A 57,671-nucleotide genomic window follows, 5' to 3' on the forward strand; every position below is an offset into this window, starting at 1 on the left:
GAATCCGGAGGCCGAGCGAAGTCGAGGCCATTTTGATTTACTGGCAAAGAAGCGGATATACAGATTAATTATTCTGCTTGTGAAGATTATCAAATCCAGATACTTAATATTTATTCAAGCTCAGATTTTCTTCCGTCTCCGGTCTTCCAAAGGATTCCCAAGATTTAATTCCTGTAGTGGCAGAATTGCCTAAAGTCAGTATTTTTATAACCACATCCTTACCTTATGAACATTCAATCCTTTTTTGAACCCGTTGAAGATTTTCTTCAAGAAAAAAAATATCCAGAAAACTCCTTTTTCCATCAGATTCATATTCATTCAGAAAATTTCCCTGACCTAAAAGGGATTCAAATAGCACTGATAGGAATCAAAGAAAAACGTGGAGCAAAGTATTCGGAAAGTATCGAAAGAGGAAGTTCAGAAATTCGTGAAAAGCTATATTTCCTTAAAAAGAGTCTGGTACCCTATCGCATTGCAGATTTGGGAGATCTGATTTCCGGCAATTCGCTTAATGACACCTATCAAAACATGCGACAAGTCGGAGAGGCACTGATGAAGCAACAAATCCTGCCAGTTTACTTTGGAGGATCCCATGATTTGGATTATGGACAATATTTGTCCTATCAAAAAATGAAAAAACTGGTTAGTTTGGTGACGATAGATGCCAAGGTGGACATGGAGGAACTTGGCCCGGAAGATGACCGTCACACCCAAGAGATCGTTTTACACCAGCCAAATTTTCTTTTTTCATATACTCATCTTGCCTATCAGAGTTTTTTGGTCGATCCCACCTTGATTAATGTGATGGAGAAGCTCTATTTTGATCATGTGAGATTAGGGCAGATCAGAGATAATTTCAAGGAAACTGAACCACTGATCCGGGATGCCGATTTGTTGAGTTTTGATCTTTGCTCCATTCAATCTGCTGATGCACCCGGGGCAGTTGATGCGCAACCTTTTGGATTGACTGCGGAAGAAGCATGTCAGATTTTTTGGTTTGCCGGGATGAATGAGAAGCTGAGTTCTATCGGACTCTATGGATATGATCCTTATTTTGACGATGCTAATAATAAGTCGGCAAAAGTTGCCGCCGTGATGATTTGGTATTTTATCGAGGGCTTTTATTCCAGAAAGGACAGTTTATCATTTAAAAGTGCTGATTATATCAAATACACGGTTTCATTAGATACCAAGCCAAATGTTCTCGTTTTCTATAAAAGCAAAAGAAGTGGAAAATGGTGGATGGAGATACCTCACAATGAAACATCTCGCTTTGATCGTGTGAGTACAGTTCCATGCAGCTATTCAGATTATCAGCTGGCGCAAAAAGGTGAAATACCCGATCGCTGGATCAATGCCCAGATTAAGCTGTATTGATGAAGACTTATACCAAGCAACAACTTGCACTGAGAAATGGTCAGGACAGACCGGAGATTTGGGTGGCATTCAAAGGGGTGATTTACGATGTTAGTATCTCTAAATTGTGGAAAAAAGGGATGCATTACGAACACTGGGCGGGTCAGGATTTGACCGATGAATTAGTAGATGCTCCTCACACTGAAAAAGTATTTGAAAAGTTTCAGGCCATTGGCCAACTTGCTTCATCATGATATTAATTGCAGACAGCGGTTCCAGCAAGACAGACTGGAGAGTAATCCATAAGGATGGCAAAATCAGTCAATACCGGGGAGTAGGATTCAATCCTTATTACATGACTGCCGAGGAGATGGCGATTCAGATGCGTCATGACTTTCTGGTTAATCTCGAAACTGAAATAGAGGAAATTTACTTTTATGGAGCAGGTTGTTCCTCTCCGGATCGAAATAATGAAGTTTCGAGCGCACTCCGCACGATTTTCAATCATGCTCAAATACATGTAAATCACGATCTTGCTGCCGCGGCACATGCTACCTGCGGTCATCAAGCAGGGATAGCTTGTATCCTTGGTACAGGGTCCAACAGTTGTGATTACGATGGCAAAGAAATCATAGCGACCCGACCGGCAGCCGGTTATATTTTAGGTGATGAGGGTGGGGGATGTTATGTTGGCAGGCAGTTTTTGATAGATTTTATCCATGAAGAAATGCCCGTAAAGATTCGTGAAGCGGCGATTGAGCGGTTTCATATCACTCAAAATATTATTCAGGACCATGTGTATCGGCAGCCGTTTCCGAGCAGGTACATGGGAAGTTTTTGTCGATTTATCACAGAAAACAAAGCTGATCCATACTGTTTCGGTTTGTATTACAATTCCTTTATGGATTTTTTCAAAAAGCATATTTTCAAGTATCATGATTTTAAAAACAAGCCTGTAAATTTTGTTGGTTCGATTGCATATTACAACAGTGATATTTTGAGAAAAGCCGCCTCGGATGCTGGAATTCAAGTCAATATTATCATCGAAAGTCCGATTGCAGGACTGACACTTTACCATCAGGAACTACTATGAATATGAAAGTCACTGAAAGCAGTTCTGAATATGAAGATTTGGAGAAAATGGATAGCACCGAACTTCTTCAAAGTATCAATGCGGAAGATCATAAAGTAGCTCCGGCAGTTAAATTGATCATTCCTGCTATATCGGCGCTTGTAGATCAAATTGTGCCCCGGATGAGAGAAGGAGGCAGGTTGTTTTACATCGGTGCAGGGACAAGCGGAAGACTTGGGATTTTGGATGCCTCCGAATGTCCACCGACTTATGGAGTTCCTCATGACTGGGTGATTGGACTGATAGCAGGAGGAGATGCAGCCATTCGCAAGGCAGTAGAAAATGCAGAAGACGATCCGGATATGGCTTGGAAAGACATCCAAGAACATGGATTTTCTGAATTGGATACTGTAATCGGAATAGCGGCCTCAGGTTCTACACCCTATGTCGTAGGAGGTGTAAAAACAGCACGAGAGAATGGCTTACTCACAGGTTGCATTACATGTAATCCAGATTCTATTTTGGCAAGAGCTGTTGAATTTCCCGTCGAAGTAGTCGTAGGGCCGGAGTTTGTCACAGGAAGTACACGAATGAAATCAGGTACCGCACAGAAGCTGGTATTGAATATGATCTCAACTACTGTTATGATCAAGCTAGGCAGGGTGAAAGGGAACAAAATGGTGGATATGCAGCTTTCCAATGCGAAACTAGTCGATCGAGGGACAAAAATGATCATGGAAGCCACAGGTCTGGATTACCAATCTGCCAATGATTTATTACGTTCAGAAGGATCTGTCCGCAATGCCACAGAATATTATTACAAAAACAAGGGTTGATCTTTAAGAATATTTTGTATCGGGTGTAGAAATTCAGTCTTCTTAGACGTATCTTTATGCCCCGATTAAGCGTTTGTAGTTCATGTGCTTATGATTTTATTTTCATAGGCCATACCTGCCTGACGGCAGGCAGGTGGAATCTCGCAAGATGAATCTTCATTTCAGTGATTGACCTGTTTGTCTTGCTCAATTTCAGACTCTTAATTTTATACAATTAACTACAGCAGTGATGCTGCATACTATGAAAAAAAACAATTCAAGAAAGCCGTTTTTTAACGACGATCGCAAAGATTCCGGCGCTTCAAAATCAACCGGAAAATCAGATTTTTCATCAAGCGGACCCCGCTTCGATAAGGGAGAGGGTAAATCCTCTCCAAAAGGAAAATCCTTCGGAAAGAAGGATGATTCCTTCAGTAAGCCTTCCTTCGGCAAGCGTGACGACTCCAAACCTTCCTTCGGGAAAAAAGATGATTCCTATAGCAAGCCATCTTATGGTAAGCGAGATGATTCCAAGCCTTCCTATGGTAAAAAGGACGATTCTTATGGAAAGAAGTCTTTTGGAAAAAAGCCGGATTTCAAATCTGATTCCAAGCCATCTTACGGAGATAAGCCAAAAGGTCGATTCTTTAATTCGGATGATAAGGGTGCTGATAAGTCAGGTTATGGAAAGCGTTTTGGATCAGGAGATTCTGAGCGAAAGCCGTTCGGAGATAAGCGCTTCGACAAAGGTGAAGGATTCAAAAAGAAGTTTGAAAAAAGAGACGGAGCTGACTATCCTAAGAAGTCATTTGGCGATAAGCCTGAAGGATTCAAGAAAGAAGGTTTTGCCGGAAAGAAGTTCGAAAGACGTGAAAGCTCTGATTCTCCCAAGAAAACTTACGGTGATAAGCTAGATCGTTTCCCTAAAAGAGATTCTGATGAGCGCAAGTTTGGAAATGAATCCAAACCAAGAACTGAAAAGCCCTCATTCAAAAAAGATTTTTCAGCCGATCAGACTCCAAAGGAACATAGTGAAAGACTAGTCTACAAAGGAAGAGGGCGTGATCAAAAGCCCGTTTTCGCTCCCGAGCAACCAAAATATAACGAGGAAAAATTCTCGGAAAAGCGTGGATTTGGTAAAAACAGACCTAATCGCCAGGAATTGGATATTGAAAGACCGGATTATAATTTCGATGCCTTACCGGCCCGAAAAGTTAAAGGTAAAGAAGAATCAGACTCTTTCAGATTAAACAAATACATATCAAACTCTGGAATCTGCGGACGAAGAGAAGCAGATGACCTGATTGCAAAAGGCTTAATTACAGTCAATGGACAGGTAATTACCGAGATGGGTTATAAGGTCAAAAAATCAGATCGAGTGGTCTATCAAGGTAAAAAAGTCAATCCCGAAAAGCCTGTTTATGTATTATTAAACAAACCAAAAGATTTCATTACTACGACCGACGATCCTATGGAAAGGAAGACCGTGATGAATTTGGTGGGAAATGCCTGTGAAGAGCGAATCTTCCCGGTTGGAAGATTGGATAGAAATACGACTGGCTTGTTACTATTTACCAATGACGGCGAACTGACTGCCAAGCTCTCTCATCCATCCAATGAGGTTAAAAAAATCTATCAGGTAACCTTGGATAAGCCATTGACGCTAAACCATGAACTGGAAATCAGAGCAGGATTGACTCTCGAAGATGGTGATGTCACCGTAGATGATATGCAAGTGTTATCGCTCGATAGAACAATTTTAGGACTGGAAATACACATCGGACGAAATAGAATAGTAAGAAGGCTTTTTGCCCATCTGGGATATGAAGTCACTGCACTTGACCGAGTGATTTATGCCGGATTGGATAAGAAGGACCTGAAGCGAGGTCACTACCGCTTCCTTACCGAACAGGAAGTGATTCGATTAAAATTCTTCACTTAATAATAGCAAGGGCTCCTAAATAGGGGCCTTTGATGATTTGGACCGTTCTGGAAGAATATCATTTTCCTCAAGGAATTTGTAACACCATTTCTAAAAAGTTCAACACCTCCCGAAACCGCTACGCTCATCGGGACTAAAGCTTCGGGCCCGCAAAGGCAGGGTTGACATTCGCTATCTTGACCTTCTTTTCTCTAGGTAGGGCTACGCCACGCCTGTGCGCATGTGGCGTAGCGCACAAGTATTCAGAGGTCCGACCCTGCCTACCGGACAGGCAGGCACTTCGAGGTCATTTGTTTGATCATTTCTATTGTCATTCCCGACCCCTGATAAGGGGTCAAACTTTTCAATACCTGTGCGCCGTGGCGTAGCCGCGGGTGAAACCCGTGGATTTAGAAACAACGATACGATCCCCGCGACCCCGGAGGGTGTCGAACCTTATTCATCACTTTCCTAAAAGTTCAACACCCTTCGGGGTTGTTATTTTTTGTCGTTTACATTTTTCCCCCGGTCTTACCGGGGGCTATTGAAAGGTTAGACGGCTTCACCGTCTTTTTCTTATAAATCCGATTTGCCAAAATCCCATATTCTTTAAGCTTTGACTTAAATTTCTGACCCCGACAGGGCTCCAACATCGCAATACCTGTGCACCGTGGCTTAGCCGCGGGTGAAACCCGTGGATAACGGTACATATGATAGATTCCCCACGACCCTGCCTTTGCCGGCAGGCAGGCCTGAAAGGGCCGAACTAATCCTTAAACCAATTGTCATAATCATCCAAAATTTCGAAATTCATATAATTCATTTTTCACCAAAACCTGATTTTTATGGGAACGCACACGCAATTGATTTACCACATTGTCTATTCCACAAAACACCGCGAACCAACAATCATCCAGGAAGATAAAAAGCGGATGTTTTCTTTTATCCACCAACTTCTCACCAATAAAAATTGCCATCTCTATCGGGTCAATGGTGTGGAAGATCATCTGCATATTCTTACTCATGTTCATCCCACAATCGCTATTTCTTCCTTGGTGAAGGATATCAAATTAGCTTGTGATGACTTCATAAAACGAGAAGGGATTTTTCCAAAATTTAAAGGTTGGCAGGATGGCTATGGAGCCTTTTCAGAGTCCATAAAGTCAAAGGAGCGATTGATCAATTATGTCAAAAATCAGGAGGAACATCATAAAAATGTGTCGTTTTTAGACGAATACAGGGCATTGTTAATCGAACAAGAAATTGAATTTGAAGAGAAATTTCTTTTGTAGTTCAACACCCTTCAGGGTTGACATTCGCCATCTTGACATTCAATTCCCTAGGTTTCACCTAGGGTTATTGAAAGGTTCGACCACTTCGTGGTCAATGGTTTGTTCCTCCCTCTTGTTTAGATTCCCGACCCCTGATAAGGGGTCAAACTTTTCAATACCTGTGCGCTACGCCACAGGCGCACAGGCGTGGCGTAGCCACGGGTGGAACCCGTGGATTTAGAAACCACAATACGATCCCTGCGACCCCGGAGGGTGTCGGACCTTATTTCCATCTGGGATTCAGAGGCCATCAATAGGAATGCGGCTTTAGCCCATTCCTCTAAGAATTATAATCACAATCAGGCTTTAGCCAAAATTCCAACTGACAAAGAAGCGGAAAATCATAAAAAATAATTTGAAGTTCAGTGATTTAGGTTAAAACCTAAAACAATTCCTAATCCGCCAATTTGGAAATCTGCAACCAGAATTCCTCAATCTTAAGTATTGCCTCTAGAAATTCCTCCATTTCCAATGGTTTCTTCACATAGCTATTTGCATGGTGTTCGTAAGCGAGATTTACGTCCTTTTGACTGGAAGAAGTCGTCAACATGATCACCGGAATTTTTTTGGTGGAATCGTTTTGTTTGATCAATCTTAGGACCTCATGTCCATTATAAATTGGGATATTAATGTCAAGAAGAATCAAGTCGGGTTTTTGAACATCAGTATATTGTGCTCTTTGGAACAGGAAATCCAATGCTTCTTGGCCATTTCTTACAACACTGATTTCGGTTTTGATTTTACTCTCCTCGAAAGCATCCAGTGTGAGGATTATGTCTCCTTCATTGTCTTCTACCAAAAGTATGTGGGCGGGTTTCATCAATTTATTTAAAGTTATAGGGTGATTTGAAAGATAAATGTGGAGCCAAGACCTGGTTGAGATTCGACCCAAATCTTTCCTCCATGGTGTTCTACTATTTTTTTGCAGACTGATAGACCAATTCCGTTACTATCTGTGCTGTTCCCAAGAGTTTTGAAAATCTTAAAAATCTCATCCAAATGCTGCGCGGGTATTCCGATTCCATTATCAATAATCCTAAATTCTATCCAATCATCGTAGGATTTGGCTGAAATTTTTATCTCTACTGGTTTGTCACTTCTGTATTTTATTGAATTGCTGATCAGATTAGTGAGTAGTCTCTTGAATAGAATTGGGTAGACTTGAATTTCTTCAACATCCAAATCAAGTGTGATTTTCCCTTTCAATTTGTTGATTTCCAGGTCAAATTGTTGGACAACAGATTTGAAAATGGGCTCCAATTTGACTGTTTCAAGTTCTTCCTGCAGTTTTCCTGACCGTGAATATTCCAGCAGATTATCGATAAGCCGACCTAATTCTTGGGAGGAAGAACGAATAACCTCAAAATAATTTGCCCGTTTTTCGGGATCAAGCTTTTCTCCCTTCTTTTGGATTAATTCCAGCAGTCCGCTGATATTTCGAATAGGGGCTTTCAGATCATGGGAAGCCACGTAGGCAAATTCTTCAAGGGACTTATTGACTTCCTCCAGTTTTTGGTTTTGAGATTTGATCTTTTGATTGAGGCGGTGAATTTGTCCCTCCTGATCTTTTTGGTTGGTGATATCGTTTTGGATTGAGAAGAAGCCGATCAGCTCTTGGTTTTTGTCAAACATGGGCTCCATTTGGATTCTGACCATGTATTTGTTTCCTGATTTAGTGTAGTTGATCAACTCAACCTCGATTGAGGTTTGGTTTCTGATCGCAATTGACATTTTGTTTATCATTTCATTGGAGCTTTCCTTTCCCTGTAGGATATGTCCCGGTTTTTTCCCCAGGACTTCTTCCTCGGTATACCCGGTCATTTTTTCAAAAGCCTCATTTACAAAGGTTATTTTTCCATTGCTGTCTGTGATGATGACCGCATTGCTGGTCTGTTCGGCAATCAAAGCTAACTTCTGCAATTCTACATCTCGAAGCATTCGCTGATGTATATCTCGTGTGGTCACAAGGATATTCACGGACTTCCCAGATAGATTGAGCGGCTTCAGATTAGATTCCATCCAGCGATGAGTTCCATTCCAAGTTTTGAATTTGAATTGAATCAGATTTGGTGTTTGCCCATTTTTTATTTCCTCGATTGCTTTAAGCCATCGTTTTTTGTGAATGGGATCTGGGAGGCGATCTGTTAAATTCATTCCCACCAGACGCTCCTCAGGGAAACCAGTTATTTCAACTCCGGAGGGTGAACAGTATTGCATCTTCCCCTCCATATCGATGATGGAGATCATGTCTCTGGAATTATTTGCGATCAATTCAAATAAAGCGCTCTGTTTGTCGTGCTTCGTATGAAGTGCCTCCAAAGCATTGTCCGAAATTTCCAAAGCTCGTTCCATTCGGCTTGCCTTAATCATATCGATGAAGACCAATACCACTCCTTGAATTTCATTTTTCTGTGTTTTGAAAGGGGAAATCTTTAAAATGTATTCTCCATCCCTGCTATCCGTAATCTGAGTTTCAAAGGGAACAAGGTTTTCAAAAACTGTTTCAATGTGTTCCATGAAATTATCCAGCTGAATCTTGCCCCGAAAGTGGCTGATATTCCTACCGATATCGTGAGGAAGCAAATCCAGAATTTTCTTTATCGCAGGTGTGAATCTTCTAATATTAAGGTTAGTGTCCAGGAAAAGTAGGGCAATTTCTGTACTTTGAATCAGGTTGTTCAGGTCATTGTTTGATTCGGATAGTTCAACTATTTTTTGCTGGAATTCTGCATTGACAGTATAGAGTTCTTCATTGACAGATTCCAGTTCTTCATTAGAGCTCTGGAGTTCTTCATTGGCAGCTTGAAGTTCCTCATTACTCGATTCGAGTTCTTCTATAGTGCTTTGAAGGTTTTCCCGATTGATTCTAAGTTCACGCTCAAGTATGTTGATTTTCTCCTTGGAGGCAAAACTAATATCAATTTCCTCAGATGGTGATAAGCCGCCAGCGCTTTCCTCTTGCTCAAATGTGGCAATCAACTGTTTCAGACCTTCAACAAGCTCTGTCTTTCGGACTAGAATTCGGAGTTGTTTGTCGGCATTATAGAAGTTTTTCAGCGAGCCGGTAATCTCCACATGATTTATCCGAATGGGATCTCCCGTAGCTAAGACTTTGCTAGCCACCACTTCAAAGGGCAAGGCCAGAGATTCAGGCAGCATTTTCAGCACATTCATACTGATCTCACCTGCTGGGAGTGTCAGCCATCTGTGTGCATTGCCTGTGGTATGAAGCAGATTGAAATTTTCATCCGTGACCATAGAATCCGGTACATACTCTTGAATAAGCGTATTTTGGATTTCTGCAAGGAGCTTGTTCTTGTTTGAGGGAGTGGAAGATTGTACTGCAGTGACAATCGAATTATCGACCAATTCAGTGGGTGATAAAGCTCTGCGACTGGAGTTGCGTAGTTGTTGTACTACTTTCTTATTTTCTCGATTTACAAATACCTTGTGCTTTTTATCCACCTCGATGAAGTTATCGATGGCATCGCCCAATGACTCACTGGATCCCAAAAACAAAAAACCGCCGGTCTTCAATGAATATTGGAACAGCATAAAGAGCCGCTGTTGTAGTTCGTTATTGAGATAGATCAGAAAATTCCTGCAACTGATCAGGTCAATTTTATTGAAAGGTGGGTCTTGTACCACATTATGCGCAGAGAATATGATCATCTCCCGAATCTCTTTCGAAATAGTGAATCCTTTGCGCTGAGGAATAAAATACATGTTCAGGTACTCCGGAGGGATTTCGGAAGAAATACTCTCTGGAAAAATCCGGTTGGCTGCCTGTTTGATTGCATCCTTATCCAAATCTGTCGCGAAAATACTGACCTCATACTGGAGTTTGTTGATCCGCAGATGATCCTTTATTAGGATTGCAAGCGTGTAAGCTTCCTCTCCCGTGGAGCAGGCTGGCACCCAGACACGGATGGATTTGGTTTCTTGATTGTTTTCAATGAGTTGTGGGATAACCTGACTTTTAAGGTAGTAAAATGACTCTTCATCTCTGAAAAACCGAGTCACGCCGATCAATAATTCCTTGGAAAGAAGTGTAGCTTCCGAATTAGTTTCCCTAAGGTACTGGAGGTATTCCTCCATTTCTGGAAATCCCAGTAGGCTCATTCTTCGGGCAATACGCCGGGAAACGGTGGTGTATTTGTATTCGGTGAAATCCACACCGAGCTTTTTATAGACAGTTTGAAGAATCGCTGCGATGAGAGATTTGGAATCTTTGGATTCCAGTTTTACCCCAATCAATCCCAAATTGTAGGTAAAGTAAGAATCTAATTCCTGATGCATCTCTTGAACAGAACAAACCTTATCTACTGCACCTGTGAGGATGGCACTTTTGGGCATGCCGTCAAATTTGGCGGTGTCAGGACTTTGTGCGAGGACAAGACCACCTTTTTCTTTGATGAATTTGATTCCTTCTGAGCCATCGCTGCCGGTACCGGATAAGATGATAGCGCAAGCTTTTTCGTGAGCCTGCTCTGCCAAGGAGTTTAAAAATGTACTGATAGGGAAGCTTAGTTTTCTGTCCTCCTTTTCACTGAGTATAAATCTACCCTCTTGAAGTTCCACAAACTTTTTAGGTGGATTGAGGTAGATTTTGCCTTTTTCCAAAATCATGTCGTGCTCAATGATGAGAATGGGCAGCCGAGTATGCCTAGCCAGCAATTCATCCATCAGGCTCTTGTGATTGGGAGCTAAATGCTGGATCAGGACATAGGAAAAATCTGAGGGAAGCTTTGCATATTCAAAAAATAATTCCAACGGCTCTAGACCACCGGCAGAAGCACCAATGCCAATAATCGGGAAATTATAATTCATAGGTTAAGCGGTTATTGGGTGGGTGAAGTAGAATGTGGACCCTTCGCCGGGTGTAGACTCAAGCCAAATTTTTCCTCCCCAAGATTCTACATTTTTCTTCACAATGGACAAACCTACGCCAGTACCACTGTACTCGCCCCGATTATGAAGACGTTGAAATATCACAAAGATTTTCTCGAAAAATCGTTGATCGATTCCAATTCCATTGTCTTGAATAGAAAACAGCCATTCTTCAGGGTGATCCTCCACTTTGATCTGAATTTTTGGGGGTATGTCTTTTTTAGAATAGGTGATTGCATTGTCCAAAAGACAATGAAAGGTTTGGGTGAGTGAACACTTATTGGCAAGAATTGTGGGTAATTGGTCTGCTATAAATTGAACACTTTTTTCTAAAATTATCTTGTTCCGGGAAATTAAGTAATCATTTAGTAAATCTTGAAGACTGACTACTTCCACCTCTTCGGAGTATCTTCCTGCATTAGAATGATTCAGAAGTTCTTGAATTATTTGTCTCATCCGATGGGCCCCTTCAGTGGCAAAGGAAATGTACTGATGGGCTTTTTGATCCAGTTGATCTTGGTATTTGGAGGATAACTTATCCAGAAAGCTGCTTATCATTCGTAGTTGCTCCTGTAAGTCATGAGAGGCTACAAAGGCATATTCTTCCAATTCTGAATTTTTGACTTTTACTTCTGCTATTGACTTATTCAGCTCGTTATTTGTCTTTCGAATAGACTCAAGCAGCTTAACTTTTTCTTTTAGGGTGGAATCCAACTTAGAAAAAAAGAAAGGAATCATTAAAGTCATCATTGCGGACAGAAACAGGACATTGGAAGAAATGGCTATCCAAGCGCCCACAACACTTCCCTCCTCAGGAAAGGTTGAGATTAGGTTGAAATGAAGAATGAATCCATAGATGATACAGAAAACAAGTGTTAGTGAAAACGGTAAATAGGGATTTTTGTCAGGGAAAAAGAGTAACATAAAAATGGTAACACCGAGCAGGTACACCAAACCTGGACCAAAACTTCCTAACTCGATCAAAAGAATAAATGAAGCAAGAAAAAGTAAAAATATCAACAGGTATTTTCTGGCGGATACCGCAATCCCCGGGATGTATGCGATGAATATCAGCATCACAAAAACAAACAAATCAAACCCTAAAATTAAATAGGACTCAGTCTGAAGACAGATAATCACTGCTGGGATAATTGTAAGCAAACTGAGAGGTGTCAGAGCAAAGATACTTTCTGCGAATATTACATCACTCCAATAATTGAGAGAAGCGGTGTCCCCATCTTTTGAGATGCAGTTTTGCACTACTTTACCTCTCAATTTTGTCACTAATTGCATTATAGATTTTCTTTTATTTCAAGTTGATTTTTCCGGCTTTTTGGAATTGTAAAGAAGAAATGCGAGCCTTCTCCTGGTGTGGATTCCAGCCAGATTTTTCCTCCCCAGGATTCAACTTGTTTTTTCACAATGGACAATCCAATTCCACTTCCTGCATATTGATCCCGATTGTGCAATCGCTGGAAAATGATGAAGATCTTATCAAAAAACATAGGATCTATACCGATTCCGTTATCTCGGATGGAGAAGATCCATTCGCTTAGGGTTTCTTTTACGCTTAGCTCAATCTTGGGAGGAACTCCATTCCGCGAATATTTGATGGCATTATCCAATAGGCAGTGGAGGGTCTGAGTTAATGGAGCCCTATAACTTTCGATTACTGGGAGAGTAGAATAGTCGATAATGGCTGACTTTTCATCGATTACCTTTTTTCTCAGCGATTTGTAATCGCTTATTAGCAAATCAAGATTGACTTTGGATATTGTTTCATTAAATTTTCCCGCCCTTGAATATTCGAGAAGATCAAGAATAATCTGCTTCATCCGCTTGGCACCATTGGTCGCAAAGTGAATGTATTGATGAGCTTTATCATCAAGCTGTTCCCCATATTTTCGCTGAAGTTGATCCATAAAACTTGTTATCATCCGCAAAGGCTCCTGTAAGTCATGAGATGCTATAAAAGCAAACTGTTCCAACTGCTCGTTGGTCAGTTCTAGATCATTCGCATATTTTTTTAGAGATTCATTTAAGCTAAGCAACTCTTCCTCATGCTTCTTCCTGTCCGAGATATCTGTCATAGCTCCGACCATTCGAATGGCTTTGCCTTTTTTATTTCGGACGATGACTCCTTTATCTACCACATAGCCGATTTCTCCATCCTCTTTGAAGATTCTATATTCCAATTCCCATCTTAATGTTTCAGGATTTTGCAAGGCGATGTCAATACTTTGCTTGATTTTAGGGAGATCTTCGGGATGGAATTTGTCTTTCCAGAAGTCTTCTTCATCTAATGTTTGGGAGGAGGCAACGCCAAAGAATTTTTCTATCCCCTTACTTCTGAAATAGGTTTTATTTTCGATGTCCCAATCCCAAATGGCGTCATTGGTCGCTTCAGTGACTTTCTCAAACCGTTCGTTGGCTTGGAGAATTTGTTCTTCAGCCAGTTTTTTGTCTGTAATATCTCTGAAGAAAACACTAATTCCTTCAGGAGAAGGATAGCCATTCGCTTCATACCATTGGTTATAGGGAGGGAAATACTCCTCGAAATGAACAGGAGTTTGGGTATCAAAAGCCCGTTTGTATTGCCTAAAAAACTCAAGTTCCCCCGCTAGGGGAAATTTTTCCCAAAGGTTATGTCCTACCAAATCCTCTCGATTGATACCAATGATTTCCTCAGCCTTTTTGTTCCAATAGGTGACGTTCCAATCTTTATCCAAGGCAAAAAAGGCGTCACCGATTCGTTCCAGGATACTTTTTCGCTCTTGGAAGGCATTTAACAAGTCTTTTTCTGTTTTTTTACGTTGCGTAATATCCCTTATGAAAGCACAGAAAAATTCTTCACCTTCCTGTTTAATTGGGATTACTGTTAGTTCAATCGGAAATTCCTCACCATTTCGACGAAGAGCTGATAAATCCAGCAGTACATTAATTGCTTTCCCTTCTCCTGTTTTTAGATAGTTTTTTAATCCTTCGACATGGTACCTACGGAAGGGTTCTGGAATTATTATTTCGGATAATGGTTTTCCTATCACCTCTTTTTCTTCCCACCCAAAAATTACTTCTGCTTGAGTATTCCAGAAGGTAATAGTTTCGTTTGTATCAATAGATATAATGGCATCCAATGCACCATTCATGATAAGCCTTCTTTTTTCCTCACTTTTTGCAATTTCTGCATTCGCGTTTTTGCGCTGCGTAACATCTACAAAGTATACAGAAATACCGGTAGGTGTAGGATAAATGCTTTCCTCAAACCACGCATCCAAAGGAGCGTAATAAAATTCGAATTTTCTGGCCTCAGCTGTATGCTGAACCTTTCTTAATTCATCTTCGAATAGCGTATTTCTTAAATCTGGAAATTCCGTGAACAGGTTTTTACCTATAGTTTTTTCTTTTTTAACAGCTAATAAATTGGCACAGCTAGAATTCATGTAAGTAAAATTTAATTCACCATCTAGTGCATAAAAAGCATCGCCGATACTTTCAAGTATATTGTTTTTTTCTTCGAAGGCTTTAAGAAGTCGCTGGTCGGCTTCTTTCCGCAAGGAAATATCCCTAAAAAAAACTGTGATCCCTTCTTCTGAAGGATAGGCGTTTATTTCCAGCCAGGTTCCATAGTAGTCTTCGAATGTTATAGCCTGGCCAGTCTGGAGTGCTTTATGATAATTGGTATAAGAAGGGAGTGAAACCGCATCCGGAAAGACTTCCCAAAGATTATTTCCGATTAGCTGATTTCTTTTTATTCCTATAAGCTCCTCTGCTGCTCTGTTCCAATAGGAAACGATAAAATTTCGATCCATCGTAAAGAAGGCATCTCCGATACTTTCCAAAATCCTGTTTTTTTCATCCAGCGCTTTAAAGATTTTTTCATCTGCAATCTTTCTATTAGTCACGTCAAATCGGATTGCCAAGTATTGAAAGGGTTTATTATTTTCATCCAAAAAAGGGACGATAGTTGTATCTACCCAATAATAAGAACCGTCCTTCGCTATGTTTTTTATTTCACCTCTCCAGACATTACCAGAGGCAATGGTTTTCCATAGGTCAACAAAAAATGATTTTGGGTGATGGTTGGAATTAATGAGCTTGTGTGTTTTTCCTATTAATTCCTGTTCTGAGTATTTTGATATTTTACAGAAATTGTCATTGACAAATGTGATCACTCCTTTATCATCAGTAAAGGCTACAATTGCTGATTGATCTAAGGAAAATTTATAGTCTTCGAGTGTTTTTAGACTTTTTTGTAATGTTACCTCATTGATCTTTTTCTTGTGGATATCCTGAAAGCTTCCAAATGTCTTGACACTTTTGCCATGGATCCGCTCGCTTTTACCTATACATCTGATCCAGCGATCATTTCCTTTTGCAGTTTTTAAAAAGATTTCGAGATCAAATTCCTCTCCGGTCTTAATGAGCTTTTCCATGGAATTTTGAACTTGAATTTGACTCTCTTCCGTCAAAAATTCTAGTCCTTTAAAATTCGAAGCGTTGTAGTTTTCGTCCACTTCCAAAATTTCTCTGATTATTGGAGACCAATACATGGAATCTCCATTCTTGCTCAGTAAGTCAAGTTCCCAACTGCCGACAATAGCCATCCTACTGACTTGGTTTAGCAGGTCCTCCTTCTTTTTTTCTTCAGTGATATCCAGTACCAAAGCATTAAAAACTACCGTTCCATCTGTCATAAATTCAGGAGTTCCATAGCCAGCATGAAGACGGATTGTGCCATCTGGCATCAGGAATTTCCACTGAAATTTTGATTTGGTTTTACTTTTTATCGAATCCTCAATTTGCTTTTGGATTCGCTCAAATTCACCTGTTGCTTTGATTTGACTCCAAAGCAGGTTTATGTCGTTTTTGATTTCTTCAGGCTCAAATCCAAATATTTCTTTGGATCCTTTACTGACATACTTCATCGAGTCTGTGCCGTCAGGGTTAATTAGATACTGTACTACCACTCCCGGCAAATTGTCTGCTAATGACACGAGTCGATTTTCAGATTCTTTCTTTTCATGAATATCTTGAAAGCTACCAAATACCCTTATGCACTTTCCATCCAAAAACTCGCTCGAACCAATTGTCCTAACCCACAGCTCATTGTTTTTAGCTGTGACCAAGACAGCTTCAAAATTGAAAGATCCGCCTTCATTGATGCACTTTAAGAGATTTTCCCTCACCATTTCACGAAAATCTTCCCGGTAAAAGTTTATGCCACTAGTTACATCCGGAATGAAAGTTTCAGGATCAGTTTCATGAAGCTCATGGACCATTTTGGACCAATAAAGTTTCTCTTCAGTACGGTCGACTTCCCAGCTTCCGATTCTTGCCAGAGAAGAAGCTTGGGAATTAAGTTCTTGGAGTTTTTTTTCTACGGTGATGTTCTTAGCAGAAGCATAAATCAACCCTTCTTCCATCATGGAGTTGCAATTCCAGCTTAACCAGATGATCTCCCCTTTTCTATTCAAAAAACGGTTTTCAAATTTGTAGGCTGACTCCTTGATGCCCATATTGGTATCCGCAATAGTGTTCTTTTTATCCTCTGGATGAACCAAGTCATCAAAGGATAGGTTGAGAAGTTCTTCTTCACTGTAGCCCAGCATTTCACTTCCTGCTTTGTTAATTTTCAGGAACCTTCCCTTAAAATCAAGCAAACAAATAATATCCGGTATGGCTTCAAAAATATGGCTAAGATTTGTCTCCAGTAGCTTTATTCGCTGCTCTTCTTCTTTTTGTTGGGTGACATCCTGAACCGTTCCTTCCAAAATAATGGGTTTGCCTGATTCATCCTTGACAAGACGCGCCAGTTCGTGGACCCATTTAATAGTTCCATCCGGAAGAACAATACGATGGATAAAGTCAAGCTCTTTTCCTCCTTCAAAAGTTGACCTTTGCGCAACTTCAAAGGCCTTTTTGTCATCCGGATGGATTGACTCATAAAAATTCTTGAAACTGACATCAAAAGTTGATCGATCTCTTCCCCAGATTTTAAAAATTTCTTCAGACCAGGTAAGGATATCCGTATCCAATTCTTGTCTCCAATAGCCTAGTTTAGCTATAGATGAAGCTGCTTTAAGCCTAGCTTCAGATTCTTTGAGAGCTTGAACTTGCCGTTCCTCTTCTGTGACGTCCTGACAGACAACGACCATGCATTTTTTGTCTGCGAAATCGACTTTGTGTCCGTAGATCTTCATTCTGATTAGTTCGCCGGACTTTTTTTGGTGGGTGAAAACACCAAAGTATATGTTCCCGTCCTGCTGGGAAATATTGGCATGTGCGGACAAAAGAACAGGAATTTCTTGCTTTGGACGAAGGTCTTTAGGAGTAAGGCGCAAAAATTCCTCCCGGGAATAGCCATAATGATCTATTGCCGCCTGATTGACATCAAGTATTTCATAAGTTGCCAAATCATAGACCCACTTTGGAAATGGGCTCAAGAAAAATAAGCTGCTATAATCAGTAAGGGTGGAGGGCATTTTATTAGTAAATGAAGGGCTTCAATGATGCTAAAACTAGAAAGAGCGACAATAACAGAGTCCGTTTTGTCATTAGTCTATCTCAGTGAGAAATCAGAAATATTTTCAATTCAAAAACTCAAGTTGGAACAAGCTGATTACTATATTCAGAATTGTAATATTATCTGAGTAAACTGGGCCAGAAGGTACTCTGGATTTTTGATGTTGATTACCAAATACTTAGATGAAGGTAGGTATAATTTTTTATTGAGACTAATTCCGTCTTTTGAAAAGTGAAAGGCTGCGCATTTATGTAAAGGAAAGGAAGCCAAAAAACTATATTTCAAATACCTTTCTTTGCTTACCAAAACTAATTATTTATTGTTATTGGTTTGGCCTTTTAAAAATCCTTTAAGGTTTTGAGTAATTCCCGCTTTGTCAAAACCCCTCCTTTTCTCCAAAGTATCTTCCCCCTTTTAAAAAGAATGTAATGGGGAATTGATCGAACGGCAAATTGCTGTGCCATTTGTGGGTGCTTGTCCACGTTGAGTTTGAGAAGTTTTATTTTCCCTTTTAAGTCTGCCAAAACTTCCTCAAGGATTGGATTCATAGTCTGACAAGGTCCACACCAGTCCGCATAGAAATCCACCAATATGGCATCTTGACTTTTGGAAATGATGTCTTTTGGGTTTTTCTTGGGCATATTCGAGATGTTAGACACGAGACACAAGATGCAAGATCAAAACACTTGAGATTATAAAAAAAGGCTGCCTTATTAAAAAGACAGCCTTTGAAGAGCACTTTGTACTTAGGGATTAATTACGATTTGGAGCTCCTGCAGGAGGAGTTGGCATTGTCAGGCCAAGCTTAGCTATTACCAATTCAGTGAATTTGTCCTCTTCCTTGGTGTAAAGCAATACCGGAGATTGACCTGCAGTCTCCGCGAAGATGTGCGTGTAATTGTTTTCAGCAGCTACCGCATTGATCGCATTGATTACTTTAGTCTGTACCGGCTCAAGCAATTCTCCGAGCTTTCGCTGATAAGAAACTTGAGCATCTTGCTCATACTTCTGAAGGTCATTCTGAAGCTTAGTCAATTCAGCTTCCTTAGCTGCTCTTGCTTCTTCAGTCATAGTAGGTGCGGCTTGCTGATAAGCTTGCACTTTTCTTTGGAAATCTGCTCCCTTTGTTTGGATGTTTGTTTGCAGCTGAGTTTGATAATCCTGGATATCTGCTCCGATTTGCTCCATTTCTGGCATCAGGTCCATGATAAATTCCACACTCGTATAGCCGATTTTCACATCTTGGGCCTGAGCTGCAAATCCTACGAATAGCAGTGCTAATGCGGATAGGATAACTTTTACTTTCATATGTATATAATTTGTTTTTAAGTGGCGATATGGAATCTCGCCGAGTTTATTTCCATCTAAATTTGAGATGTTCAAATTCTTGCTCGATTTCATCATTTGTGTTCTGTTTATTTGTTGTCTTCAATTCCCAATTCATCCAGGACAAACTCAGAATAGTCGTGTCTTGGATCACTATAAATTATTGCCGATGGCCCTGCAGCTTTGTCGAATAGCATACCTAAGTTATTTCTTCTCGACACTCGCTCTATGGCTTCGTAGATCTTAGACTGTAAAGGCTGAAGCAGTTCTGCCTGCTTTTGATAATACATGCCGTCGATTCCAAAGATCCGACTGTTGAATTCTTGAGAAGCCTTTTGCTTCGCTTTGATTTCACTCAGCCTTTGCTGGTACATTTCTTCTGTCAATAATACCTCCTCAGCCTTTAGCTGAGAAGTAAGTTCTTTAATTTCCTGATCCAAACTTTGTGCCTCTTTCTTCCAATCAGAGCCCAATTGGTTTAACATATCTTGAACAACTTTGTAGTCCGGATGCTTATTCAAGATGTATTCTGAATCTATATATCCTACCTTTTGAGCTGTTAAAGTGCCACCTTGTATCAGAAAGAGCAGCAAAAGTACAATTTTCAGCGATTTATTCATGTCTTGATTCAGTTTTCAGTAGTCATTATTAAGATAAAGCAACACTTTATTTTTTGCATAAATTAACCAAACGAACAACTGATCACAAGATTATCTAAACTGCTGACCAATGGTGAAGTGAAATTGTGGACCGCTCCGCTGCAATGATCCAGGCATTGGATCAAACCCATAACCCCAGTCTACCCCTAAAAGGCCGAATGCCGGCATAAATATTCTTGCTCCAACTCCCGCTGACTTTTTCAAATCGTATGGGTTATAATCTTTATAGGATCCCCAGTTGTTTCCAGCTTCAGCAAAAGCCAACAAGAATATCGTAGCCGAAGGGTTTGGTGAGACCAAGAATCGTATTTCTGTAACGAATTTATTATACACCACACCACCATAAGGCTCCGGGTTGGCAGTGCCTCGACTATCTCTTCCTGGTGTGATCACCTGATTTTCGTAGCCTCTTAGGCCGATAATTTCTTGGCCTAAGGCAAAGTTGTTAAAGGTCATACCATCTCCACCCATTACGAATCGCTCCAAAGGAATGATTCCGATTTTATTGCCATAGGAACCAAGGAAGCCCATGTGTGCCCGTGCACTCGCCACCCACTTGGTAGAACCGAGGAGTGGGGTGAAGAATGATGCGTCAAACATCCATTTATGGTATTCTAGCCAGTTATATTTTTGCTGGTCCGTGGATTCGCCGTTGATATTCGCATTCAAAGATGAATAGGGTGGAGTAAATGCCCCGGAAAGCATAATGTTCGAGCCCTGTCTTGGATAGATCGTGTTGTCGACGTTGTTTCTTGCAATGGTAGTATTCAAAGTCAAACTTTTGGAATTACCGGATGGATAGCTTAGACCAAAAGAGGTTCCAAACTGATCGAATTCATAGTTTTGAAACTGAATCGAGTTGCTGATACTGAAAAAATCATCCGGCCACTTCACTCGCCTAGCCATGCCTAAGGTTACACCCGTGATCTTAAAGAATCCCAAAGAATTCCCGAAGTTGTTGCGGTTGAAGAAATCGACTTGTCTTTGAATGGAGTGATTGAAAGAGAAACTTAAAGCATTAGGTTTTTTACCTCCAAACCAAGGTTCAGTCAGTGACAATGAATAGTTTTGGAAGGTTTGACCATTGGCTTGTACACGCAGTGAAAGCTTCTGTCCGTCACCTACTGGAAGCGGATCCCACTTGCTGAAGTCTCCTATGTTTTTTACAGAGAAATTATTGAAAACCAGACCAACTGTACCTACGAATCCATAGAATCCACCCCAACCTCCGGATAGTTCTATTTGATCATTTGGCCGCTCTTCCAGTTCGAATGTGATATCCACTGTAGCTGCTTCAAAGTTAGGTCTGAGGTCAGGATTGATTTTTTCCGGGTCAAAGTATCCCAGAGTAGAAAGCTCACGAATAGTTCTTACCAAGTCTTTTCTACTAAACTTTTGACCAGGTAGAATTCGGATTTCCCGCATGACCACGTGATCTGAAGTTCTGTCGTTGCCTTTGATATTTACGCTATTCACGGTGACCTGAGGACCTTCCATGATTCTCATTTCCATATCGATCGAGTCGCCGACTACGTTGATTTCTACTGGATCGATGTTGAAAAATAAGTATCCGTTATCTTGATAAAGTGAACTTACATCATCTCCCTTTTGAGGATCGTAATTCAGGCGTTTGTCGAGTTTTTCTTTATCGTACACATCTCCTTTTGCGATACCTAGTCGTGCCTGAAGCACCTCACTTTCGTGTATGTAATTACCGGTGAAGGTGATGTTTCTGTAATAATATTTTCGACCCTCCTCTACCTCAATGTCAACATTGATTTTGTCCTGAGCAAAGCTGTAAACAGAGTCAGTCAAGATTTTAGCATCACGGAAACCCTTCGTGTTATAGAAGTTGATGACACTTTGCTTGTCATTTCTATATTCCTTGGGGATGTATTTTGATCCATTGAAAAAGTTGAGTTTGAAGTTTTGGTTGATGTAACTTTTTGCTGCCTCCTTTGATACTGTATCGGTATGAAAGATTGAATTTTTCACACTTTCAGCATCAGCATCGCTAATTCTTGTGTAAATGTCCTTGAAGATCGCTACTCGCGCATGCTCCTTGGTTTTCTTCATCTTTCCTTTCAATGCACGATCAGAAAGTTCTTCGTTTCCATAGAATTGGACTGCATTGATTTTTACTTTGGAGTTGATATCGATGTCAAATCGAAGTTTCACACTGTTTGGGAGGGTGGTATCTCTATCCTGATAAATTTTGACATCAGTATTTAAGTATCCTTTATCCAGGTAATATTTTTCAATATTTCTTTTTGCAGTGTTAAGTACATCATCGCGAACTACCCGACCTCTGATGTTGACTTTATCCCGAAGTTCACCCTCTTGGGTTTTATTTATTCCGTTAAATTCCACTACTGAAAATCGAGGGCGCTCTGTTAGGTCAAGAAGGAGGTAGATATCATCTTCTTCGATTTTGGTGACCAGGATTTTTACATCTCCGATGATTCCCTGCCGCCACAGTTTTTTCAGTGCATTGGATATGGCATCTCCAGGGACTTCTATCCGATCATCGACTTTTAAACCTGATAATGAAATAATCGCAATTTCATCCAGAGTGGTCAAACCGACTGCTTTAATTTCTGCAATTCTGAATTTTTGCGGCTTGGCGTAGTTCAGTTCCAGAATATCGATTGGTTTGGTAGAGGCATAACGACTTTGTCCCAATCTGATTTGAGAAAAGGCCGAATTGGACCCAATTAAAAACAACAGAATAATTAAAATTCTCTTCATATAATTATTATTTGACCTAAAAAGGTCATTTGGAATCTCTCATGTCGCTCCCCGAGAGCTATCGGGGGTATATGCCTCAGTTCGAGGTTTATTGTCATGTTTGATTCCTTCAATTCCTTAAGATTTAACTTGCTCGCCGGTTTTCCCGAATCTTCTTTCACGTTTCTGATAATCTTCTACTGCGGCATAAAGGTGCTCTATCCTGAAATCAGGCCATAATACTGGTGAAAAGTAAAGCTCAGTATACGCTAGTTGCCAAAGGAGGAAATTACTTATTCGATACTCCCCACTTGTTCTGATCATTAGTTCAGGGTCAGGAATACCGGCAGTTTCCAAATGATCTGCAACTGTTTGCTGCGTAATGTCTTCAGGCTTTAATTTTCCTTCAGAGACTTTTTGAGCAATGCGTTTGGTAGCTTGAGTAAGTTCCCACTGTCCACTATAGCTAAGTGCCAATATGACGGTGAGACCAGTATTGTTTTCTGTTTGCTTTTGAGCTTCAATTAATTTCTCGTAAGCAGAATTAGGAAGGCTTGATACATCTCCAATTGAAATCAGCCGGATGTTATTTTTCATCATGAGCGAAATCTCATCGATGATCGTTTTAACCAAAAGTTCCATTAGGGCTCTTACCTCGTCTTGAGGCCTGGACCAATTCTCCGTGGAGAAGGAGAAAAGGGTTAGGTATTTAATACCTAAATTTTCAGCACCTTCGATCGCATCTTTCACAGCCTGGATAGCGTGTCGATGTCCGAATATTCTCATGGCACCTTTTTTCTTTGCCCAACGGCCGTTGCCGTCCATGATTATTGCGAGATGTCTGGGGATGTTGGTTAGGTCTGGTTTTTCCTTCATTCCAATGGATCGGGTACCTGCATTTTTAGAGGTACAAAAATGCTATTTCTTTTCCAATATTCAGTCCTAGCCTTTAATTAATTAATAGGCATAGCACTTTACATTGCCTATTGTATAGCTGATCGTAAATCCGAGGAAGTAGTACCAGTCTTTAGTATTTGGGTTACCAAAGTTGATTCCAAATGGTGGGACTTGCCCTGTCGCAGGATCAACTGCTTGCTGATATCTTGGAATCGCCGGAAGGCTACTGTCAATTTTGTCTAGGTAGTCTGTCATCGTTGGCCTGAAACCTAATTCAGCAGCCAACATCCATCGATCATCCAATTTGTACTTGATCCCACCTCCAAAAGGTATCACGACCGAGCCTAAATTATATCGCTCTGAAAACAAAAATTGGTAGGTATTTCCTTTCATCAAGAAATGCGAATATCCTAATCCAAAGAATGCGTAAGGCGACCATCTAAACTCTGAATCGTTCCGTAGAAAGTCCAGAAAATTAAACTCCATCACTGCACTGCCTTCAATGACTCCACCTCTGAATCTTGCGTCTCTAAATCTTGCCGCAGGATCCAAAGGCCTGAGGCTATCCTCAGACTGAAGTATTGAAGAGCTAATTGCTACTCTTAAGCTCCATACATTATCAAAATTTCTCTTGCCAAAGAACGTGCCTTGAAGCCCGATCTGTCGGGGATCAATTTTTCTATTTATTTCTCCGGATGTGGTTGCTAAACCTAGTCCTGCACCTACTTCATATTTTTGAGCATGGACTGGGATAATATACCCCGTAAATACAAGCATTAATAGAAGTAAGTGTCTGATAACGTAAAAATTGACTTTTTTCAAGACGATGCAAGTTATGAAGTACCTAACGTTTAAAAAACGCTCTTTTGTATTTCACGGGTTAATAATTGTTAAGCTTATTTTTGGGTTTTTATTAGTTTCTCATGTCAAAACCCCAATTCAATTTTTGCCTTAGGGTATCAAAGAAATGGTAATGTGGCAATTTGACCAATTTTGCCGAAAAGAGTTCCTTTTTAACACTGAGTTTTACCTCCGAGGAGATGGAAGTTGATCGCGAATCGAGTGAAATCAGGAATTTATCGGTTCTCCCTTCGATCTCAAAACTGACTTCACATTCATCTGATACTATAATTGGTCTGACATTAAGGTTGTGAGGGCTCACAGGAGTGATAACAAAACTTTTAGCACCCGGCGTAATTAAAGGCCCTCCACAGCTTAATGAATATCCCGTAGAACCTGTAGGGGTGGAGACGATCAATCCATCTGCCCAATAGGAGTTGAGGTATTTTCCGTCAATGTAAGTGTGCACGGTAATCATTGAAGAGGTGTCACGTTTGTGTATCGTGAATTCATTTAATGCAAAATTCAATCCATTGAAAAGTTTACGACTTGACTGCAAGGAGATCAGTGAACGAGCTTCTATTTGGAAGTTTCCTCCGGCAAGATGTTCTATTGCCTCACCAATTCGATCTGTGGCAACTGTGGCCAGAAATCCCAATCTGCCAGTATTCAGTCCTAAAATGGGAATTTCTAAATTTCCGACTAGGCATACAGCATCCAGTAGCGTACCATCACCTCCAATCGAAATTAAAAAATCGACTTCTCTTAATTCGTCTTGATTTTCTATGACCCAATAGCTTAGGGTCTTTTTCCCGGTCATTTTCAAAGCTCGATCAAGTGGCTCAGTGACAAGAATTTCGATATTATGCTTAGCTAATTCCTTGAAAAGTAGCTCAATTTCAGCGATATATTCTGCCTTCAAAGTCAGGCCATGTAGGGCGATTTTCATTCCCTAAATATCTAAAAATCTCAGCAAGTTCCCGATTCGGTCTTCTTCTCCACTGACACCTGCTTCTTCTTGATAATGATCTATCACTCGATATCCGAAGCGCTCAAGCGTAGCTTTTATATGTCTAAGTTCCAGTTTATCAAGCTTCAGCGTGAGCTTGATTTTACTGTCATCCAAGGGGTCAATGGTAATAAAGGAACTGAGGATTTTAGCATTTTCAGATTCCACTAGCCTGGAAATTTCAGACAAATGGTAATCAGTCATAGAAAGGGAAAGTATCAATACGCTGCCTTGAGACTTAATTGACAAACTATCCGCAAAAGCTGCAATAGCATCTTCCATGGTCACTACTCCGAGATAGGTATTGTCTCTGTCTAAGACAGCCACTAGATTGGAATGGTGTTCAGAGGCCACCCTGAGTACGTCGTATATATGTTTATTAGAAAAAACCCAACATGAACCCGATTCTAATTCGATCGTTCCTATTAATTGCTCAGGATCATTCAAGTCAAAAATAACTTCATCATTTACAAACCCCAAAAATCGACCTTGATCAGAAACGGGCAAAGAATCGATTCGAATCTCTTCCATCCAAGCCAATGCCATTCCTGCCCGATCAGTAAGTTTGAGGGGCGGGATGAGATTATTGATAAATTCGTAGGCTTGCATGTGAGAAAGTTAGGAAATCAATTCACAAGACAAAACGCTTTGGACAGTATTCTTGTTCCTTTTAGTTGTTTTTACTGTAAAATTAAAGTGTAAAGTAGTTTGCCAAAATGCCTAGAGCGATACCTACAAGAATAATTATTGGTGAGGAGATTTTGGTAAACTGCAAGACAGAATACGTTCCAAGTATAAAAATAATATGAAGGATGTTAGCCTCAAGTGGTTCAAAAAGTAAATAAGCAGCAGCGATCAACATCCCACAGGACACGGCATTGATTCCCTCCAAGGCAGCGCGTACAGGTCTGTAAAGTTTCAGCTGATCCCAAAAACGAATCACAAAAAATATCAGGAAAATGCCTGGAAGAAAAATTCCAGCAGCTGCAATTAGCCCTCCAATCAGAAAACCCATCAAACCAAATTCTCGCATCGACAAGGCACCAACATAGGATGCGATAGAAAAAGTGGGGCCAGGAATTCCCTGAGAAATCGCATAACCTGTAAGAAATTCCTCGGAGGTCAGAAAATGCTTGAAGTCGACAAATTCTGTGTAGAGGTAAGGAACCAAAACTTGACCCCCACCAAAAATCAAACTACCATTTCGATAAAAGTTCTCAAAAAGCAGGATGGGTTGATATTTTGTTATTGCTCCTGCGACAGCCGCCAGAATTAATACCCCGCCCCAAAGATAAAAGTTCGCCCATTTTATGGTCAATGACTTATCCTCTTCAACTTTTGGCTGCTTTTTATATTTGATAGAAGTACTCAATCCACCAAGTACCAGCATGACTGGGAAAATATAAGGGGAACTGTAAAAGAACGAAACGAAAGCCGAGATCAATAATAAGATCATAGCATCCGTACTTTTTATCATTTTGCTAATGGTCTTCTGGGCTGCAAAAATGATAAACCCAATAGCCATCGGTTGGATAAATCGGGCAAAGTCAAGGGCTCCGGGAGTATTTTCCTGCAAAAAACTTATCACTACAGCTGTCCCGATCATGAGGAGGGTGGCAGGTAGGATCCAAACGAGTAATGCCAAATAGGCTAAATTGGGACCGCCTACGCGAAATCCAATGGCAGAAATCAGTTGAGTAGAAGAGGGGCCCGGGAGGATATTGCACAAGGCATTAAGTTCCCAAAGCTCCTCTTCTGAAATGTAGGCTCGATTTTTCACCATCCGCTCCAAGAGCATTGCCAAAAATGCCTGGGGTCCGCCAAATGCTGTAATGGACAGCGCAAAGACATCCTTTAGAAATACATAATATCGGACTTGGCGGACCGACATCTTATTTCTTCAGGCCTAATTCGCGGAGTCTTTCATCCAGAAACTCCCCTGCTGTAGCATCTGCAAACTGTTTTGGATTTTGATCATCGATGCAACTTTCCAAACAGGTCAAATCCATCTCGGATCTTGGATGCATGAAGAAAGGAATCGAAAATCTGCTCGTATGCATCAATTCGCGCGGAGGATTGACCACTCGATGGATCGTTGACTTTAATTTTTTATTGGTCAGACGCTCGAGCATATCTCCCACATTGACCACCAATTGGTCCGGAAGGGCGGTGATAGGAATCCATTTTCCATCTTTTCTTAAGACCTGCAACCCATCTGCACTTGCACCCATAAGAAGGGTGATTAGGTTGATGTCTCCGTGTTCCGCTGCTCGGACTGCGTCTGCTGGAACTTCATCTGGATTCTCGATAGGGAAGTAATGAATTTGACGCAAGATTGAATTTCCATGAACTACCTTGTCTTCGAAGTAGTCTTCTTGCAGATCCAAACTTAATGCAATTGCCTTGAGCATGGATTTTCCTGCATTTTCAAGCGTCTGGAAAGCTTCGATTGCATCATTTTGAAAGCCCTGAACTTCCGAAGGCCAAAGGTTTTCGGGGTATTCACTCTTTACCGAATCGGAGTCTGGAATAAGGCTTAATTCTTGACCTACATGATAAAATTCTTTTAAATCACCAGTATTTCGGCCTTTTGCATGTTCCTTACCTTTACCGGTATATCCGCGCTGATAGCCGATTTCCGGCTTCTCGTATTTCTTTTTTATTTCATCCGGCAAAGCAAAAAAGGATTTTATTGATCCATAGAGTCTATCTTGAAGATCCTTGGATAGTCCGTGGTTTTTAATTGCTACAAACCCGATATTTTGATATGCTTCGCCCAGTTTTTTCACAAATGCAGATTTCTGATCCGAAGTTCCGGAGGTGAAATCTGCGAGGTCCAAACTTGGAATTTCATCGAATAAGATGTCCATTTGTTTTAATGATTAGTTGATTTGCCAATATAATTCTTCAAAATTAAATATCTTTAAACTCAATTAGGATTGATCCATGAAGAAAATCGTATTTCTAAGTCTTTTGGTCAGTGTATTAGGCTGGTCCTGTTCAGAAAGTAAGCGAAAAATTAATGAATCTATCATTGATCTTAAGCAAGATTCAATTGCAGGGACTGCAGTTTTGCCGAAAGTCAGCTTTTATCAATATGAAGACTCATCTAATTTTCCTGATGCCATACTTGAACTTTACACTCCACTCGGAAACCAAGTTTTCAGGCCAGGGAAAGTTCCATTTGAATTTAACATCAAAAATTTCTCATATTTTGAGGAAGTCTCACAAAACCCAAAACTTTTCCTGATTTTCAATGGAGGTGATCGGATCGGCTTTTTTTCCCCAATTTTCCAACGAGAACTAACAGAAGGGACCTATCGTGTGGTCGCTTATCTTGTGGATGGGGATGGATATTCGCTAAAGAATTTTGGCAACTACATCGACCGGGATTTTATGGTGGGAGACTCGAGAGCATTTCCTTACTCCGCCGAACCATATATTGCCTTGAATTTGCCAACCAATGAACAAACTCTTCCTTTCGGCGAAGAATTAATCATCGACTTTTTGGTCTTGGGGGGCGACATGAAGCTTGATCGACTCAAAGTGCAAATCAGGGTCAATGACCTGGAATATGAGGTGGATCACATGTCGCCTGTTCGTGTGGCAAATTTACCGATTGGAGATTATAAGGTAAATGTAAAACTGACCCGAACCGACGGGAAAGAATTGGAGGGACCTTTCTCCAGTGTAGTCAAAACTGTCTATGTCCGATAAGTACTTATCTTTGGGCATCAAATCAAGAATACTTCATGCTTTTAGTTAATCAAATCCGGGAAAACTATGCCGATGTGCTAGCCGGTCTGCAAAAAAGAAATTTTCATAATGCACCTGCAATTTTGGATCAAGTGATTTCTCTGGATGACTTGAGAAAAACTACTCAGTCCCAACGTGATCAAATTCAGGCTGAAGCTAATCTTATCTCTAAACAGATAGGTGTACTCATGAAGGAAGGTAGGGCTGAGGAGGCTGTGGCTATTCGGGAGCGAACCTCCCAAATCAAAGAACAGATTAAGGATTTGGAGGCGCAATATGCGCAAACGGAAGAAGAGCTTAAGGCCTTGTTATATACCATTCCAAATGTGCCACATACCTCTGTTCCAAAAGGTAAATCAGCAGAAGACAATGAAGTGGTTTTAGAAAATGGCGAGATACCAGCATTATTTGAGGGGAAACTGCCGCATTGGGAGTTGATAAAAAAATATGACATCATCGACTTCGACCTAGGTGTGAAAATCACCGGGGCGGGCTTTCCTGTATACAAAGGCAAAGGAGCCAGACTTCAGCGGGCATTGATCAATTTCTTTTTGGATGAAGCCTTAGCTGCTGGGTATACAGAAATACAGCCGCCAATCTTGGTCAATGAAGACTCTGGATATGGTACCGGGCAACTTCCGGATAAAGAAGGGCAGATGTATTTTGCCACAGCTGATCAGCTTTATCTCATTCCAACAGCAGAGGTGCCGATTACTAATTTATACCGGGATGTGATCTTGTCCGAGGAGGATCTACCCATCAAAAATGTAGGCTATACGCCTTGCTTCAGAAGAGAGGCAGGAAGTTGGGGAGCGCATGTGAGAGGCTTGAATCGTCTACACCAGTTTGACAAAGTGGAGGTGGTCCAAATCACCCATCCGGATAAATCCTATGAGACGCTTGAAAGCATGAGTAGCTATGTTCAGGGCCTTTTGCAAAAGCTGGAATTGCCTTACCGAGTTCTCAGATTGTGTGGAGGAGATGTGGGCTTCACTTCTGCGCTGACTTACGACATGGAAGTCTATTCCGCAGCGCAGGAGCGATGGTTGGAGGTGAGCTCAGTTTCAAATTTTGAAACCTACCAGGCTAACAGACTGAAGCTTCGTTTCAAAGGAGAAGATAAGAAAACACAATTAGCTCATTCCCTAAATGGAAGCGCTTTGGCACTACCTCGGATTGTAGCAGCAATCTTGGAAAATAACCAAACTCCTGAAGGGATACGAATGCCGAAAGTTCTGCATCGGTATTTGGGATTCGACTCCATTTAGGAAAATCTAAAATGAAACCGTTGGTGAATCATCTGGTCGAGACGGAGCTTCTGTGGCCGAGGATCTATTCCTATGACCTTTTAACCCTGATGAAAGTGGATGGAAAATGGAAAATTGTCCATAAGACTTGGTATGAAGAGATTAGATAAATCCTTAACACAGTTTCTTGTGGATCTCAAGCACCTGAGGGATCAGGAGTTTATTTTCAGAGTTTTTAATCACGAAATCAGCCAGTTCGTTTTTCTTTTCATCGGGTAGTTGCTGATTGATGATTTGATTGATTTGTTCTTCACTTCGATGGGTATCCCGCATGAGTACACGGGCCATTCGGATTTTGAGTGGTGAACTGACATTGATGACTTTGTCAAGTTCTTCAGCAGATCCGGTTTCAAAAAGAAGTGCAGCCTCTTTGAGTAGGTAAGGAGCTGTTTGGTTTTCAGCCCATGATTTGAAATCCGTCCCAACTGCGGGGTGAACAAGTGAATTGATTTTTTTTACTTTTTCCGGATCGGAAAATACCTGTTCAGCGAGAAAAATTCGATTCAGGGAACCATCATGGAGATAGGTGTCTGCTCCAAATTCATTAATCAATTGGGATTTCAAATTGGAGTCATTGGACATAAGCCACTTTGCCCTGTCATCTGCAGAATAAACCGGTATACCCAGAATCTGAAACATCTGGCAAACAGTAGATTTTCCAGACCCAATTCCTCCGGTGATACCTACCAATTTTGGCCTAGAATTAGTCATATTTCAACTTCACAAGGGCAGGATTCACGACAATGTTTTTGATGTAGTTTGGTCGTGGGCTTACTTCGATCATGAGCGTGCTGTCTTCTCGATTCCTTTTTCCATAATCCAAAACTGCCTCAAATTCCACATCCTTTAATTCTGTCACTTTGCCTTCATTTACTAAATAAGACATCATGGGGGTCAGCTCCTCATTAACCAAAGTGACTGATTTTGGAAAATTGACCTTTCTTATTTTGAGTCGTTTATTTCCTTCCAGATATTGGATTATCGAAAAGTTGACTTCAATTGTTTCTTCTTGAAGACTAACAAATTCAGTTAATTTTTTTTCTATTTCTACAGAAACGGTTTTTTGGAAATTTTCACTGATTCTGTTTTCATTTAATTTCACTGGGAATTTCCCACTATAACCATCCAAAAGGGAACTTGGTCCAGTAACGGTCACTTTTTTTGGAGAAAAATTAATGGGACCGTCGATTTCTACATTTTTTGCTAAACTGAAGCTAGCACTATCCAGAACCAAATCTAAGGATCTCGTTTCAATTCGATCAATTTGAAAATGAATGGAGTCTTTCAATGCTCCTACAAGGGTAGTCGGTGAAATAAAATCACCTAATGGGCGCTTTAAATCGGAAGTCAGAATAAACCCTCTGGAGGAAGGTTCTGCCAAATTGATGATGAAAGGGGGCTCATTGAGTCTGAAATATTTCCGAAGCAAATCCCAACCATCCCCGGAGATTTCAATGGGGAAACTTTCAGGAAGAGGCTGAACGGCCATGAATCGTTCCTGATCAAAATCCCAAGCTAAGGGATAATCCACAACAGTCGTGTAATTGTCCTTGTTCAGGGCATTTAAAATCCAAAAAGTGGTAGCCGCTGCAATGCAGAGGACTACCACTTTTAAATTGGAGAGTTTCCTGGAAGAAATCCTTCCGGAGGATTTTTTAGTTTCCGGCAAAGCTCAATTTATTTTGTTGGAGTTGACTTTTTTGAGAAGTCGAGAGAAATAGCGGATTTTTCGATTTTCACCTTAAGACCTCGGTCCAGTTCAATTTGGACAGTATCTCCATCCACACTGTAAACTTTTCCGTGGAGGCCACCGATAGTAACGACATCATCTCCCTTTTTTATTTCTTCAATGAATTTCCTGGTATCTTTTTGTTTTTTCTGCTGAGGTCTGATCATGAAAAAATACATAATCAGGATTATTGAGCCGAAGAGGAACACTTGACCAAGAATACCACTGCCACCTGCGGCGGCTTGAGCTAATACAGTAGAAATCATATTTATCGTTTCAATGGACCGGCAGGAGCTGCTGCACCGGCCAACTTAGGAGTAACTGACCCTTTCAAACTCAATCTGGTTATTGTTGGGTTTGTATTTGCCTGAATTGTCACAGTTGGTGCCTGAGCACCGGATTTTGCGGTAGAATTGAAGGCTACTTTTACAAAGCCTTTATCACCGGGATTAACTGGAGTTTTGGTCCAATCAGGACTTGTACATCCGCAGGAAGCAGTGATATTGGATATCACCAATGGAGATTGGCCATTGTTGGTAAAGTTGAAGATGTGCTCCACCACTTGACCTTCATTGATATTTCCAAAATCGTACTCCATTTCAGCAAACTGGAATCCTCCCAAGGTACTTGGGTCTGCAGCAGTTGTAGTCTGTGCATTTACCGGAGTTACCGCGGTGTTGTTGTTTTCCAGTTGTGCGATTTTGTCCTCTAATGCCTGAATTTTGGCAGCCTGGTCACTTTTTTGTTCGCATGAGCTGGCCAAAACCAACACCAATGCAAAAACGCTGAGCAATTTAATTTTCATAGAATCTTAGTTATTACCTTGGTTTATTTGATCGATTAATTTATTAACGTCATTTAGCAGGTTTTCCGCTTTGTTTTTCGCCTCAGAAATTACTCGCTTTCCCTCAGTTTTTGCATCGTTGAGATGAAGCTCTTTCCCTTCAACTAAGTCTCCGATAAGTTCTTCCAATTCTTTTTTGTATTTGGAAAGTTTAAAAGAAAGTCTGTCTCGGGTATTTGCTCCAGTATCAGGAGCAAACAAAATGCCCAAAGCAGCACCGACTCCGGTGCCTAATGCAAATGCGAATAGTGTATTTGTGCTTTTACTCATGGTTTCCTTATTTATTGTCTAATAGTCCTCGTCCACTCTTACGGATTTGGCCGCTATCGGTTAGTTCTTTTGCCAAAACATCCAATAAACCGTTTACAAACTGCTTGCTCTTTGGCGTACTATAAGTTTTGGAAATATCAATGTACTCATTGATACTTACTTTTATTGGGATACTCGGGAAATTCTTCATTTCCGCGATAGCCATCGAAATGATGATTTTGTCGGTAAATGCAAGTCGATCAATATCCCAATTCTTTGTTTTATTAGCGATCAATTCCTTGCTGGAATCAATATTTTCAATCGTGAAGTTAAAGATATTTTGAAAAAACTCCTTATCCTCCTCCCAGTTGATGGCAATATCCGGTAGCTTATCAGCCTCCGAAAGGCTGGGGTCAGAGGCATTCTTTAATACTTTTGATGCCAGACTACGAACCACCGATTTATTTTCAGTCCAATTCAGGTCTTTTTCAGAAAAAAGGTTGAGGATCACCTCATTCTTGAAAAGAATTTTTTTCAATAAATCATCCGCTGCTTCATAATCTTGATCCATGGTAGGTTCGGCCAAAAGAAGGTAAGCCTGATAAGTTTCCGAAGGCTTGATGTAATCACGAAACCATTCTTTCAGCTCAAGTTCAATGTCATCAAGATTGACATTATTCCGTGCGATTGCAGCCCTGTAAGTCGGAGATTCGCGAATCACTTTCAATACCTGATTGTTGGCTAGGTTAATCTCATTTGTAAATGCTATGGGACTGTCTCCTGCAAGTTTTTTCTTTTTCTCTATTTCTTTGGCTACATGTTTGGCAAAAGCTTGCAAAAGTTCAATGGCCAAAAGGTAGAGTTGAGGGATGCGTTCTGCCGAAATGACCATGTTTTTAAGCATGAACTGACGGTCTTTTTCAGTAGCTGAATGAAACTGCTGAATTGCTGCCAGAACGACTTGCTTTATTTTTGGCTTTGCATCAGTAGATTTGAGCAAAGTTGTATTTTCCAGATTTTGGTCAAAGAGTTTAATTGCTTCTTCGGCATCCTTGATCAAAGCAGGTTTGTCCTGCACTTCCATACTATTGAGATCAGGCAAAAAAGACTCCCGGATGAAGTCTCGGGCAATATTGAGATTGGATCCTTTGCATTGTTCGAAGGCGTAAAGATTCTGAAATGCCTTGACTCTGAGGATTCTTCTGTTTAGCATAAAGGTTTTAAAAGAATTGCAAATATAGGGAAATTGAATGGGGTATACCCATTAGGTATGGGACAAAAAAAACCACCGAACGCTAGTTTTTCGGTGGTCTTTTGGAAAATATTAAATTCTTTTAAAATGGAAGTTTTACCCTTCCCATTGCCTCAATTCTAGCTTTAGCGACTTCGATTGCTGCCTGTTGGGCAGGAATTTTCTCAATTTCAGATTTAACGAGGATGCTCAGACAAGTGTCATAGATTTTTTCAGTTTGTGCAAAGACAGTCTCTTTGTTATAATCCTGGTAGTATTCGGCCCCCACATTAATTACACCTCCGGCATTGATCAAAAAGTCAGGAGCATAGATAATTCCTTTGTCCATGAGAATCTTGCCATGTTTATCTTCATCTTGAAGCTGATTGTTTGCTCCGCCGGCTATCACAGCACATTTCAGTCTATCAATTGTTTGATCATTGATGGTGGCACCAAGGGCACAAGGGGCATAAATATCCATAGGCAGATCATAGATTACATTTGGATCCACTACGGTAGCACCCGAAGACTTGGCTATTTCTTTTAATTTATCCTCGAAAATATCAGTAATCATTATTTCGGCACCTTCTTTTACCAGGTATTCGATGAGGTATTTTCCTACTTGTCCAACACCCTGCACACCGATTTTCTTTCCTTTGAGAGATTCAGAACCAAAGGCCTTCTTTGCTGCTGCTTTCATTCCCATATATACACCAAACGAAGTGACAGGGGATGGATCGCCGGCTCCGCCTTTGATTTGTGGCAGTCCCGTAACATGACGGGTCTCCATGGCAATGTATTCCATGTCTGACGTTTTCATGTTTACATCCTCTGCAGTTACATATCGGCCACCAAGGCTTTCCACAAAGCGACCGAATCTTCTAAGAAAGGCCTCATTTTTCAGTTTTGGATCACCGATCAATACAGCTTTACCTCCTCCGAGATTAAGTCCGGCGAGGGCATTTTTAAAAGTCATTCCTCTGGATAGTCTTAGAACATCGGTGATGGCTTCAGCTTCCGAAGCATAAGGCCACATTCGTGTACCTCCAAGGGCCGGTCCAAGTACCGTATTATGAATCCCAATAAGTGCCTTAAGGCCAGTCGCTTGGTCATGACAAATCACAAGTTGCTCGTGATCCATGGTGCTGATTTGTCCAAAAATAGACCCCTCTCGCACACTTTCGGTAGCTTTAATCTCTAACATCTGAACTTAGCTTTTTAGAATATGTTATATTTGGGTTGTAGCCTGAGAATATAGGCTGATACAAAATTAAATACTTTTATCAGCCCGCAAAGGAATTACTTCCATAGTTTCTATAAGTTTATCCTCGATTTTAAAGTTTTTATTTGGTGAAGTCACTTTGGAGAATCAATAAGTATTTATATAAATACAAGGGATTATTGCTGTTGGGAATACTATTCACTGTGATATCCAATGTCTTCGTAATTATTCCTGCACAACTAGTACGAATAGCCATAGATTATGTGGTGGAGAGTTTCTCTATTTATCGCCCGCTAATGCAGGGAGGAATGGGAGAAATTGCCAGAGAAAATTTTTTGCAGTTTGTGTTTATTTTCGGCGTATTGATTTTGGTAATGGCCTTATTGAGAGGTTTTTTTCTTTTTCTCATTAGGCAGACCATTATAATCATGTCCCGAAAGGTAGAATATGATATGAAGAACGAAATCTTCAACCACTACCAAAATCTTCCTCTTAGTTTTTATCGCAAGAACAGCACCGGGGATCTTATGGCTAGAATTACCGAGGATGTAAGTCGGGTAAGGATGTATTTGGGGCCAGCCATAATGTATGGGTTGAATTTGTTGATACTCTTCCCCCTTGTGATTTTTTACATGATTTCTGTAAATGCTGAATTGACATTTTATTCCCTACTTCCACTGCCTATTTTGTCTGTAAGCATCTATTTCGTTAATAACTTAATCAACGAACGATCTGAAAAAATTCAAAGGAGCCTGTCAGAATTAAGCACTTTCGTTCAGGAAGCTTTTTCCGGCATTAGAGTGTTGAAGGCCTTTGTGAGAGAGGAAGATTCCGCCAGAGATTTTACCAAAGCTAGCGAAGAATATAAAGTAAAATCGATCAATCTGACACGGGTTAATGCCCTGTTTTTCCCGCTCATTATGGCTTTGGTGGGAATTTCTACCATCATCACAGTATATGTGGGCGGTATGCAGGTAATCCAAGGGGAGATTGGCTATGGTGTCATTGCTGAGTTCATCTTATATGTCAATATCCTAACTTGGCCAGTCACCTCACTCGGATGGGTCACCAGCATTGTGCAACGCGCGGCGGCTTCGCAAACTAGGATCAACGAATTTTTGGATATCAAAAATGATATAGTCAGTCTTGAAAATGTGGTATCGGATATTCAAGGCAGTATTCTTGTTGAGAATCTTTCTTTTCGCTACCCTGAATCGGGAATTCAGGCCCTGGATCAGGTTTCTTTTGAAATCAAAGCAGGTCAAACCTTGGGAATAATAGGAACGACAGGATCGGGAAAGTCAACCATTGCCAATCTTCTGATGCGAATGTATGATCCATCTACTGGCCGCATTTTGATAGATGGCCAAGACATCCGCAATTATGATATATCGGCATTAAGGAAGCAAATCGGCTTTGTGCCACAGGATGTTTTTCTATTTTCAGATTCTATAGCCAACAATATCGCATTTGGTATAGACCATGCGGATCAGGCTATAGTGGAAAAAGCAGCAAAAGACGCTGATGTTTACCAGAATATAATTGACTTTCCGAAAGGCTTCGAAACAATACTAGGTGAGCGGGGCATCACCTTGTCTGGGGGTCAAAAGCAACGTGTTTCTATTGCCCGAGCCATTGCCAAGGAACCCAAAATTCTGATTTTGGATGATTGTCTTTCTGCTGTCGATACCAAAACAGAAAACTCGATTTTGACCGCATTGCGAAAAATTATGGAAAACCGGACTTCAGTGATCATATCTCACCGGGTATCATCTGCAAAGCTTGCAGATCATATAATCGTATTGGATGACGGGAAAATTATTGAGCGGGGAGACCATGATTCACTCATGAATCAAAAGGGAGTTTATGCTGATCTTTATGAAAAGCAGACTCAATCGGGAGAGCCTGTAGAAGATTGATTTTATTAAAGACCACTGGTTTTCAATAATTTCGTTTAACTTAAGGTCCTAATTTATCACTTTTGGCTATGGAAAAGAAAAAATCAACTGCTCAAGATATCGAAGAGGTACTTAGAGAAATTGGAGATAAAATAGAAGAACTCATCCAAAAAGGGGCAGAGGCTAGTGCTGATGTCAAAGAAGAAATCGAACAAAAGATAAAGGATCTAAAGGAAAATAAAACTTCACTTGAAGAGGAACTCCGGAAAGGTAAAGAAATGCTGGAGCGAGAATTCAAAGAGAAAAAAGAAGAATTTGGCCCAAAAATTCAGGAATCCAAAGGGTTTATGAAGGAAGGATTCAGGCAGATTTTTTTAGGAATTAAAGCACTGTTCGGTAAAAAGTAATTCCCATAACACTTATCCTATCAAAAAAATGCCCCCAGAGATTAGTCTTTGGGGGCATTTTTTATTTTCCTTGGAGAGGATTGCATCGATCATAGTTTGGATCAATGTCAATAAAAACATCTTCTTTGGCAGTGACAAACCACTTTTCTAAAATCTCATCCTCCTTTCGTCGAAGTGTGGCAGCCTTTAGTTTCTCATAATCATCTTGCAAGTTTGCCCGATGAGCTGGGTATTTGGCTTTATAATACAATATCCGCACTTTGGTGCCCTCTCTTGGGTCTATAAATCGAATGGGTGTAGTGATATTTCCAACGGCCATGGTGTCGATGGTAAAGTAAAGGACCGGATCTTCGAGCGTTCTAAGAGAAAGTCGATTTGAATTGGTAGCGGGGTCTGTGAAAAAACCTCCGTTGTCGGAAGTAGCTCTATCAGTTGAATATTCTTTGGCAGCTTTTGCAAAGTCTACTTTTCCGGCTTGAATCTCTTTCCTGAGGCTGTCAAGGTAACGTTCCGCTTTCAAAATATCCTCTTCGCTGGCAGTTGGAATTCGAAGGATATGGCGGGTATTATAGCTTGTTCCTTTGATCTCCAGCAATTGAATCATGTGAAAACCAAACTGAGTTTCGACAGGATCACTTATTTCTCCTGGTCGAAGTCCTAATGAGGTTGACTCATATTCAGGTGCCAATTCACCTCTCCTGAAAAATCCTAAGTCTCCCCCTTGCGGACCAGATCCAGGATCTTCGGAATGCTGCTTGGCTAGTTCGGCAAAATCCGCTTTTCCTTCCAGAATGTCTTGTTTGAATTGTGTCAACTGAGCTATAAGTTGCTCCCTTACTTGGGGACTGACCTCTGGTTTTCTTACAATCTGCCCAACCGTAGCCTCGGATGTGAATAAAGGAAGAGAATCTTTGGGGATGGTATTGAAAAAAGAACGAACATCAGCCGGAGATACAGTGATTCCCTCTGTGATCTTTGATCTCATCTTGGAGACTACCAGTTGCTCCCTTATCACATCTTCAATTTCGCTCTTCAGTTGTTCCGCAGTTTTTCCATAGACTTGGACAAGGACACTCTCATCACCTCCAAACTGCTGCATCACAGCATTGAATCGGTTATTCACTTGCAACAAGACCTCCGGTTCAGTCACCAGTACCGAATCTATCTCAGCCTTGGCGACCATCAATTTATTGATCATCAAGCTCTCAAATACCTCGCATCGTGTTGGCGCTATTATTCCTTGCTGAGCTTGGGCTAGTGCCTCGATGTATGTTTGCTGGACTTCTGATTCTAGGATAATGTTATTATTTACTTTGGCGACAATTTTATCCAGCACTTGTCCAGACGGAGGGGCTTCCTGGGAAAAGGAATGACCTAAAGTCATCACTCCAAGAAGGCTGAAAATAAGTCGATTGAGAAACTTCATAATAGTAGGTGATCTTTTAATTCCGAAAGTTGGGAACCTTGGTTATTGATTCAATGCCAGAAAAGCTTCCTCTTTCACCCGAGGATTTATCTTAATTGGATATTTGCTTTTTAGCGCTTGTATGAGGGTCTTATCCAGGTGCTCTTGATAATCTCTAATTACCAATCCTCTAGATTCTTCAAATTTTTTAGGTTCAGATGGGAATTTCTGTCCCAGAATCACCAGATATAGCATACCGTCTATCTCGATCTCTTGATAAGAGGTGTCCAAATTAACTTTGGAAAGCACTCCATGATCCGCATATTCGAAAATGCCATTTTCTGTTTGATATGCCAATGGTGAATTGCTTTGGTAATTAGCTTCAAAATCTTGGATTGATACAGTGTTAAATCCACTTTCACGAAGAGATTTCCGGGCATTTTCTAACTGGCTGCGATCTAAAACCTTAACCAGGTAGGCTTCAACTCTATTTTTCCACTGATACTTTGTGATATTCTTTCTGAAGAATTCTACCTGGCCAATTGAATCGTTGATCCCTTTCTGCCAAACTTCTTGATTCATCAATGAGAAAAGCAAAATACCATCCCGGTATTCTTTTAGGAGCATTTTATATTCTTTATTGTTGGCCTCCAGGTCTTTTTCCTCGGTTTGAGCCAATGTATTGGAAACAAACCGATCATACCAAATATCAAATGTGCCTCCTTTGATTCTTGGACTGATTTCCTCATTTTTCATAAAATTAAGGAGATCGGTAGCCGTGTAGGTTTTACCTTGCAGCGTAAAAAGGGTTGACTTTTCCAAGGAACTACTAATCAATGCGGATTCAAAAGTTGATTTGTTAGTTGAATTCAGTATTTGGGCTAATTGAGCTACCATACTTTCATTTTCCGAAAAGTTATAGCGGGCCTTCTGAATGGCAACTACCTGAGACTGGATCATACCAGATCGAGAATCTCTCAAGATTTTAGATCGAATTGTTTCTTCCATATCTTCAAAAGATTCAATAGGTTTTTTTTCCTCAAGACGTAGAATATGATAACCATATTGAGTTTTGAGGGGAGGGGAAACCTCTCCAAATTCTGTCAAAGAAAATGCGGCCATCTCAAATTCAGGGATCATGCTGCCCACACCGAACCAAGGGAGAATTCCACCTCTACGATTGGTGGCTGGATCTTCAGAGAATGTCTTTACAATATCTTCCCAAACGGTACTTTCCTTTTGGATTTCAGCATAGATATCCGAAATTTTCCTTCTGGCATTTTCTTCCTGAGTTGGGTCTTTGGGATCAAATCGAACCAAAATATGTGAAACGCGAACAAGTCCAGGATTCTGTTGACGATCTTGAACCTGAATAATGTGATAGCCAAAGTTGGATAATACTGGATCAGACAACTGCCCAACTTGAAGATTGAATGCAGCATCTTCGAAAGGCTGAACCATTTGTAGACTGCTGAAGTAGCCTAGATCTCCCTTATTAGCTTTTGCTGAGGGGTCGTCTGAATATTGTACAGCAAGTTCATTAATATTGCCTCCATTTTCGATTTCTCCACGAACCTTCAATGCCATTTTCAATACGATAAGACTATCCTCCGAACTGGCATTTGGAGGAAATTGGAAAAGGATGTGACTAGCCCGAATCACTTCCTGCATGCGAGAGTAGGCTTTTCGAAGTTCACCTTCTTCAAGAGAATTTTTGATCAAGTAAGGGTAAATCAACGTTTCTTTGAATGAATCAAATTCTCTTGAGAATTCAATGGTTTTATCCAATCCTAAGGATTCTGCTTCCCTTACTTTTAATTTATAATTAACAAAAAGATCGAGATTTTCTTCAAACTCATCCCGACTGACACCGGACTTAGGAGTATCGGAATTTTTTCCTTTGGAAATTAAATAGACCAATTCGTCCTTGTCGACTGGATTACCATCCAGGGTGAGTAGCACCTGATTAGGATTCTGTGCTGAGGCCCACGGCGATATGCCAAACAAAGAGATAAATAAAGGAAAAACCAGATATGCCGAAATTGTTCGGTGATTCATGAATAGAAAGATGGCCGATTTAGTATGCAATGTTACAAATTTATCAGGAATTCGACTCTTTACCCGTATTTCTCGGGCATTTAACCAAAATTAGGAATGAAGCCATTTGATTAAGCGGCAGGTGTTCGTGCCGTTTTCAGATTCAAATTCGATTTCATCCATAATTTTTCTTACTAAAATTATGCCCAACCCACCTTTTCGTTTTTCTACCATCACTTTTTTTAGATCTGGAGCTTTGTAATCTAAAATGTTAAAGGCTTGACCTTGGTCAGAGATTTCTACGATTAATTTCTGGTCGGAATTTTTTATTTCAAGTTGAATGCTATCCTCGGGATTGCATCCATGTGAATGTATAATAAGATTGGAACACACTTCTTCGACAGCAAGGGTAACTTGATGCTTTTCGATCTCATTGAGTCTTACCTCGTTCAGCGCTTGATGAAGGAAAATTCTCAATTTAGAAAGTGCCGAGGTTTGGCAAGCGATATTTAGACTATAATTCATTTTTTAATCAGCGAATGCCGCCGCTCTATCCTGATAAATTGGGATGAGTTGATCCAGTCCCAAAATCTTAAATACTTCATTTACTCTCGGGGTCAATTCACAGATTTTCATGGTTATTCCCTTTTCATGGAAGTCCTCCAAATAGGACATGAATACTCCCAACCCCGCGGAGGAAATGTATTCTAGTTTTTTGCCATCTATGATAATCGATTTCGATCCTCCATCGACCAACTCTTGTATGGCTTCGTCAAGGATCACTGAGTTACTGGCATCCACTTCACCGAATAGGCTGAGAATTTCACTTTGATGTTCTTTTGATTTTTCCAGTCGAAGCATGGCTTACGAATTCTTTAAATAAAGGGTTTGTTTCAATTTGTATGTTATTGGAATTTCACGACCATAATCGAGTAGTCGTCGTCTATCATTCTATCCCCACCCACAAAAACGTGAAGCGAATCGATTAGTTGGGTTTGTATTTCACTTGGGCTTTTAGAGTGGTGAATTTCGACAAGACTTCTTATCCGCTCAAAGCCAAATTGCTGGCCTTTCTGATTTTTTGCTTCTATTATTCCATCAGTAATCAGGACTAAAATGTCCCCAGCTTCATAGCTAAAACTTTTTTCCTGAACGTGGTTTTCGTACTGCTTGTTTCTTAAAATGCCAAGTCCCAGGCCATCAAAGAACAGAAAATCTGATTTAGCTTCTTTTGATTTATAAAATAGTGTAGGGATATGACCCGCTCGGGAGTGACAGATTTCTTTTTCGGAAATATTTATTTGAAAAATCGAGGCGGTAATGAAATGATTTTTACCCAAGCATTTACTTAAGGCTGAATTAGCCTTAATCATAAATTGCGCAGGACTGAGATTAAGCTGAATTAGACTATGGAACACACCTTTCATCTGAGACATGTGAAATGCCGCTGAGGTACCCTTACCAGACACATCACCAATGATTAATACATATCGGTCTTCGTCCAGCTGATAGGTATCGTAATAATCGCCTCCAACTTCATCGGCTGCATTGGAAAATGCACAAATGCTAAAAGAATCAGGATGGTCCAGCTTTGTAGGTAGTAGTGCTTTCTGAACCCTTTGGGCAATTTGCAATTCCTCTTGATACCGTTCACTTTGAATCGCCTGATTCAATAGCCGATGGTTTTCTACTGCAATACAAGCCTGTCGGACAAAGGTGCTGATGATATTAACCATTTCTTTATTGAATCCGTCCCGGACTTCCTTACATAGTACTATTCTTCCAAAAGATGTCTTATTGATAACAAGGGGAACTAACAGGATTGATTCATAGCGAGGATGCTCAAGCCTCACAGTAAGGGCTTGAAGTGTCTCAGGCTGGTTGTTGGATTCCCAGTCCACTACATTTTTTTGTTTTTTGAGCAATGCAGAAAGCTCATACTTGGAGGATTCATCCAAGAATCTGAGTTGATTGGATTCTGATTTTTGTTCATCGGGGTTAACTTCAATCCATGCAGCATCAGAATAGGAAGCACTCATGCAGCTATCCAACAGAATATCAAGCACCTGCTCCTCATTTTCGCCAGGTTGAATCGACTGACTCAGCCGCTGAAAGTTTATTGCCTCAGTAAGTTTTTGCTCAAATACCGAGGATGTGGGCAGATTGAAGAGTGTAACCAAAAAACTGAAAAGGGCATAAATGAAAATAAAACCGAACAACGCCATCAAAAATAAATTGTCGGTCAAATTCACTTGGTAGACTTCAGCCTCCGAATAGGCCATGAACCGCCTAAATAAATAGCCAATACATATTAGAATTAAGAATAAAAAAAGCAGGGACTTCCACTTTTCTTTGAAAGTCAGGTAAGGAATCCATTTTAAATTACCGGAAAGTACCGCCGAAATCACAAGCAGAATCACCATCCCAAAGAGGAAGCTGTAATCGAAGTTGTTCTTGTTGAAAAAAACAAAAAACATCGCCACAAGCATCGCAAATTCGAAAGCTTGCCACTGCTTCACCACTTGTTTACTCTTCTGATAAAGTATCAGGTGCTTCCAAAGCAGAGCAGATGAAATCAGGAAAATGGTCGTAAGTGCAAAATTGACATGGTAGAAAAAGTTTTTCAAGAAAGGTTCCGACGCCAGTTTACTGTCTCCTAAAGACAAGTAAAAAAGCTCCATCAAAAGGGCAGCACCGCTGGCAAAAATTCCGGTAGATGCTGCTCTCCAGAGGAGGTTCAAAAAATCACTCTGTATATTTTTACCAATGGTGTAGCTGTAAAACCCGTAGAGAGTGAAGAAAAACAGAATCTCCAAAATCCAGGTGATCTCATCGGATATCCCTGAATTTATTTCATTGATCATCCCAAAAAGCCGGACCAAATCCACAAATAGCAAAGCCAGCCATACTAAGATGGCAAGTAAAAGGCTGAGTTTGCCGATATGAATAGAGGGTAGTTTGATCATCTGAATTCCAGCGCAATAATACTTAAACTGAAGTAATCTTGGATAGATAAGGTGAATCCAGTCAAGTATGACCAGTTAAAAATTGTCAAAATCGAATCAAAGACAAACCAATTCATCCACCACACCTTTTCCAACTTTTTCTTCGATCAGCATCAATACTTTGGATCGGTTGAACATTAACTCTTTTTTGACAGGCCCTGAAGTAAGTTTAACAAAAAGTTTTTTTTCCTTTATAAATACTGAGGTAGTTCGGTCCGAAATAGTTTTTCCCACGATTTCACCCCAAGCGCTTATCAGTTGTTTTTCTTTGAATTTATCTTCCAGTCGGTATGCTTTCAGCAGTTCATTAAAGGCTGCCTCCATCGGTGCTGCATCTTTCTTTCTACCTTGATTGGATTCGTATTTCATACAACATGTTCGATTTCAAGTAATCAAATAAATAGTTCGGTGGCAATACTGTCTGCAAGCAGCATCCCCTTTTTGCTCAAAGATAAGATTTTGCCATCCCATAACAGCCAACCCTGACTTTCTAATTTTTCAAGCTCCTTTTCCTTGATGCGTAAAATATCAACTCCGAATTCCAGAACTAATTCGCTTGGAGAAAGTCCCCACATTGTCCTCAAGCCAGTCAGTATTCGGTCATTCACCTGATCTGTGCCTGATAAGGATTCTATTTCAAAGGGGGGGACATTCGACTCTAAATTTTTGAGGTAATGGGTATTGGAGGCGGGATTATGGCCCCGATTTTTCCCATCATAAGAATGTGCGCTTGGCCCAAGTCCTAAATAGGGGACTCCTTTCCAGTAATTGGTATTATGAAGGGCAAACTGGCGCGGTTTCCCGAAATTGGAAATTTCGTATTGAATATATCCGGCTTTTTCGGTCTGAGTCTGTAGCCATTCGAATTGTTCTGCTACAAAGTCCTCTTTTGCAGGCAGAAATTTGCCATTTTCGGTCCATTTCCCAAGGGCCGTTTTTGGCTCAACGGTTAAGGAGTAAGCGGAAATGTGACCTGGGTCCTGCCGGATCGCTTCTTCCAGGTCTTTTTCCCAAATAGAATGGTCTGTATGTGGAAATCCATAAATCAAGTCTATCGAAAACTTTTCAAATCCGGCATTTCTTCCTCGTGAAATTGCCTTTAAAGCCTCTTCAGAGGAGTGTGCTCTATTATAGAATCGAAGGACATTTTCCTGAAAACTCTGAATCCCCAGACTTAGTCTATCAATTCCCAAGCCTTTCCAAATGGCGAGATTTTGATCTGAGAGGTCATCAGGATTGGCCTCAAGGGTGACTTCTTTCCAGTCTGAGGGAAAATTTTGTCTGACTTTTTCCAATAAAAATTCCAATTGTTTTCCTGAAAGTAGGGAAGGTGTACCGCCTCCAAAGTAGACTGTTTCTATAACTTTTGACTCAAGGTAATCTTTACGCAATTCAAGTTCCCGGCCAATGGCCAAAACCATTTGGTCTACACGACTCAGATTGGTGCTAAAATGAAAGTCACAATAGTGGCAAGCCTGCTTGCAAAAGGGAATGTGGATGTAGATGCCTGCCAAGTGAATTCAATTATCTTGCGAATATAATCAATCTCGAATAGCCCCTTGAAGTCGTTTTTGTTGACGGTAATCAGTTGGATCGCTTTTGGCCAAGCCATTTGTCTTGGGCAAGATGTCATTCGGGTGGAATGGAAACTCGCTCCACTGGCTGAAAACAAAATAATTCGAGATGTGTCACGGCTGGAAGAAGCCGATATTTTAGTCGACTCGGTTTCACGAGTTTTTCAAGCTCAAGGGTATTTAGAAGGATACTTTCAAAAGGAATTTCAAACAGACACCCTTTTTTTAGCCTGGAATTTTGGAAGACTTTTTCGATGGGAAAATATTAAAACGGAAAGTATTCCAAAGGAATTTTTGAACGCATTGGGGCAGATTGGATTGAATTATCCGGAGCCCTATCTCTGGATTGACCGTACGCTGGGTCATGCCGAAAATCAAGGTTTTCCTTTTGCAAAATTGAGAATGGATAGCCTCACTGTGAATGACAGTTTAATTTCTGGAGTTTTGGTATTCGATTCCGGTCCGAGGATTACTTGGGACAGTTTGGGTATCGCGGGAGAAAGTAAAACGAAAGTTCAATATCTTCAGCAAGTTTCGGGCTTAGTTCCTGGAAGAATTTTTTCACAGAAGGAATTGCAAAAAACAACTCAAACTATCCGCAGGTCGCCGTATTTCACCCTGGTTGGATCTCCCGAGTTGACTTTTCAGACGCAACGTGCAAGGCCAATATTCACGATTCAAGATCGGAGGGTAAATGTCTTTGACGGGGTGATTGGACTTTTGCCCAATGAAAATGAACCCGGAAAAGTACTTGTTACAGGTGAGGTAGACCTTCAGTTGTATCATCTAGGCGGAAAAGGCCGGGATTTTTCACTCAATTGGCAGCGACTGAATATTCAGTCTCAATCTTTAGAGGCCAAAGTGAAAGAGTCGTTTGTATTTCGTTCACCTTTGGACGTTTCGGCGGGTTTTTCTTTACTGAAACAAGATAGCAGTTTCGTAAACAGGACTTTTGAGTTGGATTTTGGATACCGATTATCTGACGATGGGTATTTGAATTTTTTTACAAAAAGGCAAGCAGGAGATTTGATTTCACCTGGTGATCTTTCATTTGGGTTGAATTTACCAGCTTCAATTGATTACCGATGGAATCAGTACGGAATTGGAATTGATTGGAATAAGTTGGATTCCCCGATTTCACCAAGGAATGGAAGTAGGATTCAAGGAACGATTTCTCTTGGTAACAAGCGAGTTCTCCAAAATACGGGATTGCCTGAAGAATTGTATGCAGGCCTTGAGGAATCTTCCCCACAGTATCAAGGTTGGTTTTCCGGAGAAAAACACCTTTTCATAAAGCCCACTTGGGGCATGTGGTTTCGAGGTGTTGGAGGGTTTCTCCAAAATCAAAATTTATTCTTGAATGAATTGTACCGTATTGGTGGGCTAAAAAGTATTCGAGGGTTTAACGAGAAAAATTTCTTTGCAAAAAACTTTGGCTATTTAAATATGGAGCAGCGTTTGTTTTTTGATCAAAATTCTTTCTTAATGGTATTTGCAGATTTGGGGATTATTGAAACGCCCTACAATTCACAAAAAATTGATCGTCCTTTTTCATTTGGAACAGGAATCAATTTGGACACTGACGGAGGATTATTCAGCTTTGTGCTTGCGATTGGAAAGTCAAGTTCACAGCCCTTATCGTTTTCCTATTCAAGAGTTCATTTTGGGTATTTAGCTCGGTTTTAGAGATTATAATTTTATGTCAAAATTCAGACTGGTACTTGTCTTTTTTTTAATTCTGAGTAGCCTCGGGCTTCATGCTCAGGTTTTGGAGAATTACGATGGCAAATGGAAAACTGCACGCGAGGAATCCTGGTTTGGAAGCAACAATCAAATTGAATTAAAGCTGGATCTTGCTGGATTTCCCGAATCCAAATTCCAAATCAAGTTACCTTCAGAATCGACTGTTTTTATAGATCAAAAGCTTTGGAGACTCACTACTGGAGATAATTTGTTTTATGTGGATACAAAGGACCTGCGACAGGAGTTTGGAAAAGATACCGTAACGTTCACTGTGGTAAGTCCAAATTTAGCGCAACTAAACGCAAGTGTTAAGAAGGTAGTTGAAAAGGAGAGTGTTCTTGAAGCAAGTATTGACGCTGAAAGCACACCGATATTTGAGCGTTTTATTCCTCAATATGTTAAGGATTTTTATTTTACGGGGCTTTTTCTGATTCTATTTTTTCTTGCCCTCTACAAACTTGCCTACCCTTATTTGCTGGAAGTGATGACACAGCCATTAGCAGTAATCAGTGCCGAGGATTTTTCTGATAGTGGAAACCTTCAAAAGTTTTTTTCATTTGATATCATTTTTTATTTGTTGATTGTCGGAATGATGCTCTCCGAAGCTGTCGTGATTGGCTTGGTGATCTTTCAAAAAGACTGGCTGGAAACCTGGATTGGCTTGGATTATTCCTCACTATTGTTGGTCTGGCTGATAGGGGCATTTGGTATTTTAGTTTTTTTGGTGGTAAAATTTATAGGTATCCGAGTTGTTTCCTATTTGTTCGATCTGGGCAAGGCTGAATTTTCCCACTTCTTCTATCTTTTGCGGCTAGTTGTATTTGGGTGTTCGGTATTGATCTTAGTGTCAGCCTATTTTGTTGTCAATAATTATTCAGGTTTGGAATCGGCTCTCTCACTTTTGATTTCAGGATTTTTTTGGCTTTATATCGTCGGAGTGCTTGGTTTGTTCCTCATTATGATGAATCGACTGAGTTTTAAGAAATACCATTTATTTACCTACCTTTGCATCGCCGAATTGATACCCTTTCTTATCCTTTCCAAATGGATAATGTATCTGGGTTGATAACGGAATCAATTCAAATAATTAAGGAAATAACTAGCATGAGTGCAGCTCCTAAAGATCGCTTTAAGCCAGTAAAAAGTATTCTTGTTTCCCAGCCCAAACCAACCGATGTGAACTCTCCCTATGTTCAGTTATCGGAGAAGTACAAGATCAAAATTGATTTTAGGCAATTTATTAAGGTAGAGCCGGTTCCGCCAAAGGAATTTCGAAAGCAAAAAATTGATATCCTAAAGCATACAGCGATCATATTTACAAGCAGAAACGCCATAGATCACTTTTTTTCTATTTGTAAAGACTTTAAGATTGAAATGCCTGCAGAGATGAAATATTTCTGTATTTCGGATCAGACTGCTCATTATTTGCAGAAATACATTGTTATTAGAAAACGGAAGCTTTTCGTAGGGCAAAAAACAGCAGAAGATCTTTTTGATTATTTTAAAAAGCATAAAAGTGAAAAATATTTATTTCCATGTTCGGACATCCGCAAAGACGATATCCCCGGGTATATGGAAAAACATGGTATTTCTTTCACTGAGGCTATCATTTATCATACTGTAGCCGCAGACTTATCTGACTTGGCAGACGTGAAGTATGATGTTTTGGCTTTTTTCAGTCCATCAGGGATCAAATCTTTGAAACAAAACTTCCCCGATTTCGTGCAGGGAAATACTCGAATTGCAGCATTTGGTCCAACAACCGCACAAGCAGTGAGAGATGTAGATTTGATTTTGGATATCGAAGCTCCAATGCCGAATGCCCCTAGCATGACAGGCGCGTTAGAGCTTTACATCAAAAAGGCAAATAATTTGTAAATCAAAAATCATTTTCTGTGGTTTTTCAGTTTAAATTCATACACTAGTTTAAAATTGGATATACCATAACCAAATGATTACTAAAAGCCGACTAGAAAATTTTTTAAAGTTTGGAGTTTCGTTGATTCTGTGTTTTTGCGCAGGCTTAGTACAAGGGCAGCAAGACGCACAATTCACTCAATACATGTACAATGGCATGTTTTACAATCCTGCCTTTGCCGGAAAAGAGGGAGGTTATCGTTTTTCGGCTCTCCATCGATCCCAATGGTTAAATTATACCACATCCTCCGGTCAAGGAGGAGCGCCCACCACGCAATTGATTACTGCAGAAGGTAGGCTGGATTCCAAAAACATCGGGTACGGCCTTTCAATAGTAAACGACCAAATTGGACCCAGCGGAAATCTCGAAATGAATGTTAAAGGGAGTTATCACAAAAAAATCAACCGTGCCACGCTTAGTCTTGGTGGATATGTTGGTATTTTTTCCAGTTCCTTAAATTATGATGAATTTATTGTTGTTAATCCCGAACCGGGTTTGCCTCAATCAGGAAAAGAAGGTCAGGTAGCTTTGGATTTTGGTGCAGGTGTCCTTTATGATCGTGGGAACTATTATTTGGGATTAAGTTCAAAACACCTAAATCAACCTTCCTTCGATTTTGGAGACGGTGCATTCGCTAACCAGTTAAAAAATCACTCTTACCTGTTATTTGGATACAGAATAAGGCCCATTGGTCAATTAAGAATAGAACCCAGCTTATTAATAAAAACTGTATCATTTAATAATTTTTCATACGATGTAAGCGTTATGGCAACACATCAGAATAAAATAAACGGTGGAATAGCTTTTAGGGGAGAAGAATCCGTTTCTTTGATCCTTGGTTATAGCCTTCTTAGTGATAATTCCTTGAAGTTGGGGTATGCTTTTGATTTGGTCGTGGGTGGATTGGAAGCAAAATCACCAACTAGCCATGAATTGATGCTTAGGTACATCCTCCCAACATCCAGCAGAGAAATAGAAAGAGTAATTCAAAGAACCCCAAGATTTAGGTTTTGATCATAGAGGTGTTTTGAATATTTGGCTCGATACGGTTGGTTTACAAAAAGGTTATTATTTGGCAGGTTATTTGCATTATTGTGCAGAATTCGCCTAAATTTCGATATTCGAATTGAATTTGTTTGAGCAAAAATTTGATGATTTCAAAAACGTCATTTATGTATAAAAAAATGAAAATCCGCTTAGTGCCTATTTCTTTGGGCCTAGCTTTAGCAACTCTTTTGCCAGGTTGCGGGCTTTTTAATAAGAAAGGATCTGCGAGTGAAAAGGCTAATAGACGAGGTGAAGTTACCGGTGTAGCTAAAAGAGCTAGTTGGCAGCAAAACCTTCCCATAGATATGGTTCCGGTGAGAGCGGGGACCTTTTGGATGGGTCAATCTGATGAGGATATAGCTTATACACAATCTGCAATGAACAAGCAGATAACTATTTCTGAATTTTTTATGGATAAATATGAAGTATCCAATAACAAATACAGACAATTTTTGGAAGCTGTGAAAAATGGAGAATTGGCGACAGGCACTCCTACCACTTTGAAAGATCCTCCTACTTTCAATTATGAAGAATTAAGGCCTGACACTACAGTCTGGTCCACCAGTTTTTCTTATCATTATGGAGATCCATTGATGGAGTTCTATTTTGACCACCCGGCATTTGATAATTATCCTGTGGTGGGGATTACATGGGATCAGGCACAGCAATACTGCGAGTGGAGAACCTATCACCTCAGAGCCAATGATGACTCTGATTTTGATGTTCCAGGTTTTAGACTTCCTTCAGAAGCCGAATGGGAATATGCCGCAAAAGGTGGAAAGGATGTCGCAAAATACCCTTGGGGAGGGCCTTACATTAAAAATAAGAGAGGTTGCTTAATGGCCAATTTCAAGCCAGGTAGAGGTAATTATATCGACGATGGTTTTGCATATACAGCTCCAGTTGATGTTTTTGCTCCGAATGGTTTTGGACTTTATAATATGTCCGGAAATGTAGCGGAATGGGTAATGGATGCTTACAAGGCAACTTCCCGAGTGGATACTTGGGATTTGGATCCAGTCTATAATGATCCCAATGAACCAAGAAAAATTGTAAGAGGCGGAAGTTGGAAAGACATTGCTCATTACTTAGAAACTTCTACCCGTACTTATGAATATCAGGATGTAGCTCAGGCACACATTGGTTTCAGAACTGCGATGACTTTCATGGGTAGATCCGGATCAATGGATGTCAAGTCATCCAAAAGAACAAGAAGATAAACCATCAAATACGCTAAACAACCTTAACCTTAATTAATAATTTTCAATGGCTAGCAACAGCAACTCGTTTAAAACAAAATTTTACGGCAATTGGATGCCAAAAATCTATGGCATTGGTGCCGCTGTCGTGATTCTCGGCGCAATGTTTAAAATCCTCGATTGGCAATTTGCCAATATTATGATTGGGGTGGGATTAACTACAGAGGCAATTATCTTTTTTCTTTCTGCCTTTGAACCAAGAGCCGAAGAGATGGATTGGAGCAAGATTTATCCGGAACTAGCTGATGGTGCTCCTAAAAAATCTAAAGGTGATGACGTTTCCGCAAAACTAGATGATATGCTTGTAAAAGCTAAAATTGGTCCCGAATTGATTGAAAGCTTAGGAAAAGGAATGCAAAATTTAGCCACCTCAGCTGAGAAAATGGGTAATCTTTCTGACGCTGCTGTTGCTACAAATGAATACGCTACTAATGTTAAGTCTGCAGCAAAAACTTTGATTGATTTGAATGCATCTTATGGTAAAACTGCTGCCGCGCTCACAGAAATGTCTGGGGCTTCTCAGGATGCTAAGGCGTATCATAGTCAGGTTATAACAGTTACAAAAAATCTTACTGCTCTAAATTCAGTTTACGAAATGGAATTGCAGGATGCAAATAGTCATGTGAAGACATTAAATAAATTCTACAGTAACATGACCTCAGCTATGCAAGGCTTATCTGAAGCAGGCAAAGAAACTGAAGCTTTCAAAAACGAACTAGCCAAGCTCAATCAAAACGTTAGCTCATTGAATAAAATCTATGGAGGAATGCTTTCTGCCATGAAAGGTTAATCAAGTCCAAACATCTAAATAATAGAAATCTAACAAAAGATGGCAGGAGCTAAAGAGACACCTAGACAAAGGATGATCGGGATGATGTACTTGGTTTTGACAGCCTTATTGGCTCTCCAAGTAAGTAATCAGATCCTCCAGAAGTTCGTCCTCATCAATGATGGAATGGAAAGAACTTCTAGAAATTACATTACAAAGAATGAATCATCAGTAGCTACAATAAGAGGTGCAGTTGAAGAGCAGGGAAATAATCCTAAAGATGTACCAAAAGTGGCAGCATCTCAGCAAGTAAGAGAAGCCACCAAAGAAATCTTTGCTTACTTGGAAGATCTGAAGCAGCAGCTTATCACACAGGCCAATGCCAAGAATGAAGAAGGCAACTTTGTCAATTCTGCCTTGAAAAATACTGAAGTTCCAGGTAATCTATTTGCTAATAGCGGTAAAGGTGAGGAGCTCAAGGAAAAACTCAATGGATATCCAACTCAGATTACTGGAATATTGGATGGCATTGGAATCACAGGGATGACTTTTCAGCCTATCGCAAGAGACGCAAAAGACATTGATCTATTTGCAAATGACAGAGAAGCAAGAAATAAAAGCTTCGTTAATCTAACATTCGTGAAGTCTCCTGTTGGAGCAGTTTTAGCATTAATCTCTCAGTATCAAAATGAAGTATTAAATATCGAAAGTGATGCGCTTAGTGAAATTGCTAAATCAATCGGTACTTTTTATTTCAAAGCAGATATTCTAGAAGGCAAAATTGCAGCGGTATCCAATGTAGTAGCTGCAGGTACCAAATTCCAAGGTGATATGTTTATCGCCTCTGCTTCATCCTCAGCAGCACCAACAATGACACTTGGTGGTCGTGCGGTTCCTGTCGAAAATGGGTTTGGCAAGGTTGAATTTACTGTTCCTCCTGCAGGAAGTTATGATGATCGAGGACTTTCCAGACAAGTACTGAAGGGTGAGATAACAACAAACGTCGGCGGTGAAGATCAAGTAATCCCGGTTGAATATGAATATTTTGTCGCTCGACCTGTAATCAAAGTTTCTTCTGAAGTAGTTCAGCAGCTTTATGCGGATTGTGCAAATGAATTGTTGATCGAGGTTCCGGCATTAGGCAATACCTATTCTCCAGATTTCAGTGTCAGCAATGGCCAATCTATCAAAGGGAATCAACCAGGTCAACTGACAGTAATCCCAGGAGGATCCGGAAAAGTAACAATTGGGGTTAGCAGTGGTGGGAATAAAATTGGTGATGTTGCGTTTGATATTAAACCGGTTCCATTACCAACAATAAAAGCCTTAGCTTCAAATGGTTCTGAAATTGATGGAGCTGTTGGTCATGGGGTCAATGTTTTTAGTGGAATGAAAGTTGCAGCAGTTGCGGAACCTACATTTGCTCGAACAATGGCTAAAGATTCCAATTTTGAGGTGACAGGTGGTGAAATAATTCTATTGAGAAGTGATGTACCAAGAGGTTCAGTTCCAATCGGTGGAAGTATGAGAACGCTTCTTGAAAGTGCAAGAGCTGGTGATGACATCGTCATTCGAGTAACACAAGTAACAAGAACAAACTTCAGAGGTAATAAAATCAACTCTGAATTAAGACAGATTATCCGACTCGGCGTGAAGTAATCGGTTTTCGAAGTAAACAAAGAAAGTTATGAAACGATTTGTGCAATACATCTTCCTGGCAGTTTTGGTTGTCGTTGGATTGCTGCCAGTTAGCGCCAACGCGCAAGTGGCCACTAGTGTCAATCCATCAGGATTTGGTGATCGCCAATTCTCTATGGATACTATCTATTCAGCCAAGCGAATTCGGGACGATGACAAAATGTATCAAATCTCTGTTTGGAGACGTGTCGACCTTAGAGAAAAATACAATCTTTCGTTATATGGATCGGGAGACAACAAAGCAAATGGCATTGTAGGCCACATTTACAAAGCAGTGGTTGACGAAAATGCATTAGAAGTATTCGCTGATGCTGACTTTACTAAGCCACTTTCAATTGCAGAGTTTCAGGATAATTTCTGGATTTCAGCAAATGGAGATTCCATATTTACAAAGCAGTTGTATTACATCGATTTCAAAGAAGACTTTGTTTTTGAAAAGCATCATTCACAGCTGAAGTTTGATATTAAATATATCGAATTGGTAATGCCGTCTCAGACAAATGCAAATGCGGGTCAAAAGACAATTGCATACCTTAGGTATAAGGACTTTATCAATTATTTCAAAAACCATCCTACTGCTCGTTGGATTAATTTTCAAAACATCTCTAAGAGTCTAACTTATGATGAAGCTTTTGAATCAAGGTTGTTTAGATCAGTAGTAAGAAGGTTTACAAATCCTGATGAGGCCCTAATTGCCGATCTGATTAAGACTGATCATCCAAATCCTGAGATGCAAGCTTATCTCAATTCATTGGAATTTGAATACAAATTATTAGAATTTGAAAACTCCCTTTGGGAGTGGTAAAATAGAAAAGGGGCTTAGGCCCCTTTATTTTTTTCCATCCATTCCAGCAGTGCTTTACTTCGACTCGATCCGATCACTGCTATTAATTCGCTTTCAGTGGCTGACTTTATATTTTTGACTGATTTAAAATGCTTCAACAGTTTGTCAGCTGTATTTTCTCCAATTCCTGTGATGCCGGTCAATTGAGTTCCAAAAGCATTTTTACTTCGAACATTCCTGTGGAAAGTAATGGCAAATCGGTGAGCTTCATCCCGTATGCGCTGTAGGAGTTTTAAGCTTTCAGATTTCTTATCAATATGAATGGGATAAGAATCTCCGGGGAAATAGATTTCCTCCAATCGCTTAGCAATACCGATTATCGGCATTTTGCCATAGACTCCCAATTCCTGTAGTGCTTCAACTGCCGAAGAGAGTTGGCCTTTTCCACCGTCAATTACAATCAGTTTAGGAAGAGGTTTCTCTTCTTCAATCAATCGCTTATACCGCCTTCCTACGATCTCCTTCATGCTGGCAAAATCATTTGGACCTTCCACTGTCTTAATATGGTAGTGCCGATATTCCTTCACAGCTGGTTTTCCAGCCAGAAAGCAGACCATACTTGCCACAGGATTTGTTCCTTGGATGTTTGAGTTGTCAAAGCATTCGATATGATCAGGTATTTCAGGAAGGCTGAGATCCTGTTGAAGTTGACGTATAACACGGTCTTTTTTGTCTTGATTTAGTCCCTGAAGTAGTGCTTTTTCCTTTTTGTAGTAAAGGGCATTTTTAAGAGACAGATCAATCAGCTTCTTTTTATCGCCGATCTTAGGAACGGTAAGATTGAGCCCTTCAATTGGATTCTCAGGTTCAATATTGACAAGGATTTCTTCAGCGTTACTTTGAAATTGATCTTGCAATCTTACAAGTGCTGTTAGGAGCAATTCCTCGCTACTTTCATCAAGCTTTTTCTTCAATTCCACATTTTTGGAAGTGATCATTGCTCCATTAATGACCCGCATATAATTCACATAGGCGTATTTTTCATCGGAGACTAAAGTGCAGACGTCAAGATTTTGAATGCTCGGACTAGTGATCAAAGACTTGGACTGGTACTTCTCTAACAAGTCCAGTTTGTTCTTCATTTTCTGAGCTTTTTCAAACTCCAAGTTTTCTGACAGAGCCTGCATTTCTTGTCGGAAATAAGCCTTGGGAACTCCAAGGTTCCCTTTGAGAATGTGCTTTGCCTGTTCTAAATCCTTGAGGTATTGTTGCTCCTTTTGTAGGCCTTCACAGGGCCCCTGGCAATTGCCGATGTGATATTCCAGACAGACCTTGTATTTAGCTTCATCGATCTTATATGGAGAAAGATCAAGCTTGCAGGTCCGGATCGTAAAAAGGTCTCGGATTAGATCAAGGACATTATTCATTGCCTTTACACTGGCAAATGGTCCAAAATACGTCCCTCGTTTAGGAATGTGTTTTCTTGTCTGAAAAATTCTTGGAAAGTGTTCTTTGGTGATCAACAAATAGGGATAGGTCTTATCGTCCCTAAGTAAAATATTATATCTCGGTTGGACTTTCTTGATTAGGTTATTCTCCAGAAGTAGCGCGTCCAGTTCACTATCCACCAAGGTGATTTCAATCCGTCGGATTTCCTTGACCATTCTTCTGGTCTTCAGATTGACTCCTGTGTTTTTGTTGAAATAGCTGCTTACTCGCTTTTTTAAGCTTTTAGCCTTGCCTACGTAAATCAATTCGTCCTCGTTATTGAAATACTTATATACCCCGGGATGATCGGGTAATTGAAGGTGTTCTTCCGGGAGAAATGAGGAGGACTGCATGGCTTAAAATTAAAAAAACAGCCCTTGATTCGGGCTGTTTTCTTTAAAGTAAAATTTAAAATTAAATGATTTAGAAATCGTTCTTTTTGGCGTCGTAATCAAAATCAGCAAATCGTTGACTTTCCTGTTCATATCGATCACAATTGATCTCAATGCTAAGCGGCCGATCAGGTCTTGGAAAAGGGCCTTTAGTGTAACCTAGGCTTTTATCGTCGTAGACTTTGCTCATGAACTTAACCCAAATAGGCCTTGCAGTTCTGCTACCCTGACCTGCTATCCAACTTCTGAAGTGGATAGCCCGGTCATCACCACCAACCCAAGTTCCAGAAACCAAATCTTTACTTACACCCATATACCATCCGTCAGATGCATTTTGAGTTGTCCCGGTTTTACCTCCAAGTTCATTTCCTTCTCGAAGTGTATAAGGAACTCCTTGACTCGTTCCTCCTCTCTCTTCAAATCCACCTCGAAGCATATACAACATCAAATAAGCGTGTTCTTCACTCATGGCAGGCTTTTTACGTGGGGTAAATTGCTGAATTACATTCCCGTTTTTGTCTTCGATTCTATCAATGTAATAAG

At 40.3% G+C, this 57,671-nt stretch carries 50 protein-coding genes (1 of these 50 running past the window's edge); 20 read left to right on the top strand and 30 right to left on the bottom strand.

Annotated features, from left to right (window positions below; translation table 11 throughout):
* The 7 genes from ACK4HU_RS17855 to tnpA all read left to right on the top strand — a co-directional run.
* On the top strand, positions 1-193 hold a 193-nt coding region (locus ACK4HU_RS17855), incomplete at its 5' end, for a hypothetical protein (RefSeq protein ID WP_409809081.1).
* Between the two features lie 32 nt (positions 194-225).
* On the top strand, positions 226-1,377 hold the full coding sequence (locus ACK4HU_RS17860) for a formimidoylglutamase (RefSeq protein ID WP_409809083.1): 1,152 nt from the start codon (positions 226-228) through the stop codon (positions 1,375-1,377).
* Positions 1,377-1,610 (top strand): cytochrome b5 domain-containing protein, encoded by a 234-nt coding sequence (locus tag ACK4HU_RS17865; RefSeq protein WP_409809084.1) that lies wholly within the window; start codon positions 1,377-1,379, stop codon positions 1,608-1,610. Before ACK4HU_RS17860 ends, ACK4HU_RS17865 begins: the two co-directional genes overlap by 1 nt.
* Positions 1,607-2,449, top strand: a complete 843-nt coding sequence (locus ACK4HU_RS17870; protein ID WP_409809085.1) for an N-acetylglucosamine kinase — start codon at positions 1,607-1,609, stop codon at positions 2,447-2,449. Before ACK4HU_RS17865 ends, ACK4HU_RS17870 begins: the two co-directional genes overlap by 4 nt.
* Before the next feature lie 2 nt (positions 2,450-2,451).
* Entirely contained in the window at positions 2,452-3,264 is an 813-nt protein-coding gene (murQ, locus tag ACK4HU_RS17875; RefSeq protein WP_409809086.1) for an N-acetylmuramic acid 6-phosphate etherase, read from the top strand.
* A 241-nt stretch (positions 3,265-3,505) separates the two neighbouring features.
* Positions 3,506-5,185 (top strand): pseudouridine synthase, encoded by a 1,680-nt coding sequence (locus ACK4HU_RS17880; protein ID WP_409809087.1) that lies wholly within the window; start codon positions 3,506-3,508, stop codon positions 5,183-5,185.
* 824 nt (positions 5,186-6,009) lie between these two features.
* Complete coding sequence (tnpA, locus tag ACK4HU_RS17885; protein WP_409809088.1) at positions 6,010-6,456, top strand: IS200/IS605 family transposase; 447 nt, start codon at positions 6,010-6,012, stop codon at positions 6,454-6,456.
* 433 nt (positions 6,457-6,889) lie between these two features.
* Here the strand turns inward: tnpA and ACK4HU_RS17890 are convergent, their stop codons facing one another.
* The 14 genes from ACK4HU_RS17890 to ACK4HU_RS17955 form a co-directional block, all read right to left on the bottom strand.
* Complete coding sequence (locus ACK4HU_RS17890; protein ID WP_409809089.1) at positions 6,890-7,315, bottom strand: response regulator; 426 nt, start codon at positions 7,313-7,315, stop codon at positions 6,890-6,892.
* Positions 7,316-7,329: 14 nt separating this feature from the next.
* A complete protein-coding gene (locus tag ACK4HU_RS17895) occupies positions 7,330-11,325 on the bottom strand; it encodes a CheR family methyltransferase (RefSeq protein WP_409809090.1) in 3,996 nt (1,331 codons plus the stop codon).
* Between the two features lie 3 nt (positions 11,326-11,328).
* Entirely contained in the window at positions 11,329-12,678 is a 1,350-nt protein-coding gene (locus ACK4HU_RS17900) for an ATP-binding protein (RefSeq protein WP_409809091.1), read from the bottom strand.
* Positions 12,678-17,867, bottom strand: a complete 5,190-nt coding sequence (locus ACK4HU_RS17905; protein WP_409809092.1) for a PAS domain S-box protein — start codon at positions 17,865-17,867, stop codon at positions 12,678-12,680. Before ACK4HU_RS17905 ends, ACK4HU_RS17900 begins: the two co-directional genes overlap by 1 nt.
* 379 nt (positions 17,868-18,246) lie before the next feature.
* A complete protein-coding gene (gene trxA / locus ACK4HU_RS17910) occupies positions 18,247-18,549 on the bottom strand; it encodes a thioredoxin (RefSeq protein ID WP_409809093.1) in 303 nt (100 codons plus the stop codon).
* A gap of 112 nt (positions 18,550-18,661) precedes the next feature.
* A complete protein-coding gene (locus tag ACK4HU_RS17915; protein WP_409809094.1) occupies positions 18,662-19,216 on the bottom strand; it encodes an OmpH family outer membrane protein in 555 nt (184 codons plus the stop codon).
* A 107-nt stretch (positions 19,217-19,323) separates the two neighbouring features.
* A complete protein-coding gene (locus tag ACK4HU_RS17920) occupies positions 19,324-19,854 on the bottom strand; it encodes an OmpH family outer membrane protein (RefSeq protein ID WP_409809095.1) in 531 nt (176 codons plus the stop codon).
* A gap of 90 nt (positions 19,855-19,944) precedes the next feature.
* Positions 19,945-22,641 carry an outer membrane protein assembly factor gene (locus ACK4HU_RS17925; RefSeq protein WP_409809096.1) on the bottom strand — a complete coding sequence of 899 codons (2,697 nt, stop codon included), beginning with the start codon at positions 22,639-22,641 and terminating at the stop codon, positions 19,945-19,947.
* 117 nt (positions 22,642-22,758) lie between these two features.
* Complete coding sequence (locus ACK4HU_RS17930) at positions 22,759-23,496, bottom strand: isoprenyl transferase (RefSeq protein ID WP_409809097.1); 738 nt, start codon at positions 23,494-23,496, stop codon at positions 22,759-22,761.
* Between the two features lie 81 nt (positions 23,497-23,577).
* Complete coding sequence (locus ACK4HU_RS17935; protein WP_409809098.1) at positions 23,578-24,339, bottom strand: DUF6089 family protein; 762 nt, start codon at positions 24,337-24,339, stop codon at positions 23,578-23,580.
* Positions 24,340-24,430: 91 nt separating this feature from the next.
* Positions 24,431-25,306: an NAD kinase gene (locus tag ACK4HU_RS17940; protein ID WP_409809099.1), complete on the bottom strand. Its 876-nt coding sequence runs from the start codon at positions 25,304-25,306 to the stop codon at positions 24,431-24,433.
* A 3-nt stretch (positions 25,307-25,309) separates the two neighbouring features.
* Positions 25,310-25,975, bottom strand: coding sequence for a CBS domain-containing protein (locus ACK4HU_RS17945; RefSeq protein WP_409809100.1), 666 nt, complete (start codon positions 25,973-25,975; stop codon positions 25,310-25,312).
* Positions 25,976-26,057: 82 nt separating this feature from the next.
* The gene (chrA, locus tag ACK4HU_RS17950; protein WP_409809101.1) at positions 26,058-27,257 is read right to left on the bottom strand and encodes a chromate efflux transporter; all 1,200 of its coding nucleotides are present in this window, start codon (positions 27,255-27,257) and stop codon (positions 26,058-26,060) included.
* A gap of 1 nt (position 27,258) precedes the next feature.
* Positions 27,259-28,236, bottom strand: a complete 978-nt coding sequence (locus tag ACK4HU_RS17955; protein WP_409809102.1) for an isopenicillin N synthase family dioxygenase — start codon at positions 28,234-28,236, stop codon at positions 27,259-27,261.
* A 76-nt stretch (positions 28,237-28,312) separates the two neighbouring features.
* Here ACK4HU_RS17955 and ACK4HU_RS17960 point away from each other — a divergent pair, with 76 nt between their 5' ends.
* From ACK4HU_RS17960 to ACK4HU_RS17970, 3 genes are read left to right on the top strand one after another with little or no spacing between them, the layout of a single operon-like run.
* Positions 28,313-29,083 carry a hypothetical protein gene (locus tag ACK4HU_RS17960; RefSeq protein ID WP_409809103.1) on the top strand — a complete coding sequence of 257 codons (771 nt, stop codon included), beginning with the start codon at positions 28,313-28,315 and terminating at the stop codon, positions 29,081-29,083.
* A 35-nt stretch (positions 29,084-29,118) separates the two neighbouring features.
* Positions 29,119-30,390 carry a serine--tRNA ligase gene (gene serS / locus ACK4HU_RS17965; RefSeq protein WP_409809104.1) on the top strand — a complete coding sequence of 424 codons (1,272 nt, stop codon included), beginning with the start codon at positions 29,119-29,121 and terminating at the stop codon, positions 30,388-30,390.
* Between the two features lie 11 nt (positions 30,391-30,401).
* Positions 30,402-30,539 (top strand): nuclear transport factor 2 family protein, encoded by a 138-nt coding sequence (locus ACK4HU_RS17970; protein ID WP_409809105.1) that lies wholly within the window; start codon positions 30,402-30,404, stop codon positions 30,537-30,539.
* Between the two features lie 4 nt (positions 30,540-30,543).
* Here ACK4HU_RS17970 and coaE read toward each other — a convergent pair whose 3' ends face one another.
* From coaE to ACK4HU_RS18005, 7 genes are all read right to left on the bottom strand, one after another.
* The gene (gene coaE, locus ACK4HU_RS17975) at positions 30,544-31,140 is read right to left on the bottom strand and encodes a dephospho-CoA kinase (protein ID WP_409809106.1); all 597 of its coding nucleotides are present in this window, start codon (positions 31,138-31,140) and stop codon (positions 30,544-30,546) included.
* Complete coding sequence (locus tag ACK4HU_RS17980; RefSeq protein WP_409809107.1) at positions 31,133-32,098, bottom strand: YbbR-like domain-containing protein; 966 nt, start codon at positions 32,096-32,098, stop codon at positions 31,133-31,135. Before ACK4HU_RS17980 ends, coaE begins: the two co-directional genes overlap by 8 nt.
* An 8-nt stretch (positions 32,099-32,106) precedes the next feature.
* Entirely contained in the window at positions 32,107-32,424 is a 318-nt protein-coding gene (yajC, locus tag ACK4HU_RS17985) for a preprotein translocase subunit YajC (protein ID WP_409809108.1), read from the bottom strand.
* Between the two features lie 2 nt (positions 32,425-32,426).
* Positions 32,427-32,963, bottom strand: coding sequence for a DUF1573 domain-containing protein (locus ACK4HU_RS17990; RefSeq protein ID WP_409809109.1), 537 nt, complete (start codon positions 32,961-32,963; stop codon positions 32,427-32,429).
* A gap of 6 nt (positions 32,964-32,969) precedes the next feature.
* Positions 32,970-33,272: a YtxH domain-containing protein gene (locus ACK4HU_RS17995; protein WP_409809110.1), complete on the bottom strand. Its 303-nt coding sequence runs from the start codon at positions 33,270-33,272 to the stop codon at positions 32,970-32,972.
* 7 nt (positions 33,273-33,279) lie between these two features.
* The gene (nusB, locus tag ACK4HU_RS18000) at positions 33,280-34,464 is read right to left on the bottom strand and encodes a transcription antitermination factor NusB (protein WP_409809111.1); all 1,185 of its coding nucleotides are present in this window, start codon (positions 34,462-34,464) and stop codon (positions 33,280-33,282) included.
* Positions 34,465-34,585: 121 nt separating this feature from the next.
* Positions 34,586-35,686: a Glu/Leu/Phe/Val dehydrogenase dimerization domain-containing protein gene (locus ACK4HU_RS18005; protein WP_409809112.1), complete on the bottom strand. Its 1,101-nt coding sequence runs from the start codon at positions 35,684-35,686 to the stop codon at positions 34,586-34,588.
* A 146-nt stretch (positions 35,687-35,832) separates the two neighbouring features.
* Here ACK4HU_RS18005 and ACK4HU_RS18010 point away from each other — a divergent pair, with 146 nt between their 5' ends.
* The gene (locus tag ACK4HU_RS18010) at positions 35,833-37,623 is read left to right on the top strand and encodes an ABC transporter ATP-binding protein (RefSeq protein ID WP_409809113.1); all 1,791 of its coding nucleotides are present in this window, start codon (positions 35,833-35,835) and stop codon (positions 37,621-37,623) included.
* 68 nt (positions 37,624-37,691) lie between these two features.
* On the top strand, positions 37,692-38,009 hold the full coding sequence (locus tag ACK4HU_RS18015) for a hypothetical protein (protein WP_409809114.1): 318 nt from the start codon (positions 37,692-37,694) through the stop codon (positions 38,007-38,009).
* Positions 38,010-38,070: 61 nt separating this feature from the next.
* Here ACK4HU_RS18015 and ACK4HU_RS18020 read toward each other — a convergent pair whose 3' ends face one another.
* The 7 genes from ACK4HU_RS18020 to hemW all read right to left on the bottom strand — a co-directional run bounded on the left by ACK4HU_RS18020 (position 38,071) and on the right by hemW (position 45,970).
* Positions 38,071-39,435: a peptidylprolyl isomerase gene (locus ACK4HU_RS18020; protein ID WP_409809115.1), complete on the bottom strand. Its 1,365-nt coding sequence runs from the start codon at positions 39,433-39,435 to the stop codon at positions 38,071-38,073.
* Between the two features lie 42 nt (positions 39,436-39,477).
* Positions 39,478-41,472, bottom strand: a complete 1,995-nt coding sequence (locus ACK4HU_RS18025) for a peptidylprolyl isomerase (protein ID WP_409809116.1) — start codon at positions 41,470-41,472, stop codon at positions 39,478-39,480.
* A 90-nt stretch (positions 41,473-41,562) separates the two neighbouring features.
* Positions 41,563-41,976, bottom strand: a complete 414-nt coding sequence (locus ACK4HU_RS18030) for an ATP-binding protein (protein WP_409809117.1) — start codon at positions 41,974-41,976, stop codon at positions 41,563-41,565.
* 3 nt (positions 41,977-41,979) lie between these two features.
* A complete protein-coding gene (locus tag ACK4HU_RS18035) occupies positions 41,980-42,312 on the bottom strand; it encodes an STAS domain-containing protein (protein WP_409809118.1) in 333 nt (110 codons plus the stop codon).
* 44 nt (positions 42,313-42,356) lie between these two features.
* Positions 42,357-44,417, bottom strand: a complete 2,061-nt coding sequence (locus tag ACK4HU_RS18040; RefSeq protein ID WP_409809119.1) for a GAF domain-containing SpoIIE family protein phosphatase — start codon at positions 44,415-44,417, stop codon at positions 42,357-42,359.
* A gap of 96 nt (positions 44,418-44,513) precedes the next feature.
* On the bottom strand, positions 44,514-44,825 hold the full coding sequence (locus tag ACK4HU_RS18045; protein ID WP_409809120.1) for a DUF721 domain-containing protein: 312 nt from the start codon (positions 44,823-44,825) through the stop codon (positions 44,514-44,516).
* Positions 44,826-44,848: 23 nt separating this feature from the next.
* Positions 44,849-45,970 (bottom strand): radical SAM family heme chaperone HemW, encoded by a 1,122-nt coding sequence (gene hemW, locus ACK4HU_RS18050; protein WP_409809121.1) that lies wholly within the window; start codon positions 45,968-45,970, stop codon positions 44,849-44,851.
* Positions 45,971-46,015: 45 nt separating this feature from the next.
* Between hemW and ACK4HU_RS18055 the strand changes: the two genes are divergently transcribed.
* The 8 genes from ACK4HU_RS18055 to gldN all read left to right on the top strand — a co-directional run bounded on the left by ACK4HU_RS18055 (position 46,016) and on the right by gldN (position 55,269).
* Entirely contained in the window at positions 46,016-47,716 is a 1,701-nt protein-coding gene (locus ACK4HU_RS18055; RefSeq protein WP_409809122.1) for a hypothetical protein, read from the top strand.
* 13 nt (positions 47,717-47,729) lie between these two features.
* Positions 47,730-48,839: a DUF4271 domain-containing protein gene (locus ACK4HU_RS18060; RefSeq protein ID WP_409809123.1), complete on the top strand. Its 1,110-nt coding sequence runs from the start codon at positions 47,730-47,732 to the stop codon at positions 48,837-48,839.
* 38 nt (positions 48,840-48,877) lie between these two features.
* A complete protein-coding gene (locus ACK4HU_RS18065) occupies positions 48,878-49,651 on the top strand; it encodes a uroporphyrinogen-III synthase (RefSeq protein ID WP_409809124.1) in 774 nt (257 codons plus the stop codon).
* A 73-nt stretch (positions 49,652-49,724) separates the two neighbouring features.
* Entirely contained in the window at positions 49,725-50,705 is a 981-nt protein-coding gene (locus tag ACK4HU_RS18070) for a type IX secretion system membrane protein PorP/SprF (RefSeq protein WP_409809125.1), read from the top strand.
* A gap of 158 nt (positions 50,706-50,863) precedes the next feature.
* Entirely contained in the window at positions 50,864-51,958 is a 1,095-nt protein-coding gene (gene gldK, locus ACK4HU_RS18075) for a gliding motility lipoprotein GldK (protein WP_409809126.1), read from the top strand.
* Positions 51,959-52,004: 46 nt separating this feature from the next.
* On the top strand, positions 52,005-52,787 hold the full coding sequence (gene gldL / locus ACK4HU_RS18080; RefSeq protein WP_409809127.1) for a gliding motility protein GldL: 783 nt from the start codon (positions 52,005-52,007) through the stop codon (positions 52,785-52,787).
* A gap of 39 nt (positions 52,788-52,826) precedes the next feature.
* A complete protein-coding gene (gene gldM, locus ACK4HU_RS18085; RefSeq protein ID WP_409809128.1) occupies positions 52,827-54,425 on the top strand; it encodes a gliding motility protein GldM in 1,599 nt (532 codons plus the stop codon).
* A gap of 28 nt (positions 54,426-54,453) precedes the next feature.
* Positions 54,454-55,269: a gliding motility protein GldN gene (gldN, locus tag ACK4HU_RS18090; RefSeq protein WP_409809129.1), complete on the top strand. Its 816-nt coding sequence runs from the start codon at positions 54,454-54,456 to the stop codon at positions 55,267-55,269.
* 14 nt (positions 55,270-55,283) lie between these two features.
* On the opposite strand, the gene uvrC is transcribed toward gldN, so the two are convergent.
* Complete coding sequence (uvrC, locus tag ACK4HU_RS18095) at positions 55,284-57,089, bottom strand: excinuclease ABC subunit UvrC (RefSeq protein ID WP_409809130.1); 1,806 nt, start codon at positions 57,087-57,089, stop codon at positions 55,284-55,286.
* 70 nt (positions 57,090-57,159) lie between these two features.
* Positions 57,160-57,671, bottom strand: the 3' end of a protein-coding gene (locus ACK4HU_RS18100) for a penicillin-binding protein 1A (protein WP_409809131.1). Its footprint extends 1,792 nt past the window's final position; 512 of the gene's 2,304 nt are visible here — the last part of the coding sequence; the start codon falls outside the window, past its right edge; the stop codon is at positions 57,160-57,162.

Origin of the sequence: Algoriphagus sp. (assembly GCF_046296635.1) — a bacterium.
In the GTDB taxonomy this organism is placed as follows: Bacteria; Bacteroidota; Bacteroidia; order Cytophagales; family Cyclobacteriaceae; genus Algoriphagus.

Bases quoted from the DNA above. Each gene is read 5' to 3' on its own strand.
- ACK4HU_RS17860 (WP_409809083.1), top strand. From the start codon at position 226: ATGAACATTCAATCCTTTTTTGAACCCGTTGAAGATTTTCTTCAAGAA.
- ACK4HU_RS17865 (WP_409809084.1), top strand. From the start codon at position 1,377: ATGAAGACTTATACCAAGCAACAACTTGCACTGAGAAATGGTCAGGAC.
- ACK4HU_RS17870 (WP_409809085.1), top strand. From the start codon at position 1,607: ATGATATTAATTGCAGACAGCGGTTCCAGCAAGACAGACTGGAGAGTA.
- murQ (WP_409809086.1), top strand. From the start codon at position 2,452: ATGAAAGTCACTGAAAGCAGTTCTGAATATGAAGATTTGGAGAAAATG.
- ACK4HU_RS17880 (WP_409809087.1), top strand. From the start codon at position 3,506: ATGAAAAAAAACAATTCAAGAAAGCCGTTTTTTAACGACGATCGCAAA.
- tnpA (WP_409809088.1), top strand. From the start codon at position 6,010: ATGGGAACGCACACGCAATTGATTTACCACATTGTCTATTCCACAAAA.
- ACK4HU_RS17890 (WP_409809089.1), bottom strand. From the start codon at position 7,315: ATGAAACCCGCCCACATACTTTTGGTAGAAGACAATGAAGGAGACATA.
- ACK4HU_RS17895 (WP_409809090.1), bottom strand. From the start codon at position 11,325: ATGAATTATAATTTCCCGATTATTGGCATTGGTGCTTCTGCCGGTGGT.
- ACK4HU_RS17900 (WP_409809091.1), bottom strand. From the start codon at position 12,678: ATGCAATTAGTGACAAAATTGAGAGGTAAAGTAGTGCAAAACTGCATC.
- ACK4HU_RS17905 (WP_409809092.1), bottom strand. From the start codon at position 17,867: ATGCCCTCCACCCTTACTGATTATAGCAGCTTATTTTTCTTGAGCCCA.
- trxA (WP_409809093.1), bottom strand. From the start codon at position 18,549: ATGCCCAAGAAAAACCCAAAAGACATCATTTCCAAAAGTCAAGATGCC.
- ACK4HU_RS17915 (WP_409809094.1), bottom strand. From the start codon at position 19,216: ATGAAAGTAAAAGTTATCCTATCCGCATTAGCACTGCTATTCGTAGGA.
- ACK4HU_RS17920 (WP_409809095.1), bottom strand. From the start codon at position 19,854: ATGAATAAATCGCTGAAAATTGTACTTTTGCTGCTCTTTCTGATACAA.
- ACK4HU_RS17925 (WP_409809096.1), bottom strand. From the start codon at position 22,641: ATGAAGAGAATTTTAATTATTCTGTTGTTTTTAATTGGGTCCAATTCG.
- ACK4HU_RS17930 (WP_409809097.1), bottom strand. From the start codon at position 23,496: ATGAAGGAAAAACCAGACCTAACCAACATCCCCAGACATCTCGCAATA.
- ACK4HU_RS17940 (WP_409809099.1), bottom strand. From the start codon at position 25,306: ATGAAAATCGCCCTACATGGCCTGACTTTGAAGGCAGAATATATCGCT.
- ACK4HU_RS17945 (WP_409809100.1), bottom strand. From the start codon at position 25,975: ATGCAAGCCTACGAATTTATCAATAATCTCATCCCGCCCCTCAAACTT.
- chrA (WP_409809101.1), bottom strand. From the start codon at position 27,257: ATGTCGGTCCGCCAAGTCCGATATTATGTATTTCTAAAGGATGTCTTT.
- ACK4HU_RS17955 (WP_409809102.1), bottom strand. From the start codon at position 28,236: ATGGACATCTTATTCGATGAAATTCCAAGTTTGGACCTCGCAGATTTC.
- ACK4HU_RS17960 (WP_409809103.1), top strand. From the start codon at position 28,313: ATGAAGAAAATCGTATTTCTAAGTCTTTTGGTCAGTGTATTAGGCTGG.
- serS (WP_409809104.1), top strand. From the start codon at position 29,119: ATGCTTTTAGTTAATCAAATCCGGGAAAACTATGCCGATGTGCTAGCC.
- ACK4HU_RS17970 (WP_409809105.1), top strand. From the start codon at position 30,402: ATGAAACCGTTGGTGAATCATCTGGTCGAGACGGAGCTTCTGTGGCCG.
- coaE (WP_409809106.1), bottom strand. From the start codon at position 31,140: ATGACTAATTCTAGGCCAAAATTGGTAGGTATCACCGGAGGAATTGGG.
- yajC (WP_409809108.1), bottom strand. From the start codon at position 32,424: ATGATTTCTACTGTATTAGCTCAAGCCGCCGCAGGTGGCAGTGGTATT.
- ACK4HU_RS17990 (WP_409809109.1), bottom strand. From the start codon at position 32,963: ATGAAAATTAAATTGCTCAGCGTTTTTGCATTGGTGTTGGTTTTGGCC.
- ACK4HU_RS17995 (WP_409809110.1), bottom strand. From the start codon at position 33,272: ATGAGTAAAAGCACAAATACACTATTCGCATTTGCATTAGGCACCGGA.
- nusB (WP_409809111.1), bottom strand. From the start codon at position 34,464: ATGCTAAACAGAAGAATCCTCAGAGTCAAGGCATTTCAGAATCTTTAC.
- ACK4HU_RS18005 (WP_409809112.1), bottom strand. From the start codon at position 35,686: ATGTTAGAGATTAAAGCTACCGAAAGTGTGCGAGAGGGGTCTATTTTT.
- ACK4HU_RS18015 (WP_409809114.1), top strand. From the start codon at position 37,692: ATGGAAAAGAAAAAATCAACTGCTCAAGATATCGAAGAGGTACTTAGA.
- ACK4HU_RS18020 (WP_409809115.1), bottom strand. From the start codon at position 39,435: ATGAAGTTTCTCAATCGACTTATTTTCAGCCTTCTTGGAGTGATGACT.
- ACK4HU_RS18025 (WP_409809116.1), bottom strand. From the start codon at position 41,472: ATGAATCACCGAACAATTTCGGCATATCTGGTTTTTCCTTTATTTATC.
- ACK4HU_RS18030 (WP_409809117.1), bottom strand. From the start codon at position 41,976: ATGAATTATAGTCTAAATATCGCTTGCCAAACCTCGGCACTTTCTAAA.
- ACK4HU_RS18035 (WP_409809118.1), bottom strand. From the start codon at position 42,312: ATGCTTCGACTGGAAAAATCAAAAGAACATCAAAGTGAAATTCTCAGC.
- ACK4HU_RS18040 (WP_409809119.1), bottom strand. From the start codon at position 44,417: ATGATCAAACTACCCTCTATTCATATCGGCAAACTCAGCCTTTTACTT.
- ACK4HU_RS18045 (WP_409809120.1), bottom strand. From the start codon at position 44,825: ATGAAATACGAATCCAATCAAGGTAGAAAGAAAGATGCAGCACCGATG.
- ACK4HU_RS18060 (WP_409809123.1), top strand. From the start codon at position 47,730: ATGTCAAAATTCAGACTGGTACTTGTCTTTTTTTTAATTCTGAGTAGC.
- ACK4HU_RS18065 (WP_409809124.1), top strand. From the start codon at position 48,878: ATGAGTGCAGCTCCTAAAGATCGCTTTAAGCCAGTAAAAAGTATTCTT.
- ACK4HU_RS18070 (WP_409809125.1), top strand. From the start codon at position 49,725: ATGATTACTAAAAGCCGACTAGAAAATTTTTTAAAGTTTGGAGTTTCG.
- gldK (WP_409809126.1), top strand. From the start codon at position 50,864: ATGTATAAAAAAATGAAAATCCGCTTAGTGCCTATTTCTTTGGGCCTA.
- gldL (WP_409809127.1), top strand. From the start codon at position 52,005: ATGGCTAGCAACAGCAACTCGTTTAAAACAAAATTTTACGGCAATTGG.
- gldM (WP_409809128.1), top strand. From the start codon at position 52,827: ATGGCAGGAGCTAAAGAGACACCTAGACAAAGGATGATCGGGATGATG.
- gldN (WP_409809129.1), top strand. From the start codon at position 54,454: ATGAAACGATTTGTGCAATACATCTTCCTGGCAGTTTTGGTTGTCGTT.
- uvrC (WP_409809130.1), bottom strand. From the start codon at position 57,089: ATGCAGTCCTCCTCATTTCTCCCGGAAGAACACCTTCAATTACCCGAT.